Genomic DNA, 44,272 nt, shown 5'->3' on the forward strand with positions numbered 1-44,272 from the left:
GTTACGTCTTCGGTGAGAGCACCGCGACGGCCGACGCCTCCAACACGCTCTCGGCGTTCAACCAGGAAATCGTGATGGGTGCCAACCTGCAGCAGAACGCGGTCGACATGACCGTGGTGGGCGGCAACCTGAACAACACGATTTACGGCGAAGACGGCGACAGCACCGGCGCATAAAGCCGACAGATTCCGTGCTCGTCACGAAATCTCGAAGAACAACGGACTGCGCGGGAAACCGCGCAGTCCAGCTCCACAAAAGACCGGATCGGAAGAAATGCCGATCATCTGAGAGGAGGCGAGGCTCGTGCATATGGACAAGATCACCGAGGCAATCGCCCACTTCATCGGACTGTTTCAGATCACGCTCGAAGAAGCGCGTCTGCGCGATGCCTACGAGGAATTCAAGGCGCAGCAGGCACGCAAGCAGGACGAAGGCGATCTTTCGGGCTTGCAGGTGACCGCCGGGGCGCCGTTTGCCTTTGAAGGGTTCAGTCCTGAAGTCAAATACGCACCCGTGCCGCCGGAATATGTCTGGTTGGACGCCGCGTCATTCGTCAAATTCGTACCGCCGGACATCCCTGTGCTGCCGCCGCTGCAGGAGGCCGCGTTCCCGGGATACGTGACGCCGGCGGACGCGAACCCAGGCCCATCATCCGGCGGGCGCGCCGTCGATCTCCCGGACATCCCAATCATCGGTTCGGTGGCGGCCATCATCACCCAGCACATCGGGCTTTCAGACAACGACTATTTCGGAGTAGGCGGTCACGGCCTGCTGTTCTCGCCGGAACAGAACGACGGTTCCGAAGTTACCGCCTTGCTGGCGGAAGCGACCGAACTGTCGCCCCTTGCAGATCTCGAGCTTGCCGATCTGGCGGGAGGAGCCCGCGGCTTTGCGACGACCGTTGTGGAGCAACTGGCTGCCGCCCCGCAGGATTCTGGCGGCGAGGCGGAGGTTTTCAGGCTCCAATCGACTGTCATCGAAGGAACCTATGTGAACGGCCGACTGGTTGAGGAGGCTCCGAAACTCGAGGACTATCTCGACCTGCAGGACAAGGCCGGAGAGGAAGCAGACTCCGAAGAGAACGATGGCACGGTGCACGGCAGCGCCCGCCAGGGAGAGACCGCCGAGCAGGAAACCGCGACCAACCATTACGGAAGCGACACCTTCAAGGCCTCGGTGGAACTTCAGGCCGGCGGCAATACGCTGATCAATGCGGTGAATCTGGAAAACAATTGGCTCGCGGGATCGGTCAGTGCGGTCATGGGCGACCACATCGAGCTCAACGTGGTCATCCAGATAAACGCCTGGGGCGATAGTGACTGGATCACATCCTCGATCGCCTCATGGGCCAATGACCCCCATGACACCACTGCCTTCAATATCGCGACCTTCGAGCGCTACGACCCGTCCGCGTCGGAGGGCGACAGCGCCGAACCGATCCAGGGCGGCTTTCCCAAGCACTGGGTGGTCAAGGAGGTGACAGGCGATCTGCTGATCATGAACTGGATAGAGCAGTATTCGTTCATGATGGACAACGACATCGGAATTTTGTCGTCGTCCGGCGTGACCACGCGCGTAATCGGCGGCCAGAACACCGGGACCAACGAGATCTCGCTGGCCGAGCTTGGCCTCAACTACGACCTCATCATCATCGGCGGCTCGGTTTTCGACCTGAACATCATCCAGCAAATGAATGTTCTTATCGACAACGACCTGATCGGTGCGTTGCCTGATTTTCAGACCACCGGCAACGGGTCGGTCTCGACCGGGGCAAATCTGCTTTGGAACCAAGCGCACATCTACACGGTCGGAGGCGCCGATCGCTTCGAGGCGCTGCCGGACGCCTATGGACAGGCGGCCAAGAACCTCGCAAACGGTGGCAACAGCCTTCCCGACGGGGTGTTGAACGACAGCGCCTTCGCCGGGCTGGGCCTTCTGCGGGTGCTCCACATCACCGGCGACCTGATCAATCTGCAGTACGTCAAGCAGACGAATATCCTCGGCGACAGCGACCAGGTTGCCTTGGCCATGAATGCGGTACAGCCCCATCCAGAAGCCGATTGGACGGTCTCCACGGGCACAAATTCGCTGGTCAATCTGGCCGGCATCACGGATGTCGACGGGATCGGCAAGACCTATGTCGGCGGCGAACAATATTCGGACGAGATACTCATACAAGCCGAGTTGATCTCCAGCGAACCGGATCTGGGCGCCCAGGATCCCGACAAGCTCGTCAACGAGGCGGTCGCTTTCCTCAGCGACGACATGACGGAGGCCGATCAGACATCGCCCAACGGGTCGGGGCCATACCCGACCGATGCGGGTCAGTCGGACGGTCTGCAGAGCATGCTCGCTTAATCGAAATCCGCGGAGCACCAATGACTGATGACAGAGACATGTCGTGGCGCTCGCGCGACGACGATCGTCCAGAAGAGGAAGGTTACGAGCATTGTCCCAGGCTCTCCGAGATGCTTAGGCCTCAGGAAGACGCGATGGATCGTTCGGTCGACAAGATCGACGATGTGATAGCCGAATTGCACAAGGCCATTTCCGACGACAGTCCGCCCCGAGCACAAAAACGTGTCGAGGAAGGAGAACGAGGCGTCATTGAAAAGGCAGCGCCGCCGCTTGCCGAGGCGGCGGTTCAAAAGACCCCTTCAAGCACGAACGCAAACCCGGCCGCCGTTGACATCTCCGGGCCGCACGGGTCGGGCGGGCAGAAGCCGCCGGCCGTGCAGCCCACACCGCGGCAGGGTTCGGACGAAAACCTCCACAAGGCGCAAGCTATACCGACACTCGCCGCCGAGCATCGGTCGCAGGATCGCACCGTCACGCCGAGCCCGAGTGCGAAAACGGAGACCACCCCATCGGGAGCGCACGCCGCAGGCTTCGGGCTGCGGCAGAATCCGGCCGCCACGCCGGTTCAACCTGCTGCAGCGACCGCACCGCGACCTGCTTCCGACGCGGCGGGGGGCCAGGCCAGAACGCCGGCCCCTGGACAGCCTAAGGCAGCGGCCAGCCCCAGCCCGCAGCCAGTTGCTCCAGAGCAGATCCGGGCAAAAAGCGAGAGCCTGCCGCCTCCGCAACTAAAAGCCGAAAAGTCGCCGGAGGGGATGATAACGATCGACGGCGATCGCGGACCGGTTAAAGCCAAGGATCATCTACCCCATGACGGCGGTTCCTCCGGCGGCGGCAAGGGCCGATCCGGCGGCGGCGGTGGCGGCGGCGGCGGCGCATTTCACAAGCGCCTGGGGCCAGTAGACTTTGCCGCCTCCCTCAAAGCCGGCAAACGGGCGGTCAAGCAAAACCTCATTGCTGTGATGGTGTTCACCGTCGCCACCAACCTGCTCGTCCTGGCCATACCCATCTACCTGTTTCAAATATCGGACCGGGTGCTGACGAGCCGTTCGACTGACACGCTCGTCATGCTGACGATCGTCGTCGTCGGCGCGGTTGTGCTTCAGGCGACGTTCGATGCGATCCGCCGCTTCATTTTGATGCGGACGGCCGTCGAAGTCGCCGCTCAGCTTGGGTCCCCAATTTTGAGCGCAGCTGCCCGCGCCTCCCTCCATGGGAACGGCCGCGAATACCAGACGCTGGGGGATCTGCAACAACTTCGCTCCTTCCTGGTATCAGGCACGCTGCTGGCCTTCCTGGATGCGCCGATGGCCCCGCTATTCATTCTCGCGGTGTTCCTCGTCCATCCCCATCTTGGCTTCATTGTCGTTGCGTCGGCTCTGGTGCTGTTGGTACTCACGCTGCTGAACCAACGCGCCACGTCCAGTCCGTTCGGCGAAGCCAACGCCGCCCAGAGCAAGGCGAACCTGCATCTGGACTCGATGTCCCGAAATTCGCAGATCATCAACGCGCTGGCGATGATCCCGGAAGCAGTGAGAATCTGGGGCAAGGACACCGCAAGTTCTCTAACGGCGCAGGTCGTTGCGCAAGACCGCAACATCGCATTTGCATCCGTTTCCCGCGCGACCCGGCTTCTGACGCAGGTGATGATGCTGGGCTGGGGCGCCTACCTGGCGATCGAGGGCTCGATAACGGGCGGGATGGTGATCGCGGCATCCATTATTGCCGGCCGCGCGCTGGGACCGATCGAAGGTGCAATCGAAGGCTGGAACCAGTTCGTGCAGTCGCGGGCCGCCTATGGTCGAATAACTGCATTGCTTCAGGCCTCGCCGCTCAATTTCGAGCGATTGAACCTTCCAAGGCCGCAGGGGCGTCTTGACATAGAGCGGCTGCTTTTCGTTCCCCAGGGCACCAAGCGCGTCGTCCTCAACGGCATTTCCTTCTCGCTCTCACCGGGAGATTCGCTTGCGATCATCGGAAATTCAGGCGCCGGCAAGACGACCTTGGGCAAGATGCTTGTCGGGTCGATCCTGCCGACGTCGGGCAATGTGCGGCTCGACCTCATGGATCTGAGAAACTGGGACCCGCGCCAGTTCGGTGAAAATATCGGCTATCTGCCGCAGGACGTGCAACTGTTTCCCGGTACCATCAAGGCGAACATCGCGCGGATGCGTGAAGATGTGACAGATGCGGAAATCTATGAAGCCGCCCAATTGGCTGACGTTCACGAGATGATCGCCACTCTGCCGCACGGCTACGAGACGATCGTTGCTGCTGACGGCTCTCCACTCTCGGGCGGCCAGAAGCAGCGGGTCGCTTTGGCGCGCGCCTTCTTCGGCAATCCCCGGATGGTGGTGCTGGATGAACCCAATTCGAACCTGGACAGTGCCGGAGACACTGCGCTCGCTCGAGCACTGCAGCATGCCAAGGCGAACAAAATAACGGTCATCACCATTACGCAGCGGCCTTCGATTCTCCAGAACGTCGACAAAATCCTGCTTCTCGTCAACGGAACAGTCGCTCTGTTCGGTAAACGCACGGATGTTGTCCAGGCGTTGCAGTCTCGCGGGATCAGCATTGAAGGCGGATCATTCGGACATCAGATTGAATAGCGGGGCAAAGACATGTCGGACGTTGCAAAAGTTCACGATCTCGAGTGGTACGCAGACGTTCCACGGTCGATCTGGAAGCAGACCTTGATAGGCTTGCTGCTGCTTGCGGTGAGTTTCGGCGGATTCGGAACGTGGGCGTTCACGGCTCCCCTGGCGGCGGCCGTCATCGCACAGGGAAGCTTCGTGGCGACCGGCCAGAACAAGATCGTACAGCATCTGGAAGGAGGGATCATCAAGGAGATCTTGGTGAGCGAAGGCGATCTGGTGAACGCCGGCCAGCCGCTGGTGGACCTCGACGAAACGGCAGCCCTGGCAAAGGAACGCCAGTTGATCTTGCGCAGAGCAAGGCTGGAGATGATCGCCGCTCGCCTGACCGCCCAGATTCGGGGAAGCGAGAGCATTCAGGTGCCGGATATCATCGCCGAACGCCGGGACGACCCGGATATCGGTCAAATCGTACGCAGCCAGACGCTCACCTTCGAGGCATGGCGCAAGAAGCTGACGAGCGATCTGGGACTGCTCGACCAGAACATCGAGTCCTTCGAGTTCAGGAAGATCGGATATGAACGACAGCGCGAAGCCGTGCAGCAACAGTTGCAACTGCTTGGCGAGGAATACGAAGGCAAGAAGATTCTGCTGGATAAAGGCCTGCTCCGGAAGACGGAAATCAAGGCCATTCAACGGGCCATGGCCGACGCGGAAGGGCAAATCGGAAGGCTGGCGGCGGAAATTTCCGAGACGGATACACAGATCGTCAAGCAGGAGCAGCAGGCCCGGCAGACGGAACATACCTACCGCGAATCGGCACTTGACGAGCTCCAGGGTATAGAGGCCGACCTTGAGAGCGTGCGGGAACAATCGCGCGAGGCCACAAGCGTTCTTCGCCGGGCGACAATCCACGCACCCGTGGCCGGCACCGTCGTGCGTCAATACTATCATACGTCCGGCGGCGTGATCGAGAGCGGCAAACCCATCCTGGAAATCCTGCCATCGGATGTCCCGCTGATCATCGAGGCCCAAGTCTCCAGGAACGAGATCGACAGTGTGAGGATGGGACAGGACGCGACGGTCAGGTTGATCGCACTCAACCAGCGCACGACGCCTGTGCTGAATGGACAGGTGTACTACGTTTCGGCGGACTCGCTGGCTGAACAAACACCGACCGGCGACCGGGAAGTCTACCTGGCCCGGGTTCGTCTGCCCGCCAGTGAACTTGCCAAGGTTCCCGGATTTGCTCCAACGCCGGGCATGCCCGCCGAAATACTGATCCAGACCGCGGAGCGCACGTTCTTCAGCTACATCACCAAGCCGATTACCGACAGCATGGCCAGGGCATTCATGGAACAGTGATGGACGGCACTAGTTTTACTGGAGTGAGGGTGGGGGGGTAAAATGCAGGTTGAGGTTTTTAGCAAGCCGAGCGATCTCGAATCGTTGAGAGAGTCTTGGGATCGAATTTACGAACGCGATCCGGAGGCTCATTTCTTCGTCTCCCGGACGCATCTTTCCAGATACATGCGGCTCTTCGACGGCGCGTGGTTCATCCTCGCGGCGCGCCCAACGGCGGATTCTGAATATGTCGCGCTCTTTCCGCTGCGGCTCCGTACCAGAATGGACGCAAAAACCGGCCATTTCTACAATGAAATCAACATGGCCGGTAATTATGCGTCCGACTACACCGGACTGATATGCGATCCGAGGTTCGCCGAGCCGGCGATCGTTGCCTTTGCGAAATATCTCAAAAACATGCATTGGGCCCGGATCCACCTTGAGAACATCCGCATGTCCGAAGCCAGGCTACGTCTGCTCATGGCTCAATTTTCGGGCGCCAGCTTCGGTATCCAGGAGATCAGCCGCGTCAACAAGATCGACAATGTCGATAATCGGAAATGCGTCTCGATAGATCTCCCTGCGTCCTGGGAAGCGTATCTCGAAGGCAACCTCGGCTCGAACACGCGGCAGAAGCTTCGCCGCTTCCTCCGGAAGGTCGAAGGCTCGCGGGAGTTTCGGATTGCCACCGCCGATGAGACGACAATCGCGGGTGATGTGGAGATCCTGCTTCAGCTATGGCGCCAGAAATGGGGGGAAAGGAAAGGCAAACGACTTCCCGTCATCCTGAGCCACAGCCGAAAGGTGATGAGGGACAACTTTGAAAGCGGCTCCCTGTTCATGCCGATCCTCTGGCAGGGAGACAAGCCAATCGGTGCCCTCGCGATTTTCGTGGATCCGGTGAAGAAGGCGATGCTCTTCTTCATGGCGGCCCGGGATGAAAGTGTCACCAATTTGCCAGTCGGCCTTATTTTGCATGGCTACAGCATACGTCACGCGATCGAACAGGGATTCAAAACCTATGACTTTCTGCGCGGCGATGAGCCCTATAAGTACGCCTTCGGCGTCAAAGAAAGCACAATCTATTGCGGACAGCTTTACACCAGGACCGGGTTGAATCTTGGAAATCAACTTGACGCGCGATCACTGGGTGGCGTTTTAAAAAAAGCGACGGAATATCATAAGGCCGGCCGCCTCGAGGCAGCCAAGGCCGCCTACCTCCAGATATTACAGGTCGATCCGAACCACCGACGCACACTGTACCAGCTGGCTCAGGTGCTGACCAAAAGCGGCGCACATCGTCAGGCCGCCGAGGTGTTGGAAAAGCTTTGCGCGCTCTCACCTGCATCGGTGAAGATCTGGCTGCGTCTGGGATTCGTGTTGAAGGCGGCAGGCCGGTTCGCCGAAGCGATCAGCGCGTTCGAGAAGGCGATGCAACTCAGTCCCGGGCTCACTGTCGCAAAATTCGGAATCGGTCAGAGTCTTCTTCAGCAGTGGCGCCTTGACGAAGCGGCCGCGGAATTCCGATCAATCCTGCGACAACCGGCAACGAATGTGAATGACCGAGTGCTCCGCAAGGGCGCATGGCTACTCCTCCAAAAACTGACGCGTGATGAACCGTCCATCATTCCGCAGAGCGATCATTTGAACCGCAACATCGCGCAGTTGAAAAGCTCGGCATGGACGGCGCTGCGTTCCCCGGCGCCATTGGCCGCGGCACGGCGATAGCCCAGCCGCGCTGCTATTCGCGGAACGCACGGCTGATCTGGTCGGTCAATGGCTTCATCAGATACGAGATGACGGTGCGATCCGTCGTGCGCATGAACGCTTCCACCGGCATGCCCGGCTTGAGGCTTTCCGGATCCAACGAGCCAAGTTTGCCTTCGTCAAGCCTGATCCGCACGCTGTAGTAGGACAGTCCGTTTCGCTCGTCTTCGACGAGGTCGGGAGAAACGGTGGCTACATGTCCTTCGATTTCCGGCGTGACCTGCTGGCTGAATGCCGACAGCCGCAGATGGACAAGCTGGCCGGGCTGGACCTGATCGATGTCTTGGGGCGCGATGCGTGCGTCCACAGTCAATTCGTCAGCGGTCGGGACAATCTTCATAATTGGCTCGCCGGCAGTGACGACGCCGCCGACCGTATGGATCGCAAGCTGATGCACCCGTCCGTTCTGGGGTGCGCGAATATCGGTTTGCCCAAGCAATTCCTCCGCGGCGATCTTTCGTTCTTCCAATTCTGCGGTTCGAGCCTCCGTTTCGTGTAGTTCTTTCGCGACCTCGCTGCGCCAATCCTGCTGGATCTGAGTGATGGCCATTTCCGTTTCGCTGATTCTGCCGTTCGCTTCGGCTATCGCAGCGACGAGCTGGCCGCGCCCTCCCTCGATCTGGGCCTCCCCCCGCTCCAGGTCCAGGAGTCGCGACCGCTGAACGAGTTTCTTTTCCCAAAGGCTCCTGACGCCCTTGATCTCGTCGCGGACCAACGCAATCTCGTGCTCCTTGGCCGCCCTTTGTGCCTCGAGGCCCGCTATCTCCTCCTTGAGCTGGCTCATCCGTTCCCGGCGTTGCTCGATGTGGGCACGGTAGGCCCCCCGGCGCAGAGCGAAAAGTTTCTGCTCCCCCCCGATCACACGCGCCACATGTCCAACAGAGGAGCGGCTGGTGAGATCCTCGGAAAAGGATATCGCCTCGGCACCCTCACGCTCCGCAGTGAGGCGTGCCTCCCGCGCCGAGAGTTCGTCCAGGGTATTGGTTATGACGGCGAGATTGGCGCGTGTAAGCGTGTCGTCGAGACGAAGCAAAATATCGCCTGCTTTGACTTCATCGCCGTTGCGCACGTTGATCGCACCCACAACGCCGCCGCTTGGATGCTGAACCGCCTTGACGTTGGATTCCACTGCGATATGGCCGGTGGCGATCACGGCGCCTGACAATTCCGTCGTTGCGGCCCACGCACCAAGGCCGCCGACAAGCAGCGCCACGGTTGCGGCGCCAAGAAGGATATACCGGCGAAGAGATAGGTCGTTCTGCGTCGGTTGCGATTGCACCTGGGTATGCAAGTTGGCAGGAAGGAACAGCAGCCCGCCGATTTTGCCCTTGACACCCGCCAGGCGGCTCGCTCCGGCACGAATATGCGGCATCATCGCCCTCACGCTGCTATGCGCGCCAGAAAAAAGCGATCGGTCATGAAATAACGTCATCCTGATGCCTTTCCCTCCGAGGCAACCGCTTGAAGCGTTCCCACAGGGGCACTCGGTATCGCGCCCCGGACGACCAGATCCCTGGCCCCAAATGCGTGCTGACGGCCGGATTCGAGAACAAGCAAAAGGTCCACTGCCGCCAAGGCACTTGGGCGATGGGCGATTACGACAACCACGCCGTGCCGCTGTTTGACTGCAAGGATTGCCTGAGTCAAAGCCTGCTCGCCTCCGGCGTCCAGATTCGAGTTCGGTTCATCCAAAACGACGAGGAAAGGATCACCATAAAGCGCGCGGGCCAGTCCGATTCGCTGCCGCTGTCCTGCTGAAAGCGATGCGCCGCCTTCGCCGATCTCGGTTTGATATCCGCCAGGCAAGCGCAGGATCATTTCGTGCATGCCCGCGGTCTTGGCCGCCGCGATAATGGTTGCCGGATCCGGAGAAGGATCAAAGCGGGCAATGTTTTGCGCAATGGTGCCTGCGAAAAGTTCGACATCTTGCGGCAGATACCCGATATGTCGCCCCAGTGCCTCAGCCGGCCACTGTTCCATGGCGGCGCCGTCGAGGCGGATTTTGCCGCGCGCTGCCGGCCAGACGCCGACGAGCGCTCGCGCCAGGGACGATTTGCCCGATGCACTCGGACCGATGACGCCGAGCGCAGAGCCGGCGCTCAGCGAAAACGCAATGTCCTGTACAACGTAACGCCGTTCGCCTGGCGGAACGACGCCGGCCCCTTCAACCGAGAGTTCGGTCCGCGGTGGCGGCAGCTGCAAGCGATCCTCTGCGGCAGGGAACTGCGTGAAAAGTTCGTTCAGCCGGTGCCAGCCCTGTCTGGCGGCAAGAAAGTTCTTCCAGTGCGCAATTGCGAGTTCGACTGGCGCCAGCGCTCGCGCAGTGAGAATAGAACTTGCGATGATGATGCCAGGTGTGGCTTCCTGGCCGATCACCAAATACGCTCCGATCGCCAGAACGACTGATTGCAGCAGCATCCTAAGGCCGCGCGAGAGCGCGCCGAGTGAACCTGTGACATCGCTGGCGCGCATCTGCGCCTGCCTGTATTTGCTGTTTGCTTCCGACCAGCGCGAGGCCAGGGTGGATCGCATGCCCATCGCTTCGAGCACTTCGGCGTTACGGATGCTCGCCAGTGCTATATTGCTGCGCGTTCCTGCATATCCCGACATTTCGGTTGCTGGACGGCGGACCATTTTCTCCGTGAACACGGTCAGTGCCAACAGCAGGATCGCCCCAATCAGCGCAGCCAAGCCGAGCCAAGGATGGAAGGCAAAGCAGAGGCCGAGATAAAGTGGCATCCACGGCAGGTCGAAAAGAGTGGGGGGCCCGCCGCTGGCCAGGAAGCTGCCGATTTGATCGAGATCGCGCACCGGCTGCATGGCTTCGCCCGAACGGCCTCTGGCCAAGGGCAATTGCGACATCACGCGGTAGGTCCGTTCACTCAGGCGCTCGTCGAGTCCGCTGCCGATACGTGCCAGCACCCGGCCGCGGATCGCGTCCAGTGCACATTGAAAAAGATAAAGGATCGCAATCAGGAGGATCAGAGCCACCAGCGTCGGCACGCTACGGCTGGGCAGGACCCTGTCGTAGACCTGCAGCATGAATACCGAGCCGGACAACATCAGCACGTTGATAAGGCCGCTGAAACCCGCCACCGCCAAAAAGGCGCGCCGGAAATGCGCCAGGCAGGCAGCCAATTCGGACTTCGCCCTCGGCGGGCGGAGCCGCTCTGAACCGGATTGTGACATTGATGTCCCCTCGAACAACCGCATGGGTCAGCAGGCGATGCGGGCCGGCCATAGCTGCAGGCCCGCATCGCCCGACCAGGGCTACGCGGCCTGATCGGCAATCATTCCGTTGTTGTGCGCGGACAGTTGCTCGATGAGCTTGGCAGCCAGCGCGTCGCCATCGCCCCATTGGGCATGTGCGTTCTCTGCCCAATCAAATGCCGGTCTCGGATCGCCCGCAGTTGCTAGCGCGGTCGATGCGTCGTCTCGGGCCTGCTCGATAGCGTCGTCGAGTTGGCCCAGAGCGTTCCGGAATTGTGGAAACACGATGACATCGCCGTCAAGCGCCACCTGTGAACCGCTCGTGTTGACCGTGCCAGGCGTTTCTTGACCCTCCTCGTGTTCGGCCAAGGTCTGGCCGGACCGGAAGTTTGCGCCGTATTTGCTGAAGAAGGTTGCAAGCCACTGGGAGCCAGAATCCGGCTGCGTTGTCGGGGCCGGTGCAGTTGGCGCCGTTGGGGTTGGGTCCTGCTGCGGCGCCGGATCGGAAACGGCGGCCGGTTCATCCTGAACGGCAGCGACGGCTCCCTGCTTCGGGTCGACGAGATCGAGTTTGACGTTATTGCTCCCTACGGAGACGGTGCGCGACGAACCTTCGATGCCCGCCCCGGAGAAGGTAACTGTGTAGGTGCCCGGCTTGAGAGCGAGGTCGTAACCGCCAGCGGTCATGGTCTTCGTCGTAAACGTCGTGCCCGTCGAACTCTTCGCTGTGATGGTGAGACCGGATAGACCTTCACCGGGATCGTAGAATTTGTCCCCGTCCTTGTCGTCGAACGCCACACCGGTCAGGAACAGGTCCGATCCGGTCTTGGCGAAATTCTCTGCCACGAAACCGCTGGAGCGCCCCCGGTAATCGCCAACCTCGAAACCAAGGCCCACCTCGCGGAAGTTCCCGTTGAGGATGTTGGCACGATGACCCGAGGAGTTCATCAGGTTGTTGTGCAGAAGCAGAACCTCGTCATTATAGCCTGCCGGTGACCTGGTCGTAGCCCATGCGATGTTCTCCCCGGTCGCCCAGGAGCCCGTGAGGGTGTAGCCCGCCGCCTTCATACGCTGGGTGGGCGTGGACCCTCCAGACCCTGTGTGAGAAAAGGTGTCGGTTGCAAGCATCCATCTGCTGTGCCCCTCAGCCGCCTCGCTGAGATCATTGTCAAAGGCAAGCGGCTGCACGCCGGCCTTGGCCCTCTCCGCGTTGATAAGTTCAAGTAGATATTGTTCTTGTGCGCTATGCTGCGGCATTAGGTTGTCGCTCCACTGTTTCGTTTTTGGACATCCCCGCCAAGTTGTAGATATCCCCCGTCGCGCTTGGTAAAAGCCGACTGTGGCTAACCTGCGGCAGGCGCCAATTAATCCTGGTTATCCTAAAAAGAGATTGCATAGACCCGATAGAATACAATTTCATGTTGTAATGTAACCATCCACTCTGACTTTCAATTATGTGCGTTCTCGCCGAAAGGCGACTTGCGCGCTGGACCGTGAAGACCTGCCAGAGTCGCGGGCCGCGCGGCTCGCGCGTCGGCAAGGAGATCAAAGGCCGTCAGCGCCAAGCGCTGGTCAACACCGACGGTCGGGCTCTCGTTCCTTGTCCGGATGCCGCCAGCATCCAGATCGGGCCGGCACCCGGTCCGGTCCCGAACGCCTCGGGACCATTCCCATCATCCGAAGGTTGTTCGTCGATTCTGTATGTCAGGGACCGCGTGTGGCCGAAGCCACTCGACTGCTGTCGAGGGTCGTTAGCCGAAATCTGATCAAGTCGAGTTCGCCGTGCAACCGAGACGCTTGGTTGTGGAGCGCAGGATCAGCCGCGAGAGGCGGCTGATGGCAGACGTGCCCCGCAGTGGGGGTACACAAGCCCCACCGCGTCTTTTCGCTTCTTGCCTCCCATGCCATTGCACATTGCGGCGTTACCGGTTGGATCCGAGGCTTCCGTCGCTCACTTCGTCATCTCGCCACAGGCAGTGTGGTGGCCCGACCTGCGGTCGATGGCCCGCACCCGCTACAGTTCAGGTCGATCTGCTTATGACACCCAACTGCGACGCCTGGTCGAGCTTTTCGGCCCCTTCCGCCCGGCGCTCCTGCGGGAGGGCGGCATTTTCAGCCGCCGGTCGAAATCAGCAAGCTTGAGAGGTGGCAATTCCATATTCGCCTGCCGCGCCGTCACGGCGCACGATCAAACCCGGCATAATAGTCCACGCTCGTCTCTCCTTGATGTTTGGCGCTGGCTTAGGCGACGCTGCCGTTCACACCATCATTGTGAGGGACGATCGCCGCGACCAACACCCCTCGGTCGCCGGCGCGCGAGAGGCCCTCATCTGGGCAGTGGACACCATGATCCAGGTGCGGCGCATCGCGCGACCCGATGAGTTTCGACACTCGGAAGGAAACGCTTGGCCCATATCCAGCGACCCCCGACATGGTTGGGTGATCGCCGCGCGAGCACGGGCACTAAAGACAGCTCGAATTCGACGCGGCCCGGCAGATATACGGTCTGGCGCTCGATGTTGAGCATCGCTTCGCTCCACATCGACCCGGACGGCCGCCGAATCGTGCTGCTGGGATAACTACCGGAATACACGAGGAATATTTCGCTATATTCGGCCCGCGCCTGCGTTCGCCAGTGAACAGCAGAGCCAGAATATAGCAGGATTACTGACCGAATTTTAATAATCACACTTTTGAAACGTGTATCCCTTTGTCTAGGCTTACCTCTTTCGGACTATTTCCAAATAGTTAGTTTTTCGGTACAACTTCATTAACGCTTATTCTCCGTTGTCACCGGACTGGCGTGGTCATCGGTAAAAAAGTGTCGGTATTAGTGAGCCCGAGGAGGACGCGGTCCATCTCGGGGCTGTGGAGGGCATTGTCATGTTTGAGAGCCGTCGCGACGGCATCGGCCGCAGTATGCCGGACGCCGTGAAGCTTGCGCATACAATCCAGCGCACCTTGCTTTTCGTCGCACCGCCGGGCTCCATTTCCGAATGCGTCACAGAGGCGGTAGAGCGAGAGTTTACGGGGATCTCGGTTGAGCAGATTAACGATGTCGAATCCATCTTTGCAGAGCTCGAACACCCCGCGTCACTTATCTTGATCGACACTAGCTTCCTGCCTGAAATCGAAACCCGCAGTCGCGAGATTGCGCGGCATCATCCTGCTGCCGTTGTCGCGCTTATATTTGATGACTCCTGGCATTCACCGGATGTTCTGCACCGTATCTTGTTTTCGAAAACGGTTCGAGGTGTGCTGCCGATGAACTTGCGGCTGGACATCTGGCTCTCGGTCGTCCGCCTGATGCTGCGCGGTGGCGAATATTTCCCGCCATGGGTGCTCCAGGTTTGCAGCGAAGGATCACCGATGAGCGTTCATAGGTCGACCGTCGTCGGTTTAGACAACGAGCCATCATCGACCCATCACGCAGGCCCCGCCAGTTTAGGCTATCTGACGGAGCGCGAGCTGCAGATTTTGAAGTTGGTCTCTCGCGGATTTCAGAACAAGGTGATCGCCGGCAAGCTCAATCTTTCCGAACATACGGTCAAAGTTCATTTGCACCATATAATCAAGAAGCTGGGAACCCATAATCGAACGAGCGCGGCGGCCATCTTTCTCAGGGCAAATGCAGCCTTGACCCACGCGGCGCCGTTAGGAGTTGGTTAAGTTAACTGGTAACGCGCGAGCGAGGGTGCGGACGCGGCCCCGTGGCCGCTCGCAACCGGCTGAAGATTTTCGCCGGCGTCGACGCCGAGCGCGCACTCTGCACCAGTTGGCGTGCCGAATTGCCGATTCATTCTACCTTGGTCAGCGTGCCCCGGTATGCTGCGCTTGGCGCCGGTTACCGTGATGGCCGCAGCCCAGACGTGGCGAGGAAAGCCCGACGCCGTGGGGTTATAAGATTTCCGCAGTTTTCTTATAACGCCGCTTGCTCGGTTTCGCGTCCATCAGGCCAGTCTGCTTGTGGAGGCGCTCGATGCCACCCGCCGACAGAATGATCTCGCCGAAGTTTTCGCAGACGCATGGGGCAGGGGCCTGGCACAGCGCGACGCGATCCAGAAGGCCCTGGGCCTGACGCATGCGAAGAAGCGGGAGAAAGTTGAAGAGACAATCAGAAAGGCCCTGTCCGAGATCGGCGAGGAACCAGACGGCTTCACCTTGGCCACGAAGTCCTAGCCAGCAAAGAGGGCGACCCGAAAGCCGCCCTCTTCATGTTCGCATTGGATGGCCATTCCTTACATGCACATTGCAAAGCGCAGGAGCTTCATCGCGGGGACTGTTTCCTGTCGCGCTTCTCGCGCCGTTCATCGACATGGGCCCTGGCCTCGAGGCGAGAGGACGGCGTTCGGGATTAACCTCGGCCCCGGCCAGTGCTCTTTCGGGCGCCGATCAGGACGCGTGCCCGAAATGCCTCAAAAGGTCGGTCGGGCAGAGTGCGACCGGGTCCCTGGCACCCACCAATAGCATTATCAGGGGACGCTTCCCTTGAGTTTGTTGTACCGCTACAGGTTGTCGCCAGTCTCGACCGTCAACCATTGCCGCCGAAACGGGCGCTCGGCACCTGCCACTATCTCGGGTTGTCCAACACTGTCTTCAAAGCCGAGGTGTTGGCTGGCTCGAAAATCGAGTGATCCACAGTCGTAGCACGCCGCGGTCGCCGGGCAGTATTACAGTATTCATGATTTCGGCCGCACCGCCGCCCTGCTTCGGAAGCACGGCGCTACGCCCCTTCATCACATCGGAGCAGGCGCGCCCACCGCCGAAGGGATGTCTCGTCGCCGGCTATGGCTCTTGTATCCTGCCAATAGCGCCGCGTGCGGCGCAAATGGCAGGAGTGCTTCGAAAGGCTCTTACCGATGTTCATCAGCCTGGCCCGACAATGTCGCTGATTACCGCAATCGGTCACCTGTTTCGCAGGGACGCCGACAGAGCTCGATTCGAGCGCCTGGATCGGCTGCTAGCCGAGCTGGGCTGCGATCTCAGCCAGGAATTGGAAGCGATTGCCTGTGCAAATGAGCGAATTGCCGCCTGTGCGGCTTTTGCCTTCGAGGCCCTCGAAAATGGCGAGAACCGGGAGCGAATATCGGCGCGGCTCGATGCGCTGGCACAGGCGATGGAACGCCGTCGCGAGCGGCTGGCGTTTGTGATGTTACAGCGCGAATTTGTGAACAGAACAAGAACTGAATTGGCCCGGTTGCGCCAGCACGACGATCGGGCGGAGCGCGCAAGAACAGAGCGATCAAAGACGCTTCCGGGCGTAGGCGCATACGCCGTTTGGCGGCGTTTACCTCACGACACACAGGCGTAAGCTTCCACAGCTGGGATGATGGGGCCTCGCCACAGATGTGCAGTTTAGCCGATCGCCATGAGCAGATTGTCCAAATCCTGAAGGGGAGTTGGAGGGCCAGTACCGTGCAAGAGCGCAGCGCGGGGGCATGATGGACCGTGTGCTGGACAGCCAATGGCCGCCGGTCAGCGACCAGCACAACTCCGCCGTCCAGGAGTTCATCGGGCTTTCCGACATAACGGAGTTTCTAAGGCGTTATCTGCGCTCGATCGCGGGGTGTGTCCTCGTCGCGCTCGGGCTGGCGTGGTTCTACAACGCCACCACCTATCCGGTCTTTACCGCCACGACGCAGATCCTGATCGAGCCGAAACTGCCACAGCTGCTGCAGCAGCAGGCGGCGGAAGTGAACCTGTCGCTCGATACGGCGCAGGTGGAAAGCCAGATCGCCGTGATGCAGTCGGAAAAGATTGCGGCGATGGTCATCGACCAGCTCGATCTCATCGACGACCCAAGTTTCAACCGACCTCATGCGCCCACGATCGGCGACCGGTTTCGCAAATTGAAGATGATCGTGTTCGAGACATTCGGGCTGGACGGGGCGTGGGCTTCCCGGATCGAAGCTCTTCTTCCCGCAAGCGCGTCGGCCACGCCTCCAAAACCATTGACTGAATTCGAACGCAGCCGGCGCACCATGGAGATTTTCCAAGCGGGCCTCGACGTGAGGCGGGTCGGGGTGTCCTACGCGATTAACATATCCTTTCTTTCGCTCGATCCCGAAGCCGCCGCAAAGATCGCAAACGCCACCTCCGAGGCCTTCGTGCGCGAACAGATCGAGACCAAGGCCGAGGCCGCCAAGCAGGGCGGCGCCTGGCTCGAAAAACGTCTGAAGGAGTTGCGCACCCAGATGAATGCGGCAACCCAGGAAGCGCAGGAATTCCGTTCAAGGCACGACTACAGTGTTGGCGTGGGCGATGATCCGCCAGCCGAGGGCGAGGAACAAACGCCAACGCTGGAAGAACTCGAAGTGACTGCCGACACCTACCGGAAGATGTACGAGAGCTTCCTGCATGCCTACACGAATTCCGTCAGCCAGCAGTCCTATCCAGTCGCCGACGCGCGCGTGATCACGGCGGCGACCGCGCCGCTCTACCCCAGTGCGCCGCGGCCGAAGCTCGTGCTGGCCTTCGGCGCGATCGCGGGCATCATGGCGGGTGTCGGATTGGCGTTCCTGCGCCACACTTTCGACTGGACCGTAAGGTCGCCGCGACAGATCAGCGAACAGCTGGGCCTTGATTGCATCGGCGAGTTGCCGCCGGCCAGGAGGCAATGGCCGCGCCGCCCCGACGAGGTGGCAAGCGCGCCGCAGTCGCGCTTCAGCCACGCCGTGAGACGGGCCAAGACCGCCATCAGCCTCTCCGAAACCGTCCACCCGATAAGGTGGCTGGGGGTCACCGCCGCCAAACATGGCGATATGAAAACCGAATTCGCCAGCAATCTGGCGACGCTCTACGCGACGTCAGGCCTGCGCACGCTGGTCATCGACGCTGACCTCCACCGCCCCGAACTGACGGCGAGATTGCTCGGGCCGGAAAGTTTCGACGAGGAGCGTTCGAAATGCATGGACCCCATCAGCGTCAACATCATCACCGCGCCTGGTCGCCCGTTCGACATCTTGCCGGTCTGGGTGGTGCGAGCAAAGAACCTTCTGGCCCCACGCTCCCTGCAAGCGCTCCTTTCCGACCTCGACTCCTATGACATCGTCATTGTCGACCTTCCCACCCTGGCCAATGGCTCCGACGGCCTGGCCGCCGGATCCGTGCTCGACGGCGTCGTCATGGCCGCCGAGTGGGGCAGGACCCAGATCGACACGCTGCGCGAACTCGCCAGCACGGTCAAGGCAAGCAGGACCACCATCATAGGCGTGCTGCTCACCAACGTTCGCGCCGCCCCGGCCAAACGGCGCGCCTAGGCGGCTCGTCATTGCGGGTAGACCCCTAATGCCTTGGGATTAGGGTGTAGCCTTCCAACGGTAGCGTTACAACCTTTGCCTTTCTTGCCAAGTAGCGCCCGAGCTTGGGATGGTGTGCGTAAAGGCGCAACGTGAACAAGCAATGCCATGACCATGGATGCCTTCGAGAATCGGCCCCTGCACCTTGGCTCATGGCTCGGTGCTCCGTCCCCCGTGGATGTGCAGCACCAGAGCGCTCCCTCACTGGATGGGTCAGCGACCTTGCAGCAAGGATTTCCGGCCGTTTCCCAGATCGCTGTATCCGACGCCGTTTCGGAGCCTGGCAAACCGTCGCCGGCCCAGAACGCTGGAACCTATTTCGAACCGCCCCTTGGCGGTCGGTCCAAGCGGGTGGCCGATGTGCTCATCGCCGCCACCGCCTTGGTCCTTGCGGCGCCGGTGATGCTTATGGTGGCGCTGCTGATCAGGATGACGCTTGGCGGACCGACAGTGTTTTCCCACACCCGCGTCGGCTTCCGCGGAAAGCCGTTCAACTGCTACAAGTTCCGTTCGATGGTAAGCAATTCCGACGAGGTGCTGAGCAAGCACTTGGCCAACAATCCCGATGCCGCAAGGGAATGGGACGAATGCAGGAAGCTGCGGAATGATCCGCGCGTAACGCTGCTGGGGCAGATGATCAGGAAATCGAGCCTGGACGAGTTGCCGCAACTGTTCAACGTCCTGCGCGGCGAGATGAGCTGCGTTGGACCTCGACCGATCGTCCAGGACGAACTCTGTCGCTACGGGTCCCATGTGGGCGAGTACCTTCAGGTCAGGCCCGGCCTGACCGGCCTGTGGCAGGTGTCGGGACGAAGCAGCGCCGACTATGCCGAGCGCGTGTCGCTCGACAGCCACTATGTGCGCAACTGGTCGCCGTGGCTGGACCTTGTCATCTTGTTGCGGACGGTGATTGCGGTCATGCGTGTCGACCGAGCCTCATAGGGTTGGCCCGCTCACCTCCTGGTTTCGGCGTGGCGCCGCCAGGCGATCGCCAGCCAAACCCCGATAATGTATCCCGATTGAAGCGCAAGGATCAAAATCACCAGGGAAGAGAAGGCCACGGAGGGGGACAGGCCCAAGCCGTTCCAGGCCAGGATCGCCAGAGTCATCACCGTGGTCCCGGCGATGAGGGCCGCCGCCTTGTAGCGCAGGCCCAACAGGACACCTGCGGCCGCCACGGCCAATACGCCTATCAGCACTAAAATCTCCAGACGCCCGCGGACGCCCCCAACAGTCCCCGTGAGACTTCTAAAGGGATTCGCTTGAAAATTTAACTGGAAATCGTGCGCGGCGACCATCTGTCAACAGGCGCCGCGTCGGAAAATGAGTGGGAAGGCTCTTTTTTGCGTGAGAGCGCTGTCAGTTCGTGCCCGCGGCGTCCAGCGCCGCGGCCGGCGTGGTCTCGGGCCGCGTCAAACCAGAGGCGGCCGGGTGAGCGGCGGAAATCGTGGACTGCGGCAAGGGAATTTCGATCTTGACGGAGTCGCCCGGTTCGATCGGGGTTGTTTCGTCGGCAATGAATTCGGTCGTGCCGCCGCCTGTCGTGCGCACGATCTTGTAGACGGGCTGTGCCCTCTCGGAGCGGCTCCTCATGGCCAGCAGCGCCGGAGCCGTGATCTCCGACTCATGGAGCAACTGCACGGCCGTGTCGGCCTTCCGGTTGATCTCGTTCAGCTGCGTTTGCGTTTCGCGCAGCGTTTCCGCCACCTCATTGGCTCGCCGGTTGCGCAGCTCGAGAATCGAAATATCGGTTCTGCTGATCTCCTGGCGCGCGCGCAGAAGCGAGGTTTCCGCCGCCAGCCTTTCGCTCTGGATCTGGGCCAGGGTGCGTTCCAGCGACAGTTCCCTGGGCGCAACGGCGAGGCCCTTTTGGACCAGCGACGAAACGCCGGACAATTCCTTCGTGACGAGTTCGATCTGCTTGTCGTGGAAGGTAAGCTGGGTTTTGAGCGACGCGAATTCCTTCTCGAGAAACTCCCGCAATTCGCTGAGCGCGCGCAGCTGTGTTCTCAACCCGTCGGTGCGGGCGTCGAAGATCAGACGTTCCTGTTGCATCAACAGCGCGACCGAGCCCTCGGCGCTGCGTTCCGTCAGCGCGGCGGGAAAGCTGATCTGTTTGCTGTCTGCCAGTTCCGCCTCCAACCGTGCCTTGCGGGCCAGAAGACTGATGTGATTGAGTTCGAGAAGGCCAACGTCGCCGCGCCCCGCGATCACCTCGCGCTCCAGCCGGGAAATGTTCTCTTCGCGGGTCCGCAGTCCGCCCGCTATGCCGATTGCCTGCAGGACCGTCAGGCCTGGCCGGTAAGGGAATTCGCCTGGTTGCGTGACATGGCCGACTATGTAAAAGGGCCTGAACTGAACGATGTCCACGGCAACGTCGGGCTTGCGCCCGAGACCCATCTCCTGCATCAGGCGGTCAGCAATCGCGCGGGCGAGGTCGCCGGGGGCTGTTCCTTGCGCCCGGACCTGGCCGGCGAAGGGAAGGAACAGCGAACCGTCCGCGCCAACGACAAATTCGTCATTCAGCGCGGTCCATTCAAAGATCACGTCGCGCGATGGCCGCCATTCGTAGATCTTGAGCCGGACCTTGTCTTGTGGGCCTAGAAGATATTCGGCCGCCGGCAGCGGGTCAGGGTGCGCCCCCACCACGAGTGAAACGGCGCCGATCAGGGCCAGACGTTTCAGCACGGTCAAACGACCCTTCCTGGGACGGGCTGGTGCGGACAATTTCGCCATCATCACATGCACCCGCTAGATCTTGAGGATGTATTCAGGCTCGATGCGCCCGCTGAGCACGTGCACCATGGCCAGCAGATTGCCGCGCAGCCGGCCGCGGCGGTCGATGTAGGATTCAGGCCAGAGGCTGCGGGCCAGATTGGCAATGACGTTGCGGCCCATCAGCGGCAGCGCGAAGCTCGCCGGGACCGACCCCTTCAAGATCAAATAGACCGGATTGGCGACCTGCGAATAGCCGAACCTCTTGCCGCTTACCCGTCCGGCCTTGATACCCAGGTGGACGCCTGTGATGGCGGTGACGCAGACCACGCGCCCGCGAGATCGCAACTGGCTGGTGAAGTCGATATCTTCCTGCCAGCCATACAGCACAAGGCGTTCGTCGAAGCGCAGTGCCCCGACAAGACAGGCACGGATCGACATATTGCAGCCGTAAGCCCCGACATGATCGACCACCTGCGCCTGGTCGGGCTCCTCGTCCTGCGAGGCGCCGAGCGCCGTGGCCGCATCGTCCCAGGTCAGGCCGGCGTTGCTGGCCCCATCCCTGATCACCCGGCCCATGACCACCGCCCAGTCGTCACGGATGGCAAAGGACCTTTCGACGAGCTCGAGATAGTCGTCGGCAGGCACGAAATCGTCGTCGAAGAAGGTGATGATCTCGAAGCGGCCGAGCGCCGGCGCCATTGCGGCGTTGCGTTGCGCCGCAAGACCGCGGCTGCCCAGGGCGAGCGAGATCGGAAAGGGCGAGGTTTCGGGCAGATCCACGTGCGATGCGTCCGGCGCCGACACGATGACCTCATCGGGCAGCCTTGACTGGCGGGCCAGATGCGCAAGCAGGCGCAGCACCTGCCCGGGGCGGCCGAGTGTGGGAATGATCAAGGCGAGTTTCATCAAGGCTCCGTCCTGCAGCAAGGAGCCTAGCCCCGCGCACAACGCCGGGCAGCCTGCAAAAAAGGAGGCCGGGGGGCACCTACCCATCGCCCTTGGCACCGGCTTTGGGAGTAACCGTTGCATCGCGCGGGCGTAGCGGCACAGCCTTTGGGATGAGCCCTTCGCGCAGGCGCCGCCACTCCTACCCGATCGGACAGCTTGTTGGCCCATGGCCCCGATCCGAAACTGGCAACAGCGCTGGGGCCTCAAGGGGGACCCGATCAGGCGCGATGAGGACATTCGCCATGCGCCATGAACGGATCGACGCCGGACCGACGACCCTTTCGACCAAATTGCCGGAAATTGCGGCCGGCCGCGATGCGGCCATAGCGGTTGTGCATGACTGGTGTCCGACCTTTCGCGGCGGCGAACGCGTGCTCGCGCAAATCTGCAAGCAGTTCCCGAAGGCGGAAATCTTCACGCTCTTCGACTTCCTGCCCGCCGAGATCAAGGAGCAATATTTCAAGGATGTGGAATTCCATGCGTCCCCGGCCAACCGGATCCCGATGGTGCACAAATTCTACCGGTCGCTCTTCTTCTTCTGCCCCTTCCTGATCGAACAGTTCGACGTCACCGGCTACGACGCGGTTATATCCTCTTCGGCCGCCTTTTCGCGCGGCGTGATCACCAGGCCGGATCAGCCGCATCTGTGTTATGTGCACAGTCCCGTCCGCTACGCCTGGGACGAGCAGTTTTCCTATCTTCAGCAGGGCAAACTGGGCTTTGGCCCGAAGGGAATGCTCTACCGCTACATGCTGCATCGCCTGAGGACGTGGGACACCAGGACCGCGCATGGTCCAGACCTGATGCTGGCCAACTCGAACTATGTCCGCTCCCGCATCCAGCACATATACGGGCGCGACGCCCGCGTGGTTTACCCGCCGGTCGCCCTGGACGAGTTGCCGTGCGTGGAGGACAAGGACGACTATTACGTTTCGGCATCCTTCCTTGCGCCCTATAAGCGCACCGATCTTGTCATCCAGGCGTTCAACGAAATGCCGTCCCGGCGGCTGATCGTCGTTGGCGAAGGCCAGCAATCCGCCAGCCTGCGAGCCCTGGCCGGCCCGAACATCACCTTCTCGGGCTTCCTGCCCCGGAAGGCGTATGTGGACACGCTGGCGCGGGCCAAGGCGATGGTCTTTGCCGGCTGCGAGGATTTTGGCATAGCGCTGGCCGAGGCCCAGGCCTGCGGAACGCCGCTGATCGCCTTTGGCCGCGGCGGCGCGGCCGACATCGTGCAGCGCCTGGGATCGTCTCCCAGCCCGACGGGAGTGCTGTTTAAGGCGCAGACGGTCGATCACATCAAGGCGGCGGTCGACCGGTTCGCCGAAAGCGGCGATATGATAACGCCCCGCGCCTGCGCCCAGAATGCCAGGCGGTTTTCCGAGGAGAACTTCGATCGGGCGATCCTGGAATCCTTCGAGGCCGTCCAGGCAATCCACACCGTCACGTGAGTTCCAGCTCCCGTCCAGCTGCGGCGCGAACGCCGTCGGCCGCGGCCATCGCCTCCAGATAGCGTAACGCCGTACGCCTCCAGCTGAATCTGGAAGCCCTTGCCCGGCCTTTGCCGATCATCTCCAGGCGCAGGTCGGGCGAGCCGTGCAACCGCATGAAGCTGTCGAACCATGCATCGGGATTATCGGGCGGGGCGAAGAGCGCCGCGCCGCCGCAGATTTCAGGCAGGCTCGCGCGGTCGGAAACGACGACCGGACAGCCGATCGCCATCGCCTCCAGAGCGGGAAGACCAAATCCTTCGGTCAGGGACGGGAATGCCAGGCACATCGAGTCCCGCAGCAGAGCCGCCAGTTGGCTGTCTGGAATGCGTCCGAGCCAATGGACGTTTGCCGCTTCGGCACGTGACCGGCCGGACCTGAAAACGCGCGGATCCGACATGCCGACGATCGCGATCCTGAGTCCGGCGCGGCCGAGACGATCGGCCATGTCCAATATGAACCCCGCATTCTTGTGGGGCGCTGCGCTGCCGATCATCACAATGGTGTCGCGCGAGGCCGCCAGCCGCGTCTCGGCCGAGTGCTCGGGCTTCCACCGCAACGCATGCTCATGGCCGTTCGGCGCCAGGAAAAGCCTGCCTGCCGGGGCGATTTTGTGGCGGATCATCTCCTCCAGAGAATAGGACGACACCGTCGAGACGCTCCAGGCCGCGCGTCCCACAGCAGGCAGCAGCACGCGATAAAGGCCGCGAAACGCCAGCGAGTAACTCTGCGGCGCATTCCAGACGTTGGCGTCATGGATGCATACGATCTGCTTGCGCGCGGCGATCGGCCCGGTGTTGCACAGGCTGAGCAGGCCGGTCCCCTTCGGCCTGGCGGCAAGCGCCACCTGCTCCCAGGCATGGCCGCCGAGGCGGCCGACCTGCCGGATTTCGATCGCTTTGAGTTCAAGGCTTTCAGCACCAGGCGGAACCAGCAGTTCCACCTCCAGGCCCCGCGCAAGCAGCGTCTGCTCGGCAATCCAGCAATCGAGCGCGCGCACCGTTTCGCGTGCATAGCGCTGGACGCCGGTCGTCGGCTGGGAAAGGAACCGCCCGTTGATCGCCCAGCGCCTTGCCATGATTGTGCCCTCGAGCTTGATGCGCAATTTGCGCAAAGCTTAGTGTGAATGCGCAAGTCGTGCTGGTCATCACGGCCATTCGGTCAGAACTGGCCGTGTGCATCATCCGGCATCGCGAGAAAGGGTAGGGTGCTACCTCAAACGTGTGAAGGTCGCGCATCGAGCCCTGGTGCTAATCTTTGTTGGGGAGAGCTGACGGGAAGCTGAAAGCATGGACGAAGTCGAGCCAGGGATAGGGGCTGCAAGACAGGTGACCATCAATGGGCGCGCGCAGGATTTTTCGACGCATCCGCACCAGACAGCTCTCCTGGGCACCGATCCGGCGCAAACCCTGAATATGCGCGAGCGGGCGCTGGTGCTGCCCGCGGGCCGGGAACGGCGCTGGACCCTGAATGGCGATTTCCTCGGGCTGCGGCCGACAGGGGTCGCGCGCTATGCCAGTGAGGTAACCTCGGCGCTGGATGCGCTGGTGGCGCAAGGCCATCCTCTGGCGCGCAATTTGCGCCTCGACGTCGTCGCTCCCCGCCATCCGCCGGAGGCACTTCGCCTCCAGGCCCTGCCGGTTCGCGTCGTCCCCGAACTCCGCCGACCCAGACTTCCCCAATTCTGGGTCCAGGCCCAATTGCCGCGGCACGTTCCAGGGGGGCTGGTCAGCTTCTGCAATCTTGCCCCCGTGTTTTTCAGGCGGCACATCGCCTGCATTCATGACATGCATACGAGGCTGATGCCCGAAAGCTATACGAGAGGTTTCCGCTGGGCGCATCGCCTGATCCTGCCAATGCTCGGCAGCCGGGCCGCCCGCATCACGACGGTCTCGGAACTGTCGCGCCGCCATCTCATCGAATTTGGGGTCGCCACAGCCGGGAAAATCGTCGTCACCTACAATGGCAGCGATCACGCCTTGAGATGGGATGCGATGAGATCGAGGCTTTCCGTCGATCCGGCCAGACCCTATGTGCTTTGCCTCGGGCGTCGCGACCAGGAGTACAAGAACGTCGGTCTTTTGGTGCGGCTGGCCCCATTGCTGGGTGAGATGGGCCTTGATCTGTGGATGCCGGGGGACGTCGACGAGACGGCCGTGAGGCGGTATGCGCCTTCGAAGCCGGACAACCTTGTGCTTCCCGGCCGCATCAGCGACGACGACTTCAAAAAGGCGCTTATGGGCGCCGTTTGCTTTCTGTTTCCGTCGCGGATCGAAGGCTTTGGCCTTCCGGCGGTTGAGGCAATGGCGTCCGGTTGCCCGGTCGTGGCTTCAACGGCGCCCTGTCTTCCCGAAGTGTGCGGGGACGCGGCCCTTTACGCCGATCCTGACGACCTCCACGCATGGGCCGAGATCGTCCGGCTTCTCACCGTCAACAACGACCTGCGAAACCGGCTTGTGCAAAGGGGGCATGCGCGCGCGGCGAATTACTCGTGGCGTGCGATCGCCGAGACATACCTTGAGCTGATGATGGAAATCGATCTGGAAATGCCCGCCGGCTAGCCCGTCGATGCGCACAGCAGCCAACGCCCTACGCTCTGCGGAGCATGATTTCGGCTTGCACAAGACGCCGACCACCGATCCTCCGATCTGACCAAAGAGGCGTTCCGGTCTTTCGCTCTTCGTCCTTCCAGGCGATCGCGCAAAGGCCGGTCACGACACCGCGCCAAGGTTGCGGGCGACTTCGCGCAGCACGCGCATGGCCGTCATCAGATCCCTTTCATCAACGTCGTGAAGCACCCGTTCGCGAACTGCGCTTGCGAAATCGCGAATGGCCTCGGCCTCTTCACGAGCCGACTTTGTCAGATGGATTCCCTTGGCCCGCCGGTTTCCTTCCATGGCGCGACGCGTGACAAAGCCCTTCTTCACCAGCGCATCGACCAATAGGCCCACTGACGCTTGCTTGATCTCCAGGGTCGCGGCGAGTTGCGCCTGGGTCGATCCTTCCTGCTTGGCCAGACACATGAGCAATCGGGCGTGTGCGAGAGTGAGGCCGCAGGCCCTGATGCGTTCATCGAAAAGCGCGCGAAGCTTGCGGTCTACCTTGACAAGATCTTCGACGAATGTGGCCTTGGATGAAAAAAGCGCCATTTGGTATCAGCCATCTATGCTCGCGCCGCATGGAACGGTGGCAAAGCCGCTACAAGCAAAGCGGCGTTTGGGCTCGCCCTTGAAGGCGGGATCCTATGCGGCCCAAAAACACACAACCGCCCCGGGGAGCTTCGCGCAAGACTGCCGTCATTTTCTTGGCCGCCGCGAGGGCCGCGCGGGCCGCCGACCGCTATTGGGTCGCGCGCCGCTGCCGGGCGCCTGAACCTGCTGGTGACCTCGCCTTTGGCCAGCCCGTAAGCCTTCATCCGTGGCGGTCGCCCGTGCAGTGCCTGCGGCGCCGTTCCGTATCACCCGGTTTCGCATCAGCAAACACAGCCGACATGGATTTTTCTCCCCCAGACTTCCCAGACAGAGAGCTGCGCTGGATGCCGCAGCCCCTATGTTATTGTAAAATTAAGTGACCGGCTGCCGCAGCGACAGTGCGCCATTTGGCGTAGCCCGCTTTCAGGAAAAGTCATTTGCCCTACATGCTTCGACAATTTGGCGAACGGCGTCCCGCTTCGCGCCGGCAGCTAAGCCGTTTGCGGGACGACGGAGGGTCGGCGCAAGCGAACGCGTCCCGTGCTGGAGCAAGTGAAAGGATACGGTTGTGCGGCCGTGGCTTCAGGCGGCGGTGGTTGGCGCGAGCGCCTCAAAAAGGCCTGGGTGGCGCCAAATGGCGCGGAACTTCGATTGGCACTGAAAAAGAACTGCACCTGCCTCCCAAGCGGTGAGCGATCCTTGGTGCGACTCAAAAGCCGCGAGTTCCCGGCTGCTGGGTGCTGGGTGGAGGCCATCGCTCATACTGGCAAGGCTCCAATCAGCCTATGAGGGAATATTCGTATGCAATTCGCGCTGCATCGAATCCGCTCGGACGCAGCGTGAAAGGCGCCCCTACGCCGCCTGTCTGCGTACGATCGGGAACCAGTTTGACAGGTATCGCGTCAGCGGCAACTCCCCATAGAGGTACACCAGCACTGAAACATAGGTCACGATCACGGGCGTCACGAACAGCAGGATCGTGGCCACAAGCGCTGATTCGCCGCTTTCGCCCACGAGCCTTTCAGACACGATGTTCACGAACCAGTGCGTCAAATAGATCGCAAAGGTACATTTCGCTAGGAAGTTCACCAGCTTTGAATCGCAGTAGACGCCGCCTTGCTCCAGCGCGACAACGGCCAGCAACAGGATGGAAGTCGGCAGCCCCAACGCGAGAAGACGAGGCGCTTCCGGCCAAAGGAATGGGCGCATGATGACGGCAGCCAAGCAGGCAGCGACGACAAAAGCGGCGCCAGCAATTGCCACGCGGCGGGGAAAACTCAAAGGAAACACCCCGGACCTGCCAAGCCTGTAGACAAGTATGCCGAGCGCGAAATCGACTAGAATAGGATTGGTGTAAAACACAAAAGTCGGGTTTTTGATACCCGATGCCTGGCCGACGACCACGAGAAGAACGACAAAGGCGGCGGAATAGAGAATCCCGTTTTTCATGCTGACAAGTTGGAAGGCCGCGATTATCAGGCTGAATTCGATAATTATGAGCAAGCTCCAAGTCGGGTAAAGGATCGGAAAGGGACCGTAGGCCACGAATGCGAGCGACATGAATAGCTCGGACAAGGTGTTTGATTCGCTCATCGCGTAATTCTCAACGAGAAATGCCAGAATGGTGAACCCCCAGTACAAGGGCACAATTCTGATCAGCCTGGTCCGCAAATAATCGGCTGCTGGCTTGCCTTCGTCTCCGAACACGTGTGCGGTCAGAAAGCCTGCCAAAACCACGAAAAGGTCCGTCCCGAAACGTAGAACGTTCAAGATTTCGGGATCGATGTGAGCGGCGCTCACCACCCGACTGATGTGAATCGAAGCGATGGCATATGCCGAAACCAGCCTAAGGAGCTGCGCGTTGTGCCAGAACTCCCTGGCGTGAGCAGAATGGACTGGCTGCAGATGGTATTCCGCGTTCATCCTGGATCTCACCGAAGCGAGAAGGCGGGACAAAACACTGATGATGGACGACGCTCCCCCGCGGCGTTCTCCAGCGAGGTTTTCGCGTGGCGGTAAGGGTAAGGCGACCAATGCAACAACTGCAATTGACGCCAAACAGACCGTGCCGATCATTGAGATGGCCAGCGAGGAAGCCAATGCAACTACGTCCCCATTTATCCAAAGTTTAGAGGAAGAAAGCGGTACGGAAACGGACGCAAACGAGGTGCATGCCTACCCAATTTGGGGAATCGGATTAGACTGTATGCCCACCATCGTCTCAAAGTTGATCGGACCGTTGCGGCGCGTAACTGGGCCGATAGTCACCAGGGTTTAGCAGGCGAATTGAACTGAAGTATAATTCCATAAAAAGCTTGCATGGGCGGAGGCAACGGCTCCCACTTGTCCATTGCCCGAAGGATGCAATAAGCGGCCCCTATCGCCGTTAGATTTTCTGGTATCTCCGAGGCCTTCCGTCTTATGCTTCCATCACTCCCGTGTTTCATCAAGCCTGCCGATCCAGGCAGTTCTATCCGCGACGGAGCGGTTAGGATGGCTGAGCATTCCTTCAAATAAGCCGTCCGGCTTGCTGAGTGTCATACCTTCTGCGGCGCACGCGAGTGTGATGCTGGCTGCGAAGTCGCCGTGATGGAATGCTTCAATGGCGGCATCGATTTGCTGTCGGGCGGCCCCACTCTTGGTGAACCTGCAGCCGTGAGACCTGTGGGAAACCGATGGTGTGACGCCAAAGGGCAACTCCCCCGAAATTGTCACGATTTTGGAACGAGCCCTAGAGATCGACCCGCGCATCCAGCGGCGGCCCATCTCTACATCCACCCGGTCGAAGCGTCAGCGACGCCCGTACGCGCGGAAGCGGTCGCTGACCACCTGCGGGGCGCCATGCCTGGGGCTGGGCATCTCACCCATATGCCAGCCCACATACGTGCGCGGTTGGGACGCCATCACGATTCCATGCAAGTCAATCGCGAGGCAATCGCGGCGGACGAGGCGTTCGTCGCGCGGGCGGCGAGGCGGCCAGCCCACTCTATCGCTATGGCTACTATCCCCACAACCTTTATGGCGTCTGGCTACCTCACGGGCCGGATGGCTTGGAAGAATCAGGACGTGCCACATCCCGCGCGAAAGGAACGCGTCGGAACCTGGGAGATCTCCTGCCCGGCCGGGCGGCGTCCAACCGCACCGGGAAGGCGAGGAGCCGTAGCCGATGATGAACGTACAAGGGAAGTCTGACTCCGCCATAATAGCTGTGAAGTTGCCGAACAAGGCCGGATCTCCGGTGGCGGAGGCGATGGAGCCAAGAGGGGACCAAGGGAAACGTGGGCCAGCAAGCTCGCACCGGGCACAGGACCGGCGCGTGACCCAAGCGCTGGACCGCGTACGGAAAGCCGCAGGGCTGAGGAAGAAGGAACGGGTCAGAGCGCTCCTCCACCACGTCAATGTCGATATACCTGGGACGGCATTCTACGCGCTCAGGCGCAAAGCTCCTCCGGGCGTAGATGGCATAACGTGGCAGGACTACGAGGCGGACCTTGAGCCCCGGCTCAGTCTGCCATCTGCTGCAGGTCAGCAGACGCAACCCTCATCGCGATCAAAAAGGCCGGAGCTTGTTTGCGGGGCTATTTCACCATCGTTGGGAGTGGCGTCGGCATGGCGCCATCCCTGTCGATCCAAGCCACCGCCTCTTCAAGGGAGTCAAAATTCCGATGTTGCCCGCTCAGCGGGCCAAAACCCGTCTCGAGAAACCATTTGCCCTGGGTGGCGTATGTTTCCTCGTCGATTTGCGTAAGCACCGCCACGAGCAGGTTCGATCTCAGGACGAGAACCCCAGCTTCGCCGCCCTCCACAGTCGCAACACGGATGTTGGTGAGTGAAAAGTCAGGGCCTAGCGTCACATCGTCCATTTGTCGAACCCATACAAATCAACTGCAAGCGCCAATCACGAAGCGAACGGACTTTAGAAGGCGGAAAATTTCTATGCACGAAGGCAGTAACAAAAACTTGATACCCCCATCATTCCGGCAGTTCAATATGCCGCCCGTATTATTCCGGATCCCGGCGAAGGTCCCGCTGACTTAGCGACGCAGCCACGTCGTATTGCTTGTAGAAAACGTCTTTGTTTTCATAAAATTACGGCAAACATCTCATCTTTCAGTATAGCTTGACACCGCAGCTGCGAATGTCGCCCCCGTTCAGTCGGAACTCATCCGGCTAAAGAAGCCGGGCCTTCCTGAGCACGAACGCCTCCGCGTGAAGCTCAGGCGCCCGGCACTCCATTCCGCGCAACCTCGCCAGACCCCGAAATGTTTCGCGGTCGAACCAGTCCTTTGAGCGCTGCGTGCCAAAATGCGTATGAAGCAGGTCGATCTTCCTTTCCAATATGTTGGCGGTGAGCGGAACGTAGGCGTTTGGCTGGCAAAGGTCGCCATCCCATTTCGGGATTTCGTATTCCACCACCAAATGATCGCGAAACACGTTCCAGGTCAGTTGGTTGACCTCGCGGTGATCCTGGTGCGCGTCGAGACGCGCATGGGTGAACACCACATCGGGCTCGACGCGAGCCCTCAGTTCCATCAGCCAGCGCTTGATCGAGCGGCTCTGGGAGGGAAAGTAGCTGTCCTCGAATTCGGCGACCTCGATCGCGCTTTGTCCTGCGCCCTGCAGGAAGGCTTCGGCCGAGGCGGTGGCTTCGGCGGTGCGCTGGCCACCGGCGCTCAGGACGCACCAGTGGACGTTCAGCTTGACCCCTGACGCGATCAGGCTGAGGATCGTGCCGCCCGCGCCGATTTCGATATCGTCCGAATGAGCGCCCAGCAGGAGCAGGGAGAGTTCCTCCCCGCTGCCTGCAATAGACAGGCTCCTCATGACGCGGCCATCACGACATTGCGCCTGTTTCTCTCGGCGGTGACCTTCGCGTTCCAGGGCATGTCGCCCTTTTCGACCATGTCTTCGAGCGACTGCCAGTCGCGCAGCGTATCCATCGAGCGCCAGAAACCCTCGTGCTTGTACGCCATCAGCATGTTGTCTGCGATGAGGCGCGTGAAGGGTTCAAGCACCAGCTCTTCGCCGTCGCGCATGTAGTCGAAGATTTCGGGCCGGAACACGAAATAGCCGCCATTGATCCAAATCTCCGAAGTGTCCGTCGTGCGAAACTCGCGAACGCGGCCATCCTCGGCGATGTCGGCCAGGTGATAGGTCAGCGGCGCCCGCACGGCGAGGAAGCAGCCGATCTTGCCGCTGGCTTCGAACTTGGCGATCACGTCCTCAAGGTCGACGTCGGTCAGCCCGTCGCTGTAGTTGGCCAGAAACATCTTTTCGCCTTTGACGTGGTCCTTCGCGGCCCACAGGCGCTCTCCGATGTTTCGCCAGATGCCCGTGTCGAGCAGCGTCACCCGCCAGTCCTTGTCGGCCTCATTGAGGAGCTGGACGTCCCTGCCGCCGCCCGACACGACGCAGTCGGCGAAGGTCTGTGGCCGGGTGTTCAGGAAGAACTCCTTGATGACAGTGGCCTTGTAACCCAGGCACAACACGAATTCGTCGTGCCCGTAATCGCTGTACCACTGCATGACGTGCCGCAAGATCGGCTGCTGACCGAGCGGGATCATCGGCTTTGGAATGGTTTCGGAATAATCGCGGATTCGGGTCCCGCGCCCGCCGCAGAACAGAACGACTTTCATCTTGGAAGCTCCGCCGGATCGATGATGGTGACGAAAGGAATGGGCACGATGAATTTGGCGCCCCAGGCGGCGACATGGCGCATCTGCTGGATGATCTCGTCCTTCAGATTCCACGGAAGGATCAGGATGTAATCCGGCTGGGCCTGGTCGAGGGCCTCCACAGGACGAATTGGAATGTGCATGCCCGGCGTGAAGCGGCCATGCTTGTAGGGGTTGCGGTCGACGGTGAAGTCGAGGAAATCGGTGCCGATCGCGCAGTAGTTGAGAAGCGTATTGCCCTTGCCCGGGGCGCCGTACCCGCAAATCCGCTTGCCCTCGTTCTTGGCCGAAATCAGGAAGGCCAGCAGGTCGTGCTTGGCGCGCTGCGCCTTGGCGGCGAAGGTGGCATAGGTGGATATATCGGCGAAGCCGTTTCGCCGCTCCCGGGCGAGAAGATCAACGACGCTGTCATTGGTGTGCCAGGCGCTGTCGTCATGCGCCAGGTAAACGCGAAGCGACCCGCCATGGGTTGGCAGCTCCTCCACATCGATCAGCCTCAACCCGTGGCGGACAGCCATCAGATCGATCGTCAGCAGCGAGAAATACGAGAAATGCTCGTGATAGATGGTGTCGAACTGGTTTTCCGCGATCAGGCGCTCGATATGCGGGAATTCGAGCGTGACGACGCCCTCCGGCCGCAGCAGGATTTTGATCCCGGCGACGAAATCATTGAGATCGGGCACCTGCGCCAGGACGTTGTTGCCGATGATGAGATCGGCGCCCAGTCCCTCAGTCATCATCTGCCTGGCCAGGCGCACGCCGAAGAAGTCGACGCGGGTGGTCACGCCCTTCTCGATCGCGGCGCGCGCTACATTGGCGGCCGGTTCGACGCCGAGCACCGGGATGCCGAGCGGAAGGAAGTGCTGCAGCAGATAGCCGTCATTGCTCGCCAGTTCGACCGCGAGGCTGTCGGGACCGAGGCCAAGGCGCTTTGTGATCGACTCGCAATAGGCCTTCGCGTGAGCGACCCAGCTCGTCGAGAAGGAGGAGAAGTAGGCGTATTCGCTGAAGATCGTCTCAGGGGTCATATATTCCTTGAGCTGGACGAGGAAGCAGGCTTCGCACACCTGCACGTGAAGCGGAAAGTAAAGCTCCATCTGGTCGATCTGGTCGGCCTGCAGGAAGCTTTCGCAAGGCGGCGACATGCCGAGGTCGACGAAGGTATGGCGTAGGCGCGAGCCGCAAAGCCTGCACCCGTAAGTCCGCCGCACCGCATGAGGGTCGCGAACGATGTCGACAGCCTGAATGTTCATCCTATGCTCCAGTCCCCGCTGTAGGCCTTGATTGGGAACGCGGGGCGCTGGGGGAACCCCGTGCCTGCCGCGTTGCTTGTGCTTGCGTCAGTTGCGAGGTTAGAGCCGCCGCAGACCCGGTTCGATTTGCCAATCCGGCGTGGCCGGTAATCCCATAGGGCAGGGGAGGAGAACGGGCGCAAACCGAAAGGATGCGGGCGCGCTCGGCATTTTCACCAAACGCGCCAAAAGGGTGAACGCGGCTTGAACGGCTACGACAATCGGCCAGTGGCGCTTATGCTTAGGTCGATCTTTCTGCTTTTGCGGCAAGTGCGAAAATCGCCGATCCCGGTCCCTTCTGCGACGAGGTGAGGGCGTGCAGTTTACCGAAACGGAACTGAGCGGCGTCTGGCTGATCGAGCCGAGGCCGATACTGGATGATCGCGGATCCTTCACCAGGATCTTTTGCGAAAAGGAACTGGCCGATTGCGGGCTTGCGACCCGCTTTGTCCAGCACAGCCGATCGCATTCGGCCCAAAAGGGCACGCTGCGCGGCATGCACTATCAGCAGGAACCCTATGGCGAGGTGAAGATCGTCTCGTGCATCAGCGGCGCCATCTACGACGTGGTCATCGATCTGAGGCCGGATTCGCTAACCCGCCACCGCTGGATCGGGTTCGAGCTGACGCCGCAAAACATGAGGCAAGTCTATATCCCGGCCGGCTTTGCTCACGGGTTCCAAACACTGAGCGATAATGCGGAGGTGTCGTATCTCATCTCGCAATTCTACACGCCCCACGCCTCGACCGGCGTTCGCTACAACGATCCTGCCTTTTCGATCAATTGGCCGCTGATGCCCACCACGATCTCAACCAAGGATCGTGCCTGGCCGCTGCTTGCAAAGCTGGTCTGCTAGGCCGTCGCGAAGGCTGCATCGGCAAGCAGGCCGTGCTCGGCCAGGAGCGATGCGGCCGCCGCAATCTCGGTGAACGACAACCCCGAGCGCTCCGCCATCGAAAGCAGCGAATGGTTCCCGTCGGCGAGGTTCAGCACCCATAGCAGCGCGATCGAACTCAGCCCCGTCGACGTCTCCCCCCCGAGCGCGGCATAAAGGCCGCGCCGGCCGAGTTGCGGTTCGCCCTTGGGGAAGAGATTCAACGGCGTCCAGTCCCCCTCCACGATGTCAATGACGTCCATCAGGATGCGGAAGGAGGAGGCCAGGTGCTCGGGCCGGATGAATTGGAGATCATCGGCCGAGGTATGGTACTGCGGGAACGTGCCGAAGGCGCTTCGCTGGAACATGCCAACGGGAAGATTGAAGCCCGGCGAGCAGAATTGCCGCTCGTCATAGCCGTAGGGCCAGAAGTCCAGCAATGTGGCTTTGCTTTCGCGGCTGAGCACATGAGCCATGGCCCGGTCGATGTAGGCGTCGCCGCGGCGGCTGCGCTTGTAGGTCGGACCGCCGGCGTCTCCCGCGCAAGACACGACAAGGCCATGGTCGATGCGGCCGGTGCCCGCTTCATTGTGCGCCAGCCAGGCCAGCGATCCTATCGTTCCAGGCGCAAACAAGAACCGGTAACTGTAGCGGGTCCGTCTGGACCTGAGGTGGCGGGCAATGGTCGCCAGCAGCGCCAGCCCGGAACAATTGTCGTTGGCCAGCGATGGATGGCAGATATGCGCGGACAGGAGGAATTCCCGGTCCGTGAGCCCTCGGTGCAGGTATTCGCCATAGGTCAGGCTTCCGTCCTTGAACTCGGAATCGATCTCCACCCGATAAAGACCGTCGGGCAATTCGGCCAGCCGGTTGTGGGCCATGCAAAAGCCCCAGGTCTCGGCATAGTACGAGGTGCGGTAGGGGATGAGCTCCGGCTGTTCAGGCAGGGTGTGGATGTGCCGCTTCAGCTCCTGTAGCGACAACGTTCCGTTGAACGGCGCGCTGTAGCTCACGACGTGCAGGTTGCAGTCCGCGAAATCCACGATCACACGCCCGTCGGGCCCGGTGATGCGCGCGGCGCGGATGTTCCATTCCCTCGGCACCGTCCAGTCGAACACCTGCGTCCCGGTGGCGACCTCGCGCCGTTCCAGTCCGACGTGGCCCGACAGGATATCCAATGTCTGGCGCACGCCGTTTCCGGTGATGCTCCTGCAGATCGGGAAGAGCCGTTCGGCCAAGGCGTAGATGTCGTCGCCGACACCGGCGTCAGGCGGCGATGGATTGAAACCGTCGGGCTTCATATGCTCCATGCCCGATCAGCTCGCAGCCGCCTCCAGGGTCCGGGAGGTCTCGCAAAACCGCATGCGCGCATCCAAAAGACCGCTGGCCACCAAATGCTTGATGTGGCCGATGCGCTGGAACCGCGGGCCCTCGAATTCCTCGAGCGTAAGGTCGGAGCTGCGATAGGCCGCAAAGAGCTGCTCGGCTCCCTTGCGGGCGTCCCATTGCGGCTTGAAGGCGGGAAGGACGCGGGCGATCTTGTCGAAGCTGACGCGGTAGGAGCGTGTGTCAGGACCCGCATCCGGCGCGAACTCGAGCCGACAGCCGGGAACCACGCTCGCAACGATCTCGGCGATGTCGCGAATCCTGTAGTTGTGGGGGGTCTGGCCGACATTGAAGGCCTGGTTGTGGATGCTTTCGCGCGGCGCCTCGAGGCCGGCGATGAAGGCGCGCGAAATGTCTTCGATGTGGACGATCGGCCGCCACGGGCTGCCGTCGGATTTCAGCAGGATGACGCCTTCGGTGACCGCCCACGCGACAAGATTGTTCAAGACAATGTCAAAGCGAAGCCGCGGCGACAGGCCGTAGGCGGTGGCCGGGCGGAAATAGACCGGCGAGAAGTCGCGATCGGCCAGCTCGGCGATATCGCGTTCCGAAAGCACCTTGGACCAGCCGTAGGGCGTCACCGGGTTCAGCCCGCCGGTTTCATCGATGATGTCCTCGCCGGCAAGGCCGTAATTGCTGCAGGAGGAAGCGTAAAGGAAGCGCGCCACGCCCGCGGCCTTGGCCGCGCGGGCGAACCGGACGCTTGCTTTGTGGTTGATTTCATAGGTCAGGTCCGGGTCGAGATTGCCCAGCGGATCGTTCGAGAGCGCCGCCAGATGAATGACGGCGTCGAAGCCCTCGAGGTCGTGAGGCTCGACATCCCGGACGTCCTTGCGGATCGAAGGAACGGAAGCCTGCTTGCCGCCGGCGGCATAGGTGCAGCGCTGGTAAAGATCGCTGTCATAGCCGGTTACGGCGTGACCCGCCTGCAAAAGCATCGGAACCATCACCGAACCGATATAGCCTTGATGGCCTGTGACCAGAACTTTCATCGCACACCTCTTTTGACGTTGTTGGCTTACAGTACAACCGCCGCTTACGTGTTGACGGCGATCGGAATGATTTGCGCCGGCTCGTCGGCGCGATTGAAGCGACGAAAGACCAGCTGCGAGGGACGGCCGACAAGGAACCGTTCGACGCCGCCGTCGAGCGCCCGGGCATAGATGGCCAGCGCCCCGTCGACGGCCTCGATTGTCCGCGCGATCGCCTCGTTGTCGTGGGCGTAGCTGACGACGAGGGACGGCATGAGCACGCCGCGCCTGATCGTTTCCTGCAGGAACAGGCTGCGGAAAGCCTGCGATGGCTGTTTCCCGGCGTCGAGCGTGGTGAACGCAAGGCAGGAGGGCCGGCCAACCGGTTTGACGTGGTCGGAGAGGCCGTGCCTTCTGGCCGCATCCTCGACGCCGTCTCTCAGTTTGGCGCCTTGCCGATAGAGATGCTCTATCACGGGCTCGTCGCGGTAGATGCGCATCGTGGCAATGGCCGCGGCCAGCGAATGGGTTTCGGCGCCGTGGGTCGTCGACAGCAGGAACACCCGCGGCCGGTCGGTGTGCTCCAGTCCGCCCAGCCGCATGTATTCGCGTTTTCCGGCCAGCGCCGATACCGAAAAACCGTTCGCCAGCGCCTTGCCGAAGCAGGAGAGGTCGGGCTCGATCCCATAGACCTTCTGCGCGCCGCCGGCGTGCCAGCGAAACCCGGTGATCATCTCGTCCAGGATGAGCAAAGCGCCATTCTCGCGGCAAAGGCGATGCACTTCGTGCAAGAACCCTTCTTGCGGGTCGTCGGCGCGCGCCGCCTCGAGAATAAGACCCGCGATCTTGCCGCGGTTTCTGGCAAACAATTCCTCGACGCTGGTTATGTCGTTGTAGCGGAAGGTCAAGGTCAGCCGCCGCACCGTCTCGGGTATGCCGGCGTTCATTGCGGTGGTTCCGATGAACCAGTCGTCAGTCGAAAAGAAGGGGTGATCTGCGCAGCAGGCGATGAGGTCGCGTCCGGTGTAGGCCCGGGCAATGCGCACCGCGCCAGACGTCGCGTCGGATCCGTCCTTGCAGAATTTCACCATTTCGGCGCCTGGAACAAGGTCCAGGAATGTCTCGGCGCAGTCGATCTCGATTCGAGCAGGCCTGGTGAAATTGCAGCCTCCGCCAAGCGCTGCCTCAACCGCCCTGAGCACTGTCGGATAGGCATGGCCCAACCCGACCGCGCGGTTGCCCATGCCATATTCGATGTATTCGTTGCCGTCGACGTCCCAGACATGGCAGCCGAGGCCGCGCTCGATGAAACCGGGCGCCAGCACGGGATACTGGTCTTCGCCCTTGGCGTAGGTATGGCTGGGGCCCGCGTGTATGATGCGCGCCTTCTCCTGCACCCGCCGTGACTTGATGAACTTGCCAAGATGTTCAGACATGCGACCCCACCTGTTCGCCTGGAGTTTACATGTTCACAGCTGCAATTCGCGCTCCCAATAAGGTCAACGCCGCCTCGCTCAAAGGGCGTATGTCGGCCCTGGCCGAGACCGTCCTGCACGGTCGAAGCCGTGACGAGCTTGAACTATCCGACCCTCCTGGAGGCCTTGCCCTCCAGGCCGCCTTCAGTTCAGATTCAGGAACAGCGGCGAGCGCGATTTTGCCACTAATCCCGGCCAAGCCCCTAGGCGGCCGTGCCCGGGACCTGGAACGGCGGCTTTGCCTTTGCTCCACAAAGGACGGCTCAAGCAGCGTCGGCCAGTCCGGACGTGGCGTTCGAGACCAACCCCAATTGCCTGAACAACGACGTCGGCAGCCGGTCTTTTCGTCAGCTCAAGAGATTGCCCATGAAGGACCCAAAGATCCACAACCCTATTGCCGGCGCAAGAATCCATCTTGCCTCGTATATGCTCTTGTCCATGTAAAGGTGCTCTTGTTGATGAAGCCGGTTCGGCATCTGCGACGCCACCGTCACGAAAACATCCCGATCAGCGCGAGAACGGCTCCGGCCACCAGCAGCAGCCACGACAGACACTGCAGGACCACACCGGCCCTTTCCAGCGCCTCGAGACGACGCTCGACTTTGCGGCTGTGGTCCATTGTATCGGTTTGACGCATCATGATCCCATTCCACCGATCGCCCTGCACTGTGGACGCGCGCCACGCAGCGTTTCTGGACCGCGGCTGGGACAGCAACGGCGATTGCGACGACCTTAGCCCGCGGCGCGGGTCCAATGCCGAACATTGTCGCGGGAAGGGGGCATTTGTCCGTGAAGCATGTCACACGGTGAGCAGGGTCTTTGCGGTGAGCGATCCAAAAGCCATGGCAATCTCGCCATCGGCGGCAAACGAACGGCGCTGTCGCTATCGCCTGTTCCATTCTGGGCCATGATGAAGGGCATGCGACTTGCATGGCTTGAGCAGTCGGCGCCGCCAGCGCCGGCCAGCGCCCCTGCATCGTCAGGGGCGTGAGGCTCGCCGGGACGGGCGGGGAAATTCTCCCCGGCGAGCCTTCGATTTGCGGATTCTGTGATCAACTGTCAGCCAGCGTGCAGGCGCCTTGGCCAAGCGTCGGATTCGCCGCCCGGCCGCGAGCCGGCCACTATCGCATATAGCAGGCAGGTCTGGACAAGGACTTTGCCGTCGAGGAGCGCGCCCGACCATCCCGCCACTGGGGCGGGATGGCAGCGGGCCATCCTTATCTCTGGCTGTGAACGCGAAACGAGACGACCGCAACCCGACAGGCGCATTGACGAAGCGCTGCTTGGCGATTGTGCGCTCATCATCCGCCACCGAAATTCCCCGATGGCGGATGTGAGATTGTCATTGGCGATCAGACTGCAGACGAAGAATTCACCTCCGGCGGGAAAAGGTCGTTGATCTTGTAGGCGACCTCGGTCCGGTTCGTCGCTTTCAGCTTTTTCATGATGTTGCGGATGTGGACCTTGACCGTGCTTTCCCGCAGGTTCAGCTCATAGGCGATGATCTTGTTGGCCTTGCCCCGCCGCAGCGCCTGAGCCACTTCCGCCTGCCGGATCGTGAACATTCCGGTGAGCGTCGGTGTTTCGCGCCCGCCGGTGTCCAGCAGGTGCCGCATGGCAAGGACACTGCTGGCCGGAACGAAAATGCCTCCTGCCACAGCAAGGCCAATCGCCTCCACGCACACGTCGATTCCGACCGAAGTCGGGATGTAGCCGCGCGCGCCGCATTCCAGTGCCCTCAAAATCTGTCCCAGGTCGTCCGTATCGGCCAGTATGACAACGGGCACCGCTCGGAACTCAGCGGCGATTCGCGAGATTTCGTCCGAAATCCCGGCATCGGTGACCTTTCGGCCGCCAAGGTTGAAAAGGACCGCGCCCAGAGGCGGATGCGAAGCTTTCTTGGCGCGCCACTGCTCGACCGAGCTCATGGCGCCCACATCCATACCAAGGTCGTGATCGATCAGCGCCTTCGCCAGGCATTCCCGGTCCAGCGCTCGGCTGTCGATGATGAGCAGGGTCTCGGCCCATGCTCCGGGTCCAGGGTCAATCGGCGAACCGGACCGCGTGGGGCCAGCACCGTCCCTTGCATTCCCCTGTTGTGAACTTGAGTCGTATAATCCTGTAACGGAAGTCATACAAATACCCACCCTTTCCACGCAGATCGCCACCAGGCGACCGTTCAGAGCCCCTTCAAAAAAAGCCTAGAGAGAAAGTTGCAGTCCCCACCCGTATGCGAGCGCTTTGGGCAACTTCCGCCCCAGCGGTAGTTTCTTTTTGGCCCTTCGCTTCCGCAGGGCGAGAACCAGACCCCTAGAGTATGTAAAAGCCAAAACTTTTCGTTAACATAGGTTAACTTACCAAAAAATAGTTCCATGGTGTTAGGAAGCGTACAATTGTCTTGCGCCGGCTGCAGAAAGTTCGGCGGCATCCATGCCGAATTACATCAACCGCAGGTATTCCTTGTCGAAGCCGGCAAGCGCCACGAGTTTTTTTCTGCTGAGCACCTCAACCCAGCCGGCCTTGAAAGAAATCATTTCCAACTTTCGCAACTCTCCGAGAGTCCGGTTTACGTGTACGGGCGTCAATCCGAGGATGTCTGCAAGTTCCTGCTGAGTGAGAGGGCATTCGTACCGCCCGCCCGATGCCAGGCCGTAAGCCGAGAGCCGCTCCTCCATTTCGAGGAGAAAGTGAGCGGTGCGGCTCATGGCGTTGCGTCGTCCGGTGTTCATCAGATGTTCTGTCAGGATCGAGTTCTGGCGAGCGATCGCGCGTGTGAGCATGTTGCCCAGAGGCCTGTGAAGGAGCGTGGCGCTGGCAAGGGCGCGCCTGGGAATTTCGAAAAGCGACAAATCCGATATTGCCGACAGGGTGGCGATGCTGGGGCCGTCGACGGCTCTTACGCCGATTATATCACCCCTGAGAGGCGTATCGATTATCTGGCGATCGCCATTTTGCAGGCCGCGCTGCAGGCACGCCCATCCGGATTGCACGATGAAGATCCTGGTGTCGACTTCACCCTGGCGGCTGACAATCGAATGCGCCTTGTACTCCTTCGCGACAAGCTTCAAAAATGAGTAGGGCTCGCTTTCGTCCCGCGTCAAAGACGCGCCAATAGGATGCGATTTTATGAATTGAAGCAGTGTTTGATTGTGCATGGAAAAGCTGTAATTCGTCCCGCCAGAAGCACAACTTACGATAGATTACTTAGAAGAACCAGATAACCATCCCCTGTGCCCCAGTACTGCCTTTGCGGGAGACATCATACCATTGGCTTAGTGAATCTTCTATTTACGGATATTTTTACCCGCTCCTCATCCAATTTGGCAAGCCATGACGCACCCCCCATCTGTCACGGGAGCGGATGTTACCTCCAAAAGTTCGTTGACGGAATATTGGGGGCAGGTCGATTATCCCTGCGCTCGCGTGAAAATTGCTCATGCGGCCTGTCCGCACTCTTGAGGGGCAGGATAGGGGGGCCGTCGCCCCACCCGCCCAGCGGCTCCCCTATCGCGGCTTGGCTCAGCTTCGCCCCGAGCGACTCCTGAGCTGAGCCGTCCAAGGCTCTCAGACACCCTTCCTAGAAACTACGGCGTGGCGGTGCGGCAGCTATGACGGCTTGGCGCGGCCTGCCACTTCTTGGATTGTGAACCAGCGGGTCGTCACGACGGTTCGATCGTTCAAGCGGCAAAGAGAAGGGTCACGACCCTGCGGGCCAAACGATCGTGTTCGGGCCTGGCCGGGATCGTATGGGAGCAGGCGTCAGCGTGCTACCGGTCAGTCGCGACAATTCAAAAGCTCTTGGAAAACCGTACCCAAGGGCCGCCATTTACCGCGGCCAGGGCAGATGTGGCGATGCGCATTTTTGGGTCCGGGATTCAGGCGTTGCCTTGCGGCGCAGCCTGGACCAACCACTTTCGGGAGAGATGCTCGGTCTCACCTGGCTCGGCATTGCCGTCAAAGGCGGCAATCAACCTGTTGGCGGCAATGCTTGCAATATGGGTCTCCGGCAGGTTCGCCTTCACCTGGCAAGCCCGCTCGTAAATTTCCAGCATTTTTCTGAGTTCTTTCGGCCCAATGACGCGCAGTCCAATCAGACCAGACATGCAGGCACCCTCCCTCAGAAAGTGCAGGAACGCTTCGGCTTGCCAGTTAGCGCCCCACTTCGTTCTAGCACGCGCCGAACGTAGCATAGGTTTTTGCAAATGGAAGCGGCGCCATCCGTAGACTACAGGAACTTAATGTCGCAGATCGGCACTGTTCTTTTGGCTGCCTGTCCGTGCGATCCACCCCCGTTCTGTCGGGAAATCCGCCTTTTGAAGCATGGAGCCGACAAATTGCATTGAGCCGGGCTGGGCTTGCCGGATGCCCTCTCGTTTGGTGAGGTGGAACAGCCCGCAACTCCTAAATCAGAGCGCTGAGATGTGGTCGTTATTTCACGGCCACAAAATGCCCTTCCCGTGAAGCTTATTTTCGAGCATAGGCTGGATTTGGCCAAGCCGCTTTTCAGATCCACGGCGCGCCGACGGTTCTTCACTCGTTAGCCGGAAGCTCCGACGCGCCGAGGTGCTGCGGTTTTGCGAGACGAGAAGCAGCCTGCGAGTCTGGCCGGGACTTGAAGCGTGCGGCTGCGCGGTTTCCGTGACTGGGCGGCTGGTTCGCAGCACTCGGTCACGAGGTGCGGTTGATCCCGCCCGACTATGCCAAGCGGGACCGAAGCACCGGCGCCACGGCACGAATTTACTCACGAATCGCGGCGTCGTCAGTTCTCCCCGCTCGTAACCGAACCGACGACGGACGACCTTCAGGATAGCGCAAGCCCGCCGCTCGCTCTCGCCACCTCGTTTGACGATGTGTTAGGGCGGCGGTGCTTCGTCTGCGCCCTCGAAAACGTGAAATTCGTGCCGGGACGGGCAGCATCGGACCCGAGTGAGGTAGGGGTGGGGTGGAGGCAAGGCGCGCACTACTGGTCCGAACTGTCTTTCAGTCGCGCCAGATGATCTAGGCAAACCTGTTCCACGAGCCTATGGAGTTCGGCTGTGCGTTCCCCCAGCCAAGCGAGCGCTTCCTCGCTGATGGCGTAGTGCCTGGAATACCGGGCTTTGACGTAGGCCTCGTTCAGCGTGTTGAACCAGGCACGGTGGCGTTGCTGTTCTCGCGGCCACGCTGCAGTCAGCCGTCGATCCTGGTCCTCCGCCAGTGCCCGCAGGAACATCAGTTTGTGCGAAGGTGGGCTGTAGTGGGTAAGGACCAGGAGTACGGTCGCGTAGGCATGTTCGATCGCTTGATGAAGCGCAAAGGCCGCATCTTTTCTCCACTCGCTGTCTGCCCGCGATCTGGCGAGTTGGAACTCAAAGGTCTCCAACCAGCGCTTAGTACCCGACAACTTAATACTAAAATTCCCCTCTGCCGCGTCGTATGCCTCGCGAGGGGTCAGCGGCTTCGGCTCGGCCAGCGGCTCTTCATCCAGTTCATAAAGCACGATCCCTTCGCGATGGATATCGCTGAAGAAATACTGCCCTTGGCGCAGGGCGGTGTTGACGAAACGGCGGCTGTGCACGATGAAGCTGGTCGGGGTCTTGATGGCCCGGTCGCGGACCAGTCGATCCTTCGCCTTATACCAGTACTCGAAATCACTGAGCTTGCTGTTGTTGACGATCACCAGAATGTCGAAATCGCTG

34 protein-coding genes and 1 pseudogene are annotated in these 44,272 nt (G+C 60.9%); 13 read left to right on the forward strand and 22 right to left on the reverse strand.

What is annotated here, in order from left to right; translation table 11 throughout:
* Positions 1 to 309: 309 nt before the first annotated feature.
* The 4 genes from MAXJ12_RS25075 to MAXJ12_RS25090 all read left to right on the forward strand — a co-directional run bounded on the left by MAXJ12_RS25075 (position 310) and on the right by MAXJ12_RS25090 (position 8,027).
* A complete protein-coding gene (locus MAXJ12_RS25075; RefSeq protein ID WP_008838865.1) occupies positions 310 to 2,358 on the forward strand; it encodes a hypothetical protein in 2,049 nt (682 codons plus the stop codon).
* Between the two features lie 134 nt (positions 2,359 to 2,492).
* Entirely contained in the window at positions 2,493 to 4,970 is a 2,478-nt protein-coding gene (locus tag MAXJ12_RS25080; protein WP_008838866.1) for a type I secretion system permease/ATPase, read from the forward strand.
* Between the two features lie 12 nt (positions 4,971 to 4,982).
* Positions 4,983 to 6,320 carry an HlyD family type I secretion periplasmic adaptor subunit gene (locus tag MAXJ12_RS25085; RefSeq protein WP_008838867.1) on the forward strand — a complete coding sequence of 446 codons (1,338 nt, stop codon included), beginning with the start codon at positions 4,983 to 4,985 and terminating at the stop codon, positions 6,318 to 6,320.
* Positions 6,321 to 6,362: 42 nt separating this feature from the next.
* Positions 6,363 to 8,027, forward strand: a complete 1,665-nt coding sequence (locus MAXJ12_RS25090; protein ID WP_008838868.1) for a GNAT family N-acetyltransferase — start codon at positions 6,363 to 6,365, stop codon at positions 8,025 to 8,027.
* 13 nt (positions 8,028 to 8,040) lie between these two features.
* Here MAXJ12_RS25090 and MAXJ12_RS25095 read toward each other — a convergent pair whose 3' ends face one another.
* From MAXJ12_RS25095 to MAXJ12_RS35685, 3 genes are all read right to left on the reverse strand, one after another.
* The gene (locus MAXJ12_RS25095) at positions 8,041 to 9,498 is read right to left on the reverse strand and encodes an HlyD family type I secretion periplasmic adaptor subunit (protein ID WP_008838869.1); all 1,458 of its coding nucleotides are present in this window, start codon (positions 9,496 to 9,498) and stop codon (positions 8,041 to 8,043) included.
* The gene (locus MAXJ12_RS25100; RefSeq protein ID WP_050898897.1) at positions 9,495 to 11,255 is read right to left on the reverse strand and encodes a type I secretion system permease/ATPase; all 1,761 of its coding nucleotides are present in this window, start codon (positions 11,253 to 11,255) and stop codon (positions 9,495 to 9,497) included. Before MAXJ12_RS25100 ends, MAXJ12_RS25095 begins: the two co-directional genes overlap by 4 nt.
* Before the next feature lie 81 nt (positions 11,256 to 11,336).
* Positions 11,337 to 12,533: a CAP domain-containing protein gene (locus MAXJ12_RS35685; protein ID WP_085984064.1), complete on the reverse strand. Its 1,197-nt coding sequence runs from the start codon at positions 12,531 to 12,533 to the stop codon at positions 11,337 to 11,339.
* Between the two features lie 233 nt (positions 12,534 to 12,766).
* Between MAXJ12_RS35685 and MAXJ12_RS39165 the strand changes: the two are divergent.
* The 6 genes and pseudogenes from MAXJ12_RS39165 to MAXJ12_RS25130 all read left to right on the forward strand — a co-directional run.
* Positions 12,767 to 13,121, forward strand: a pseudogene (locus MAXJ12_RS39165) (IS5/IS1182 family transposase); the annotation flags it as partial.
* A gap of 1,038 nt (positions 13,122 to 14,159) precedes the next feature.
* The gene (locus MAXJ12_RS25110) at positions 14,160 to 14,945 is read left to right on the forward strand and encodes a response regulator transcription factor (protein ID WP_244421593.1); all 786 of its coding nucleotides are present in this window, start codon (positions 14,160 to 14,162) and stop codon (positions 14,943 to 14,945) included.
* 297 nt (positions 14,946 to 15,242) lie between these two features.
* Positions 15,243 to 15,455: a hypothetical protein gene (locus MAXJ12_RS25115; RefSeq protein ID WP_008838873.1), complete on the forward strand. Its 213-nt coding sequence runs from the start codon at positions 15,243 to 15,245 to the stop codon at positions 15,453 to 15,455.
* A gap of 703 nt (positions 15,456 to 16,158) precedes the next feature.
* The gene (locus tag MAXJ12_RS25120) at positions 16,159 to 16,587 is read left to right on the forward strand and encodes a hypothetical protein (protein ID WP_040587900.1); all 429 of its coding nucleotides are present in this window, start codon (positions 16,159 to 16,161) and stop codon (positions 16,585 to 16,587) included.
* Between the two features lie 127 nt (positions 16,588 to 16,714).
* Positions 16,715 to 18,535 carry a GumC family protein gene (locus MAXJ12_RS25125; RefSeq protein WP_008838875.1) on the forward strand — a complete coding sequence of 607 codons (1,821 nt, stop codon included), beginning with the start codon at positions 16,715 to 16,717 and terminating at the stop codon, positions 18,533 to 18,535.
* 261 nt (positions 18,536 to 18,796) lie between these two features.
* On the forward strand, positions 18,797 to 19,516 hold the full coding sequence (locus MAXJ12_RS25130; RefSeq protein ID WP_244421594.1) for a sugar transferase: 720 nt from the start codon (positions 18,797 to 18,799) through the stop codon (positions 19,514 to 19,516).
* An 11-nt stretch (positions 19,517 to 19,527) separates the two neighbouring features.
* Here MAXJ12_RS25130 and MAXJ12_RS25135 read toward each other — a convergent pair whose 3' ends face one another.
* From MAXJ12_RS25135 to MAXJ12_RS25145, 3 genes are all read right to left on the reverse strand, one after another.
* Positions 19,528 to 19,872: a hypothetical protein gene (locus tag MAXJ12_RS25135; protein WP_008838877.1), complete on the reverse strand. Its 345-nt coding sequence runs from the start codon at positions 19,870 to 19,872 to the stop codon at positions 19,528 to 19,530.
* Positions 19,873 to 19,933: 61 nt separating this feature from the next.
* Positions 19,934 to 21,268 carry a polysaccharide biosynthesis/export family protein gene (locus MAXJ12_RS25140; RefSeq protein ID WP_008838878.1) on the reverse strand — a complete coding sequence of 445 codons (1,335 nt, stop codon included), beginning with the start codon at positions 21,266 to 21,268 and terminating at the stop codon, positions 19,934 to 19,936.
* A gap of 57 nt (positions 21,269 to 21,325) precedes the next feature.
* Positions 21,326 to 22,198, reverse strand: coding sequence for a glycosyltransferase family 2 protein (locus tag MAXJ12_RS25145; protein WP_008838879.1), 873 nt, complete (start codon positions 22,196 to 22,198; stop codon positions 21,326 to 21,328).
* A gap of 284 nt (positions 22,199 to 22,482) precedes the next feature.
* Here MAXJ12_RS25145 and MAXJ12_RS25150 point away from each other — a divergent pair, with 284 nt between their 5' ends.
* Positions 22,483 to 23,691, forward strand: a complete 1,209-nt coding sequence (locus MAXJ12_RS25150; protein WP_008838880.1) for a glycosyltransferase — start codon at positions 22,483 to 22,485, stop codon at positions 23,689 to 23,691.
* Here MAXJ12_RS25150 and MAXJ12_RS25155 read toward each other — a convergent pair.
* Entirely contained in the window at positions 23,684 to 24,808 is a 1,125-nt protein-coding gene (locus MAXJ12_RS25155; RefSeq protein ID WP_040587928.1) for a glycosyltransferase family 4 protein, read from the reverse strand. The two genes, MAXJ12_RS25150 and MAXJ12_RS25155, sit on opposite strands and share 8 nt — an antisense overlap.
* 211 nt (positions 24,809 to 25,019) lie before the next feature.
* On the opposite strand from MAXJ12_RS25155, the gene MAXJ12_RS25160 reads away from it, so the two are divergent.
* Positions 25,020 to 26,291, forward strand: a complete 1,272-nt coding sequence (locus MAXJ12_RS25160) for a glycosyltransferase family 4 protein (RefSeq protein WP_008838882.1) — start codon at positions 25,020 to 25,022, stop codon at positions 26,289 to 26,291.
* 150 nt (positions 26,292 to 26,441) lie between these two features.
* Here MAXJ12_RS25160 and MAXJ12_RS25165 read toward each other — a convergent pair whose 3' ends face one another.
* The 7 genes from MAXJ12_RS25165 to MAXJ12_RS25200 all read right to left on the reverse strand — a co-directional run bounded on the left by MAXJ12_RS25165 (position 26,442) and on the right by MAXJ12_RS25200 (position 33,849).
* The gene (locus tag MAXJ12_RS25165; RefSeq protein ID WP_008838883.1) at positions 26,442 to 26,879 is read right to left on the reverse strand and encodes a MarR family winged helix-turn-helix transcriptional regulator; all 438 of its coding nucleotides are present in this window, start codon (positions 26,877 to 26,879) and stop codon (positions 26,442 to 26,444) included.
* An 894-nt stretch (positions 26,880 to 27,773) separates the two neighbouring features.
* On the reverse strand, positions 27,774 to 28,844 hold the full coding sequence (locus tag MAXJ12_RS25170; protein WP_008838884.1) for an acyltransferase family protein: 1,071 nt from the start codon (positions 28,842 to 28,844) through the stop codon (positions 27,774 to 27,776).
* Between the two features lie 507 nt (positions 28,845 to 29,351).
* Positions 29,352 to 29,687 (reverse strand): hypothetical protein, encoded by a 336-nt coding sequence (locus tag MAXJ12_RS25180; protein WP_040587904.1) that lies wholly within the window; start codon positions 29,685 to 29,687, stop codon positions 29,352 to 29,354.
* An 812-nt stretch (positions 29,688 to 30,499) separates the two neighbouring features.
* A complete protein-coding gene (locus MAXJ12_RS25185; RefSeq protein ID WP_008838886.1) occupies positions 30,500 to 30,784 on the reverse strand; it encodes a hypothetical protein in 285 nt (94 codons plus the stop codon).
* 307 nt (positions 30,785 to 31,091) lie between these two features.
* Entirely contained in the window at positions 31,092 to 31,745 is a 654-nt protein-coding gene (locus tag MAXJ12_RS25190) for a PIG-L deacetylase family protein (protein WP_008838887.1), read from the reverse strand.
* Positions 31,742 to 32,557, reverse strand: coding sequence for a sugar phosphate nucleotidyltransferase (locus tag MAXJ12_RS25195; protein WP_008838888.1), 816 nt, complete (start codon positions 32,555 to 32,557; stop codon positions 31,742 to 31,744). Before MAXJ12_RS25195 ends, MAXJ12_RS25190 begins: the two co-directional genes overlap by 4 nt.
* A complete protein-coding gene (locus tag MAXJ12_RS25200; RefSeq protein WP_008838889.1) occupies positions 32,554 to 33,849 on the reverse strand; it encodes a class I SAM-dependent methyltransferase in 1,296 nt (431 codons plus the stop codon). The genes MAXJ12_RS25195 and MAXJ12_RS25200 overlap by 4 nt, the downstream gene beginning before the upstream one ends.
* A 355-nt stretch (positions 33,850 to 34,204) precedes the next feature.
* Between MAXJ12_RS25200 and rfbC the strand changes: the two genes are divergently transcribed.
* Positions 34,205 to 34,744 carry a dTDP-4-dehydrorhamnose 3,5-epimerase gene (rfbC, locus tag MAXJ12_RS25205; RefSeq protein ID WP_008838890.1) on the forward strand — a complete coding sequence of 180 codons (540 nt, stop codon included), beginning with the start codon at positions 34,205 to 34,207 and terminating at the stop codon, positions 34,742 to 34,744.
* Here rfbC and MAXJ12_RS25210 read toward each other — a convergent pair.
* From MAXJ12_RS25210 to MAXJ12_RS25240, 8 genes are all read right to left on the reverse strand, one after another.
* Positions 34,741 to 36,063 carry a DUF4910 domain-containing protein gene (locus MAXJ12_RS25210; protein ID WP_008838891.1) on the reverse strand — a complete coding sequence of 441 codons (1,323 nt, stop codon included), beginning with the start codon at positions 36,061 to 36,063 and terminating at the stop codon, positions 34,741 to 34,743. The genes rfbC and MAXJ12_RS25210 overlap by 4 nt on opposite strands.
* A gap of 15 nt (positions 36,064 to 36,078) precedes the next feature.
* The gene (locus MAXJ12_RS25215; protein ID WP_008838892.1) at positions 36,079 to 37,140 is read right to left on the reverse strand and encodes an NAD-dependent epimerase/dehydratase family protein; all 1,062 of its coding nucleotides are present in this window, start codon (positions 37,138 to 37,140) and stop codon (positions 36,079 to 36,081) included.
* Between the two features lie 44 nt (positions 37,141 to 37,184).
* On the reverse strand, positions 37,185 to 38,555 hold the full coding sequence (locus tag MAXJ12_RS25220) for a glutamate-1-semialdehyde 2,1-aminomutase (protein WP_008838893.1): 1,371 nt from the start codon (positions 38,553 to 38,555) through the stop codon (positions 37,185 to 37,187).
* Positions 38,556 to 39,084: 529 nt separating this feature from the next.
* A complete protein-coding gene (locus MAXJ12_RS37770; RefSeq protein ID WP_008838895.1) occupies positions 39,085 to 39,234 on the reverse strand; it encodes a hypothetical protein in 150 nt (49 codons plus the stop codon).
* 712 nt (positions 39,235 to 39,946) lie between these two features.
* Positions 39,947 to 40,729: a helix-turn-helix transcriptional regulator gene (locus tag MAXJ12_RS25225; protein ID WP_139044038.1), complete on the reverse strand. Its 783-nt coding sequence runs from the start codon at positions 40,727 to 40,729 to the stop codon at positions 39,947 to 39,949.
* A gap of 303 nt (positions 40,730 to 41,032) precedes the next feature.
* Positions 41,033 to 41,749: a Crp/Fnr family transcriptional regulator gene (locus MAXJ12_RS25230; RefSeq protein WP_008838897.1), complete on the reverse strand. Its 717-nt coding sequence runs from the start codon at positions 41,747 to 41,749 to the stop codon at positions 41,033 to 41,035.
* A gap of 720 nt (positions 41,750 to 42,469) precedes the next feature.
* Positions 42,470 to 42,697, reverse strand: a complete 228-nt coding sequence (locus tag MAXJ12_RS25235; RefSeq protein WP_139044034.1) for a hypothetical protein — start codon at positions 42,695 to 42,697, stop codon at positions 42,470 to 42,472.
* Between the two features lie 857 nt (positions 42,698 to 43,554).
* Positions 43,555 to 44,272: HEPN domain-containing protein (locus MAXJ12_RS25240; RefSeq protein WP_008838899.1), on the reverse strand; the 718-nt coding region annotated here is incomplete at its 5' end.

The organism is Mesorhizobium alhagi CCNWXJ12-2 (assembly GCF_000236565.1).
GTDB lineage: Bacteria > Pseudomonadota > Alphaproteobacteria > Rhizobiales > Rhizobiaceae > Allomesorhizobium > Allomesorhizobium alhagi.

Coding starts and splice junctions, on each gene's coding strand:
- MAXJ12_RS35685 (WP_085984064.1), bottom strand. CDS start 12,533: ATGCCGCAGCATAGCGCACAAGAACAATATCTACTTGAACTTATCAAC.
- MAXJ12_RS25180 (WP_040587904.1), bottom strand. CDS start 29,687: ATGGGCCGCCGCTGGATGCGCGGGTCGATCTCTAGGGCTCGTTCCAAA.
- MAXJ12_RS25090 (WP_008838868.1), top strand. CDS start 6,363: ATGCAGGTTGAGGTTTTTAGCAAGCCGAGCGATCTCGAATCGTTGAGA.
- MAXJ12_RS25230 (WP_008838897.1), bottom strand. CDS start 41,749: ATGCACAATCAAACACTGCTTCAATTCATAAAATCGCATCCTATTGGC.
- MAXJ12_RS25135 (WP_008838877.1), bottom strand. CDS start 19,872: ATGGTCGCCGCGCACGATTTCCAGTTAAATTTTCAAGCGAATCCCTTT.
- MAXJ12_RS25145 (WP_008838879.1), bottom strand. CDS start 22,198: ATGAAACTCGCCTTGATCATTCCCACACTCGGCCGCCCCGGGCAGGTG.
- MAXJ12_RS25080 (WP_008838866.1), top strand. CDS start 2,493: ATGGATCGTTCGGTCGACAAGATCGACGATGTGATAGCCGAATTGCAC.
- MAXJ12_RS25190 (WP_008838887.1), bottom strand. CDS start 31,745: ATGAGGAGCCTGTCTATTGCAGGCAGCGGGGAGGAACTCTCCCTGCTC.
- MAXJ12_RS25165 (WP_008838883.1), bottom strand. CDS start 26,879: ATGGCGCTTTTTTCATCCAAGGCCACATTCGTCGAAGATCTTGTCAAG.
- MAXJ12_RS25170 (WP_008838884.1), bottom strand. CDS start 28,844: ATGAACGCGGAATACCATCTGCAGCCAGTCCATTCTGCTCACGCCAGG.
- MAXJ12_RS25110 (WP_244421593.1), top strand. CDS start 14,160: ATGTTTGAGAGCCGTCGCGACGGCATCGGCCGCAGTATGCCGGACGCC.
- MAXJ12_RS25085 (WP_008838867.1), top strand. CDS start 4,983: ATGTCGGACGTTGCAAAAGTTCACGATCTCGAGTGGTACGCAGACGTT.
- MAXJ12_RS25095 (WP_008838869.1), bottom strand. CDS start 9,498: ATGACGTTATTTCATGACCGATCGCTTTTTTCTGGCGCGCATAGCAGC.
- MAXJ12_RS25185 (WP_008838886.1), bottom strand. CDS start 30,784: ATGGACGATGTGACGCTAGGCCCTGACTTTTCACTCACCAACATCCGT.
- MAXJ12_RS37770 (WP_008838895.1), bottom strand. CDS start 39,234: ATGATGCGTCAAACCGATACAATGGACCACAGCCGCAAAGTCGAGCGT.
- MAXJ12_RS25225 (WP_139044038.1), bottom strand. CDS start 40,729: ATGACTTCCGTTACAGGATTATACGACTCAAGTTCACAACAGGGGAAT.
- MAXJ12_RS25155 (WP_040587928.1), bottom strand. CDS start 24,808: ATGGCAAGGCGCTGGGCGATCAACGGGCGGTTCCTTTCCCAGCCGACG.
- MAXJ12_RS25160 (WP_008838882.1), top strand. CDS start 25,020: ATGGACGAAGTCGAGCCAGGGATAGGGGCTGCAAGACAGGTGACCATC.
- MAXJ12_RS25235 (WP_139044034.1), bottom strand. CDS start 42,697: ATGTCTGGTCTGATTGGACTGCGCGTCATTGGGCCGAAAGAACTCAGA.
- MAXJ12_RS25215 (WP_008838892.1), bottom strand. CDS start 37,140: ATGAAAGTTCTGGTCACAGGCCATCAAGGCTATATCGGTTCGGTGATG.
- MAXJ12_RS25075 (WP_008838865.1), top strand. CDS start 310: ATGGACAAGATCACCGAGGCAATCGCCCACTTCATCGGACTGTTTCAG.
- MAXJ12_RS25120 (WP_040587900.1), top strand. CDS start 16,159: ATGTCGCTGATTACCGCAATCGGTCACCTGTTTCGCAGGGACGCCGAC.
- MAXJ12_RS25125 (WP_008838875.1), top strand. CDS start 16,715: ATGATGGACCGTGTGCTGGACAGCCAATGGCCGCCGGTCAGCGACCAG.
- MAXJ12_RS25100 (WP_050898897.1), bottom strand. CDS start 11,255: ATGTCACAATCCGGTTCAGAGCGGCTCCGCCCGCCGAGGGCGAAGTCC.
- MAXJ12_RS25200 (WP_008838889.1), bottom strand. CDS start 33,849: ATGAACATTCAGGCTGTCGACATCGTTCGCGACCCTCATGCGGTGCGG.
- MAXJ12_RS25210 (WP_008838891.1), bottom strand. CDS start 36,063: ATGAAGCCCGACGGTTTCAATCCATCGCCGCCTGACGCCGGTGTCGGC.
- MAXJ12_RS25195 (WP_008838888.1), bottom strand. CDS start 32,557: ATGAAAGTCGTTCTGTTCTGCGGCGGGCGCGGGACCCGAATCCGCGAT.
- MAXJ12_RS25150 (WP_008838880.1), top strand. CDS start 22,483: ATGCGCCATGAACGGATCGACGCCGGACCGACGACCCTTTCGACCAAA.
- MAXJ12_RS25220 (WP_008838893.1), bottom strand. CDS start 38,555: ATGTCTGAACATCTTGGCAAGTTCATCAAGTCACGGCGGGTGCAGGAG.